We start from the raw sequence: 57,671 nt of genomic DNA, 5'->3' as shown, positions 1-57,671 counted from the left end.
ACATTGAATTAAGTAACAAATACAGTAGCAGCGATGATTATATTAGAGATGCATATGTAGACGTAACTGATGATAACTGGGATATCGATGAAACATCACAAGAAGTCGATATCAAAGGAAACAAAGAAGCAACCGTTACTGTAAGTTTCACCGTTGATGAGGAACTTGATGACGATACAACAAGAATTTTCATTCGAGCATACGGAGAAGATGATCGAGATGATGAACCATCATTTGACCATTATGATGAATGGGAAATTACCATTGATATTGAAAGAGATTCAAACGATATTCGAATTAAAGATATATCTTTTGAAAGAAACCCTGTTGATTGTAATGCAAGAAGCGTTGATATGGATGTTGTCCTTCGAAACTATGGAACCTCTGATCAAGACGAGATATTTATTTATGCATACAGCGATAAAAGTGAACTGGACTGGAATGAGAAGAAAACCTATTTGAGTTTAAATGAAGGCGAAGAACTTACCCGAACATTCAGAATAGACTTACCTGACAACTTGCAAGAAGATACCTATATTGTTAACGTTGAAGTAAAATACGATATCAGTAAAGATGCAGATGAAGAACTCGCGCTTATAGAAGTCGTTTGTTTTACAAACACGCAAACAGATGATGAAGATGAAGACGAAAAAGACAATACTGCTACGACAGACGAAGATACAGACAATAACAACGATAATGTGGTGCCACTCACTGGAAACACTATTGTTGGGCAACCAAAAACAGGATTTGAAAAATTTACTGAATCAGGAGCTTATCTTATTGTGTTAGCAGTACTCGTGTTTGCAGTATTAGGCGTTAGCATTGGCCTACTGAGCGTTCTTGCACGTAAGTAAATAATTTTTTATTTCTTTTTTATTTCTTTTTGAATTTCTTTTTGAATTTCTTTTTTATTTCTTGTTTAGTTCTTGTTTAGTTCTTTTTTATTTCTTTTTTATTTCTTGTTTAGTTCTTGTTTAGTTCTTGTTTAGTTCTTTTTTATTTCTTGTTTAGTTCTTGTTTAGTTCTTTTTTATTTCTTGTTTATTTCTTGTTTAGTTCTTTTTGAATTATTAGTATAGTACTTTTTGAATTATTATTTTTCTTACTTATTTAGTTATTATTATTATTATTATTATTATTATTCAGATTCTTTTTTCTTAATTATCAATTATTAATTATCAAACACCGCAAAATGAAAACTTTGCTACAACACCTCGCTACAAACACAGCACCGCCACAAAAATAACGCATACCACAAACACAACAGCACCGCCACAAACAAAGTACTGCGACAGCAACAAACAAAGTACCGTGACAGCCACAAGCAAAACAACACTACTGCGAAGAATTATTCTCGCTGTTGGCTCGAAATTTTTATCGTTCGCTGCAGGGATTTCTTGCGCCAACACAAGAAATACAGCAAACATAGATGCTCTTTAAGGCAGTTGTAGTGTTGTTGATTGCACAACAAGTGATTTTCTACATAGTTTAAATAGTGGCGAGCATGTCTTTTTTACATGGATTTTAAGCAACAAAAAAAACAAACACTTGAGAAGTTGTACAAACCAGATCAATCTAAAAAAGGCACTGTAGATAAACGACTCGAAGAACTTATTAACCTTGTTAATGAGCATCCCGATTATTATACCACAAGCTCTTGCTCTGGAAGAATTAGTCTTTTTACCGATCATAATAGTCTTAATAAAGCAGATGCAGAATGGCTTTTTGTCACGCATGAGCAAGCAGATGTAAAAGAAATTCTCCAACAACTTCAACAAGAATTACCCGCAAGCACCCTATGGCTTCGACAAGAAGGATTTATTTTTCATGTATGTGCAAAGAACTTACCAACAGCAAATAAACTCATGCAGTTTGCTCAAGCAAACGGATTTAAGAAAACAACTATTCTTGGCGCAAGCAAACGATTCATTGTTGAAATACTAAGCACACAAAGAATTGATGCGCCACTCGCCCAAGAAGGAAAATTACTAGTAACGGAAAAATACATTCAATTTCTTACAAGCCTAGCAAATGAGAAACTAGCAAAAACACATGAACAAATCAATCGACTAAAGAATGCATGGATTAACGAGTTTTCTTAGATAATTGTTTTCTATGACGAGCAGTATGCGCTTTAAGCTCGCCAATATGAGTAAGTTTTGTCTTGATAAGCGAATCAATATCGTTATGAACATCTTCAAGCAAAACACCTGCATGCTTTCCACCCAGTAAATGAGGAACAATAACATAATCAGCTCCCACCTCATACAGCGATAACGCTTCATCAACCACATAAGCAGTCACAATAATTTTTGCAGATTTATTTACTTCACGAACTCTCTTAATAAGCAGCATAGTATCTTGGTGTGAGGGAACCGTTGAAATAATCAATCCAACCCCTTCTAAATGTAATTCTTCTAAAACTTCATCATCACCAATATCGCCATATAAGCAAGGAATTTTACGCTCAATTAAAGACCCGACAATGTCAGGATTAAAATCAACCACAATAACATCCCGCTTAAGCTTGCGCAAGGATTTAAGAATAGTATAGCCTGTTCTATCATACCCAATTAACACCACATCGTGTTGTTTATGCGGGGCGTGATGCATAAGTTTCTTATTAACATGAACTGCCCTATCCAACCGTTTAAGAAAGGGCAATAATAATTTGTATATTTTATCTTCATATTTTACCAAGTAAGAAGTTGCCATAATAGACGCGAGCGCTACCATTATCGTTAATGAAAAGAAACCATCTTCAATATGACCTGCACCAATACCCACATGAACTGCAATGAGTGCAAATTCTGAAACTTGAGAAAGCGAAACGGCAGTTAAAAAAGCAACGCGACGATTATAACCAAAAAAAAGCGTTACCAGAAATGTAAGGAAAGGAAGCACAAAAATAGTTAGACCGAGTAAAACAATGAAAGGCAGAGTATATTGTGACAAGGTATCAAACGAAAGACGAATACCCATGGAGACAAAAAATATTGTTGCAAAAAAATCACGCAAGTTTTTTACCTTGCTAATAATTTCAAGGTTATACGGTAAGTTACCTAGCATTAAACCAGCTACAAAACCACCAATAGCAATAGAAAGACCAACATATTCAAACGCAAGTGCAAAAAGGAAACAAACAGAAATACTTAGTAAAAAAAATAATTCTTGAGAGCGCGCTGCGAAACGAAATAACTGCGGAAATAAAACTTTAGAAAAAAACCACGCAATGCCAAAAACAAGAGCGCCCAAAAAAAGCGAGAACACTAAACCACCAATAGAAAAGTCTCCGGAGCGAGACAGAACACTTAAGAGCATGACTGCAATAACATCTTGCATTAATAACGTTCCTACAACAATTCTTCCATGAAGCGTTTCTAATTGCGATTTATCAACTAATAATTTAATAACCACCATCGTTGAAGAGAACATCAAAATAATCCCTGCAAAAACTGCTTGCATTTGCGAAAAATGAAGCAATCTAAAAACACCAAAACCCAAAAGAAACGATAACACCATTTGCAAAAGTGCACCGCCAGTAGCAATAGCCCCAATATCTTTGAGTCGCTTTACATCAAGCTCAACACCTACAATAAATAATAAAAACGCAATACCAATATCAGAAAGCACCTCCACTAAAGTCATGTCAGCTACAAAATGAAGTACGGGACCAAGAATAACACCCATAATAATATACGAAGAAATAAGCGGTTGTTTGAGCGCTTTAGCTAGAAAACCGCCAACGGTTGCAAGAATAATAATAATTCCCACATCAAAAAATATTGAATTCACATCTCAACCTCTTATAATAACCACTTAACAAACACCAACGTTGCCTTGAAATAACCCATTATCAAGAGCATGTTCTGCAAAGCAAAAAATTATCGCGAATGGATCCACTATTGTTCTGTAGAGCACACAACATATCTTCGCAGCGAAGGAATATGGTAAGCCATTTAACCTCTTATGTACAATTTTCTATATTTAACATTTATAAAACTTATCCTCAAAAAAAGAACTATGACATAATCGCCACAATCAACATGCTTCACAGGTAAGCTTCGTCTTATTTTTTTATGTTTACTGTTTACTTGTTCAGCATTTACTTTACGTTTACTTTTTACTTCTACTTTTACTTTTTATCTTTTCGCCCCTAAATGGCATACGAAAAACAATACTTGCTTTTAGCATAAGGTATAGGCTTTTTTCAAAGAGAAAACCACAAAAGAACACCTTTGTGGCCCTCCTTAAAAAAAATATAGGCGCCGCCATTGTCAAGAAATTTACTGTCTTAAGGGTTAACAACAGAACAGTAGCAGCGCCCATGAACAGGAATATTATTTTTTCTTGCTACCGCCCCCACGAATATTTTTTCTTGCAATCCAAATCCAAACAACATTCACCACAATAAGAACAACAATAAGCAAGACTAATAACGAATACAAACCACCATTAGCATCACCAACAGCCGAACCCCTACCACCAATAACATCACCAGAAACCTTATTAGAAATCTTCACATCATCTAAACTAACAAGAACAGAAAATGTTTCTTGACTAGTTTTATCATCATAATTTAACAACACAGATAAATCATAATTACCAACAACAAGATTCTTCGTATCCCAATAACCAGTAAGCGCCCCACGCGCCAACGCGTTAATATCCGTTGGACTTGTTTTAAACGTCTGCACAATTTTTCCATCAGGCTTAATAACAAAAAGCTCTGCAAAAACACCTTCTCGAAGAGCGTTCCAATTATTATACACCATCACTTCAAAAGGCACGATTTCACCAAGACGAAAATCAGTAGCACTAATACTTTCTGCAACTAAACTATTATCACCAACAGCAAAGTCTTTACGCAAAACCATCACTTTATCACCATAATGCAAGGTTACCTCGGCAAGATACATTCCAGGATTTTTGTTACCAACCCAAGAAGTTGTAATACCACCAGTTGCAGCATAAGAAATGACTTCTTTATCTGTTGTCCACTTAGTAATAACATTATTTGTTGGTCCTTTAATCACTACATCAGCCCAAACAGAAACAGCATCATCACCTTTGTTTAAAATACCAATATGTAAATCAGTTGGCTCGTTTATGCCCTGCGGCGTCACAAGAAGTTGCGCAGAAACAACATTACCTTCAAAAGGAATATTCACCACGACCTCTGCAACTAGCGTTACTGTTGAGGAAACACCCTCTTTGTATTCATCGCTCACTTCTTGTAAAACAACGCTTAACGTGTTTTTTCCAGGCTGCAAATTATCTCTAAGCTGCAAACTAAAAGGAATGTTAATTTGATTCTTCTCTTGAGTGAAATGAAGAAGACCGCCATTATATACTGCATAATTGCTTAAAGCGCCACCAAAGTTTACTTTAAAATACGCATCTTTAAACTCGCTATTTACCAACGTGACATGAAACTCTTGAAGCTCACGAGTATTTTCTGCATGTTGACGAGCAGGATACACTCCCCACGCACTTACTTGTGAAGAGAACACTAAGAAAAAAAGAAAAGCTAACACTAAGAAAAACAATACTTTGTTATTGTCTCGGTTCTTTTCTTTCCTATTCTTTTTATACATTATAAAAACCTTTTAACCAGCCATAGTTATGTAAAAATTAATCGTGCTTGATTTTTGACCTGCATCTTCTATTGCAGGAACAGTAACTTGTACATCAATTTCAGCAGTATCGCTATCATCAAGGAAACTCAAATTGCCAATGAGCACATCAGTATTTGTCACACCCGTAAAATTGTTCCAACTTGTTTGCGAAGTAGACCATGAAAAAGAATTTGCTTCTGAAGTATTAGCTGCTTTGTATTGATAATAAAACGTATCAAGACCGACAGCATTCCATAAGGCTGTTGCAGTTACATTAGTAACGTTTAAATAAATATTCCCTGTGTTCTCCGCAACAAACGGGGGAGGAACATCATCAGTAGTATTCTCTACATCATTAGGATACAATTGACCTACGGTTGTAAAATTAATTGCATCAGTTGTTAAAGCGAAATTTAAATAATCAGTAATTGAAAAATTCCATGCCGTTGTGTAATCAGAACAATTCCACGAATCACACACCTTAACTTGCCAGAAATAACGATAGCCTTCATTAGTAATTGGATTGCACTCAAGATATGTGCTTAGAAGCGTGTGATGGTTATACGAGGTGTTTGGCGCGGGGATAGTGTTTGTAAAACCCGGGCAAAGAACCGATACGTCCGTACCATTCATATTCGTCACATTAATATGATATGTTAAAACATCATTATCATCATCAGATGCAGCACTCCAATTAAACGTAACATTACGATTAATTAACGAAGAATTACCATCACTAGGAGCAAGAAGACTACCCATACTAGGTATTTGATTAGGATATGCGTTACTTGTTGCAGGCGTTTCTACACAATCATCAGAATAACTACAGAAAGTAATATTTACTAAACTGCCGATGAAAGGTGTTCCCGTACACGTGAATGTTGTGTTGAAATAATTTCCTGACGTTGTGTTGACAACATTGACACACGTTCCATTATCATTAGTTATAGATATGTTCTTGATCGCGCTTGGACCAGACGAACTTAAGACTCCTGCTGTGACATTAAAAGAATGAGCGTTCGTGTTATTTGCAAAGGTATTGTTATGCACAAGAGTTAACGTGCCGCCGTCAATAGATACTGTGTTTGAAACAACAGTTTCTCCAACGTCAAATTCATCAACAGGAGTTATCGCAACAGACCAAACATCAGCATAATTCGTTTCATTGGAAAATAATGTTTCCATAGATTTTCCTGCATTACTATCCGCATAGAGTTGAGCAATCTGATCTTCAGAAAGCACGCGGTTGAAAATGAGAACTTCGTCAATACTGCCATTGAAGAAATTACTTGACGTTGTTCTTGCACCAACATATAAAGGACTGCCAGATACACGAACTGCAGTTATTGCAGACGTGTCTGTTGCAACTGAAGATCCATTGATAAATAATTCTGCAGTACCATCATCAAACGTTAATGCGACATGATGCCAAGAACCAGTGTTTAAACCATGTGCATAATTTAATAAGAAATCACGATTTGTTGTTGTGTTTGCAATAATTAAACGAACATTAGGCGCGTTAGTAAATTCTACTCGCCAAGGTTCATACCCTCCACCACCATTTCTTGAAATAATATTCGGATTTAAAGTTATTAAGTCATTAGCATTCATCCAAAACGTAATCGTGAAATCAGTTGTTACATCCAACGAATTATCATCATCAGCAACAGAAAAATAATCACCACCATCAAACGTGTACGCGCCACCGACTTTACCACTTGACGTCCATGAAGGCTGCGTTGCAGCGCTTGCAAACACTCCAGGATTATTATAACTCGTGAAATCTTTAACTTCGTAGCCGAGGTCTGTAACTCTTGTGTTAAACGGCATGTTGAGGACTGCAATACTTGCACTGCTTTCACGCCAATCAGTAATAGCATAAACAATGTTACTATCATTATCACTCGTCGAGTAAGAAACTGAAAGATTATCAGATGTGAAGTTATCAGCAGATGTGGCTGAAAGAGATACTGAACTTATCTCTGGAGGATACTCTGATAAAATATATTGCGCGCCAATTTGCATATCGTACGTGCTTGAAGACGATGTTCCTGAAATAGTATCAACAGAAAGCGTGGATTGATACGTTGATGAATTTGCAGTTGTTCCGCCAGTCACCACAATAGTTTCAGAGATATAACCACTACTTGATTGATCAAGCGCAATAGCAAGCGGCACAACTAGCAAGATAAGGACAAGAAGTGCCCAAAACAATTTTAGTTGCGTGGTTGTTTTAATCATAATGATTTTCTCGTTAGTTTTTTTAACCCAATTGAATAATAACATCACCACCAGCTGATGTGATAACAATATCGCCACTTGTAGTGTTAATCACTGGATCCGTTGGGTCAGGATCAAACGTAATACCTTTAGTTCCATCACTGACTTCTAAAGTTTTTGAAGGCGAAGTAGTCCCAATACCGACATCGCCGCTATTTTTTATTCTCATTACTTCATCAGAGATAGTAACTTCAGAATCAGAAACTGATGGATTTAATGCAAAAACCAAATCTCCTATCCCATAATTTCCTGTTTCTATGTGTGCAATCATTGTTTTCATGTTAGTGGTTTGACCTGAAGGCATGGTCCCTAATTTTATTCCTGCCAAATCTCCAACAGTACTTCTTTGGTCATGAATTTCAAGATAAGTTCCCCCACTATTTCCAAAAATACTTAATTTCTCATCAGGACTACTAGTCCCAATACCTACATTCCCAGAAGTATCAATACGAATTGCTTCACCTCCAGCTGAACGAATAGATGTTTCAGCTCCAGAAAAAACTCCTCCTAAACCCGTAACATTAGAAGAATCAATAAAAGCTATTGCCACATTAGTTCCAATAGTATTTTCCGCCATATAGTATTGGTTATTATCAATAAGAATATTTCCTCCTTCAATATCTAAAAGTTGATCAGGACTAACAGTTCCAATACCTACGTTGCCTGCTTCATTTATTGTGACTTGTTTAGTAATTGTTCCATCTTTCATTGTCCAAAAATTTAAATTACCATCTTCTGTTCCATCAGAAGCATCTGTAATCCCTGTACTAATTTGAGAATAAATTACATCTTCAGGAGTTCCTGCATCATTTTGACCATAAAATCTTAATATTCCTATACCTTGCCCATCAAGATTTCTTGTTGAACTTAATCCTAAAGTAGTTGGTCCAGTAGAATGAACATTTAATAATCCTAAAGGACTCGTCGTCCCGATGCCGACATTTCCTTCTTGATTAATATACATCCGAGAATTAGATCCATTTGTCTGAAAATCAATTCCGTCCGAAACATTATAAGTTCTTATAGTGTAATCTGCATTAGATCCACTATCAAAACCTGAAAAACCCATCGTCTCTCCAGTAGAATCTTTAATTTCAATAAATCCATAAGATGCATCCCCTGCTCCCGTACTTTCCAAAGTTATGTGAGTATCTGAATCTTTTAAATGTAAGATGCTCTCAGGACTATTAGTCCCAATACCCACATTTCCGTCTTTAATTATCATATCAATATCATTAAAATTAGTTAATCCTGATTCTGCGTGAGCAAATATTAATCCATCTGACCCAGAACTATATCCAATATGCGATTTATAAGTGCTATTTGAATAGATGATTGTTCCTATATTACTATCCCCCTCTCCTTCTAATTTCAATCTTTTATTAGCCCCAAATATATGAAGAATATCATCAGGACTAGCAGTTCCAATACCCACATCGCCAGTCGCAGTTAAATATAATGTATGAGTTGCAGGAGCAGAAGTGCCAGCACCACCAATACCTAAAACAGTTGTACTTATAGGATTCATCCAAAAAATACTTCCCGAAGCATACTGCAAACCCAAACCCTGACGAGTACCTGCAGAATCATCATCAATATACACGCTACCATCTTGCACATGTAAACTATGCTGTGTTGCTGAGGTAGTTCCAACACCCACTTTTAAACTCGTCACTGTTTCAGTACTTGTATTTGTCCAACCACCAGCATCAGAAGAACCGCTGCCAGCAGGCCAAGCAGATTCACAAACACCGCCAAGGCAGATTTCATTAGCAGTGAAGTTGCCGTCTACGTCAAGAAGTGCAGTTGGAGTTGTAGTGTTAATACCGACATTTCCGCCATTTAAAATAGTCATTACATTACCAGAATTTCCATTAAAAGAATATATAGACGTATCTGCACTAAAAGAATTAACAGTGAAATTCATAGGGTTAACACCGCCACCACTAATCCAATGAAAAGCAGTTCCACTTCCAGAAGTATACTCCCAAGCCAATTTCTCATTAGCTTTCATAGTCAATTGCTCAGAAGGATTAATTGTTCCAATACCAAGTCTATTATTCGTCGTGTCGATAAACAAGGTTCCGCTGTCAAAACTCACATTATTATTGAGAATAATTGTTTCGTTTAAGCCACTCGCAGAAAAAGAATAAGGACTAGAAGTCAAATTATATCTAGGAGACATTTCGCCATCACCTGCGACGTTGACTCCTAAGTAGTACGGCACATCAAAGTCAAGCGTTATCCCCCTGAGCTCAACACTGTAGACACCACGCGAGTCAGCTGTAATTGTTGAAACCTGCGACCATAAAGGACTACCGCCAGAGTACGCATCATATATGGAAAAGTTGGTTGAGAAACTACCTGAAAGAACAGCACCCGAAGAAGCATTGACGAGTTTACCTTGAATGGAGAGACTTGTTTCATCAGCAAAAGCAAAAGATGAAAACAATAGAGTTATCACTACAAGAATACAAAATTTCATGCTAAACGAAATCAATTTTCTTTGCTTAACACCTGTTTTATTTGCATTCATTTTATTTCCTTGAGCCATTATTTCATCTCCTGTTTTTTTATCAGTTCAGTTTTATCAGTTCAGCTTACTTAAACTTATTCTAACGAATAATTTGCCGGTCTTGTTTGTACTTCCTTAATACACGCTTGCGCTTTACACAATTGCAAACCAGTAAAGTTGAGTTCTTCACGAGGAATAACACTTACTTGTCCATCAACTTCTAAAGAACACACCATCCCTTGATCAGTCTGCGAACAGACTTGTGCTTCAATTTCAGCTTCACTCATTAATTCCGTACACACTGTTTGCACACATTCCCAACTTACATCTTTAGTATTATTAACTGGAAAAATCCATGCAGCCACACTTAGAAGCAAAGCCACTATTGCTACTACCGCAACTATAACCAAAGCAAGACTAGACTTTTTCGCAACACTCTTTTGTTTGCTCTTCGGCTTACTTGTTGATTTTGTTTTTGATTTTGTTTTTGTTTTTTGTTGTACCATCTATTCATACCTCCTATTCGCTATAACCAGTAATTAATGCTCCGTTAAGACGAAGATTACCAGCATCATCAAAGTACGCAACCGTACCCGTCGTATTTTTCACTAAAAGATTAGATCCTGTTGGACTCATAGCTGACTGCGCATAATATTGCCCAAGCAAATACAAGTCGCCGCTACTACTCACATAAGAAACAACCGTTCCAGCATTATTTTTTACAATAAAAGAATTAGCTGGCGGCGTTAAACTACCTTGCGAATCATACACCAAACCACCAATAAACACATCACCACTCTCATCAATTAAGAGCGTACTCGCACCCGAATTATCATCAACTTTAAATTGTTTACCAACAGGCGAAGGAACCGCGCAAACACCACCAGCAGAACAAACACCATCAGCAGTACCATCAACATCAGAATCACATGCGTCTGAATCAGTAATATCTTGCGCGCTACAACCACAAGTAGTATCAGCATCTGTAAGACTTACTGTTCCTGAAGGGTCATCACCATCACTATCAACAACACCCGCACTATCCGCACAAACCCAAAAAGGACCATAATGAGCAGTATCAGCAGCAACATCCCAATTGTTTGCGTTGTCAACTGACTTAATATTGAAATAATAATTTTGTCCAGAAGATAAAGAACTACTAGTTTTTGACTGCGCACTATTTTCTACATCTTTAGTCGTGGAAGAAATATCTGATGCGCCAGATGTAAACGATGTTGCATAACCATCAAGACCGGAAGTGATGGTATCATCGACTCGTTTGTAAACTCTCACATCATCAACAAACATGTAATCATCAACTTCAGAGCCAGTTGCCTGAAAAGTGAGAAATCCGTTACCACTTGATGCATCTGCAGTGAAAGGAAGCTCTATTCTTACCCATTGATCCAAGTCAGTGTAATAATTAGTATCATAAGTTGTTCCACCAGTGTAAAAATTAGAACCGCCATCACGATATTGTAATCTCACACCAGTTAAATCTCCTGCTGTTGGTAAGTAGACATAAGCAACCGCAACAAAGTCAGTTGACTCATCCTGAAGTGTCGATCCATAATTTTTATAGAATTGAAACTGTCCATCAGTTGCGTCATCATAAGCACGCAAGGAATAAGAACCACCATGAGAATATGTTGTTTGTCTGGAAATTGTTAGATCTGTTCGCGGATACCAACCACTATAAGATGTCTCAAATGTATCATAGTCAAAGGAATTTATGTTGCCCATGGAATCAACACCATACATATAATAGAAGTAATCATCACCAGAGTCACTTGCATCAGTCCAAGTTGCATCAATAGTTGTATCGCCGCTCCACGTACTTACCGTGTGACTTGAAGAACCAAGACCAGAAGGCGCTACTGGCTGGGCATTATCAGTTGCATCAGTATCTTCATAGGAATCAGTAGAAACTAAAGGAGAAACACGTACGTTGTCAAAGTATATCTCTGCATTTGTCCCATTGGTGTTAGATCCTACAAAGAAACGTAGCGTGCTATCTGCAAAGGTATCATCAATTGCTTCATAAACCAATATATCGCTGGCGAAGAATTTGTAATTACTTCCTTTTTTAATAATTTTATAATGCACCCATTCATCTTCATTAATATCTATGCTATGCGGCATATTTGTTGCATCTTTAATATCAAAAACACCATCAGGTTCACCATACTCTCGAATATCAGACATAGGAAATGAAGGATCATCAATATCAGTCCAATGACGAACACCACTTGTTGGTTGACCATTACTAAAAGTATAAGGTGTTGCTGCAAAGCCCCACATCATGTAATCACCCGTCTGAACATACGCATCAAATTCAACAACTACGTCAGGAGGTAAATTAATAGAGGTGTACGCTCTTGATTCATACGAACTATCCGAAGCAGTGAGATTCAAATAACCATTTGAAGCATCCAACGTAGCATAATGAGCAGTCCACGCGACGTTGTTTGTGTAATCACCATCAGAGAAATCATCAAAGTAACCACCAACAGGCTCAAACGTACTACTCAAACTGTTTGCCCTAAAAATTTGATAATCAAACGTTTCATAAATTGAAGAACCATAACGCATCCCTTGGCTTTCAGAAAACGCTGTTCCTTCAGATAAACCTTTTTGACCAAGTAAAATATAACTACCACGTGTTTGCATAGAAGCGAGCGCTTCAGTTGACGCACCCAAACTTTCTAAAGCCGTAGCCAAAGAACCAGGCAAATTATTTGCAGGTTCATCATACGTTGTAACAACAACATTTTGCCCAGCAGATAAACTATTAATTGCTGTTACCATACTATCTCGAGCAGCAGTGCTACCATACACATCATAATTAGTACAAGAACTCACGCCCCAAGAATCAGTCATAGAACACAAAGCATAACTTCGAGAAGTAGTGTGCTGAATTGTTCCATTAACTTTCACATACCTATCACGTGGAGAATCATCGTTTCCTGCAGCTGAAACATTTAAGTCATTCCATCCGACATCAATACGATTACTTGCACTATTTTGCGGATCTAAAGTAATCGCGGGATAATCAGCTTTAAAACCAGTCCTGTCTAAAGTTACATTACAAACATTTGAAGTCCAAGAACCATAGTGAGTTACAGTACCAGTATTTTCTATTCTTGCGCGATAACAATACCTAACATTATCCTCTAAAGAAGAATGATCATACGAAGTGGAACTACCATCATACAAAGTACTTGAAGAAGGAAGCGTCATTTCAACATGATATTCATAAGATAAATCAGTTGGCGAAGGAAGAGTTCCAGACCAATCCACATCAACACCGCCAAGACGACCATTTAACACCCAATCATCTTGAGCAGAAGCAGTAATAGACGGCGTTGCAATCGCAGTACATACATGCGTCGTTGTATCACAATACTGCGCAGCAGCACAATTCGTTGAAGCAGTACAACCAACATCAACCCAAACACCGCTTTGACATTCCCACCAAACACCAGTATACGAATGAGTTCCCGTATTAGAAACACAATTACCAGAATCATCAACACAATCCGTAGAAGCATCGCAACAAGCATAGGTACCACCAACTAACGATTGATAACCATCACCACCAGATGCACTACCTCGATAATTCTCACCAGCATCATCACCGCAACACTCAGTCTCAGAACCAACAATATATCCGCCAAAAGGAGCGTCAGCAACATCACCACCCGTTATACCGCTACTTCCCCAAACACCACCTGCAGCGCTACAAGCAGTTCCATCTTCATCAGCAGCATACCAAGTATTAGAAGCACCACAATACTCAGCACTATCATCATTACCACCATCACCATAACCAGTCTCTAGTAGAGTGGTTTGATCATAACAACCATAATCATTTTCAGTAAACCCACTACGCGATGCAGGAGTAACATTTCTCAATATATTTGCATCATAAACACAATCAGTAGCATCATCACAACAACCAGATTGACTGGAAGCACTATCTGTATCACCTGCTTCAGAAATATAATTACCAAAGAAAAGAGCAATACCTGTTTCCCACTCACGAGGTTCTGCTTGAATAAAATTACTTGTTGAATCATCATAATCATACACAAAATTTGCATCCCAATTATTATTGTCAGTATTAGTTGATGCAGGAAAATATTCATTAGTATCATGATTCAACGATGTCCCTGCAACAATACTATGACTATCTCCATCCAAAATATCGAATCGCACACAAAAATTTCCTGATGGAGTTGCAGGAACAGTAAATGCGTGATCACCACAACTAAAACCAGCCGCGGAACCATCTAAATCAACATAATATGCCCATTCACCAATATCAAGTGTGCCTCCAGGAGCTTCAAAATCAACATCACGACATAAATACTCATAAGAACAATGACCTTCGGAATTAAAATCATCACCTACACAAATTTCATCACTTGCACAATGAGAATCGTCAGCACAATCATGCCACTCCCCATCAAGACAGTAATCTAAATCACCATCACCATCACCATCATGAGTCGTTGCATTAGTAACACAAGTTTGATCATCAGCAGTTACACAATCAGAAGAAGCATCACAACAAGCAGCATCACTCGAATCACAAGTACCCGTGTCGGGAAATTTAGCGTTCGTTTCTGCAACACAATTAATATAATTCTCGCCGTCATCATCACCACAACAAGCAGACGTAGTCGTATCAGAATACTCTCCACATATCTCGCCAGCAACAATCCAAGTTGCAGTTCCAGAAGCATGATTATTAATTTCAGTACAACGAGCCTCCACAACATCTGGATCAACCCACGTACCGCTAACACACGTCCCCCATTCATCACCAAAATCAACAGAAGTATCTGAAGAATCAGCCAAACCATCAGGATAATGAGTATAACAAACACCAGCTTCAACACAATCAGTTGACGCATCACAACAAGCATCATCAGTTGGCGTAGTCGCACAATCAGTTACGCCAGAACACACTTGACTATTACGATTTTCGTTTTCATCATCACCACAACAACAATGAAGACTAGCAACAAAATTTCCTCCTTCGGTTGCTTGCCTTGCATTACAATAATTCTGATCAACAGTGTTACCATTTACAGGAGTCCAATTATCACCAATAGCGTCTCCATTTCCTACATTCCAAGCATCATCACCATAGTAATCATCACAATAACTTTCATGATAATCCGTGTTTAACCAACCACCACCACTACTATGACAATAAGCTTCGCGTCCACCCACAGAATCTAAATCTTTAGGTCCAACAGTATAACAATTACCTCCATAAGTACAAAGTTCTGTTGAACTACAACAAGCTGTGTCGGTCGTATCATCATTCCAAGAAAATTGATCAGTCCAAGAAGCATACTCATTTCTATATCTTGCGTTTTCAGCGCTTTCATCTCCACAACAAACATCTCCACCTTGAGAACCAGCCCAATTACTAGCACTCCAAGGATTTATCGTGCACGTTGGAACGCCTGAATTATCTGTTCCACAAGTAGCACATTTACAAGCATTTTCAGATGCTGTAGCTGCCTGAACAGTACAAGTTGAACAATAACCATAAGGTGTTGTCGCGTCAAGACCGCCATTATTTGCACAAGTATTTATGTTATTTTCATCACACTCACTTGATGCAGTACATCCTGTTCCTGTTGCTTCACAAGTAGTTACGTCTTGTAATCCACACGTCGAAGTGCATTCATCTTCATAATAAGACTGACCTGTTTGGTCACAACGACCTATATCATAACCAGATGCGTGTTCATCACAATAAATATTTGCACCACAACCATACTCACAAAAACCATCGGATGTACCTAAATTTGTAACAGCGTACTCCTTATTATTTGCATCACAGGCAACACATTTATTATCACTAGCATCAGTTCTAAATTTATTTGTTCCAGCAGTCGTTCCTGTATCCCAACTACCATCACCAACATAATCACAATATTCTCTACTTGGTGCATAACTATTTCCTGCAGTACACGCTAAAGGCCTATTATCGCTGCTTGTTCCATCAGCAAACTGCGTACAACAAGCAGCATTACTTGTACTTCCACAAACTCCATCAGCAGAAAAAAGACCTCCTGCAGAACTCATACAACTATCCGAATATGCAGCATTAGAACAAAGAGTTTCATACACTGTGGGATCATACGCAACTTCATCGGTTGTATCGCAAACATACGATCCGCCATTCTGACCAGCACAAGTACCATATGTCGTATACGAAGTACTCGTGGAACTACAACCTTGACCATCATTAGTTCCATCACAAGCAGATTGACAAGTACCGCCAATACATAAATCAGAGAAACACTCATCGCCATTATCGCACGTTTGGTCATTCACTTTACGACACACGCCAGCAGTAGCACCACTCACACCATAACAGTCCAAATTAGCAGCGCAATCACCACCGCCAGAACCACCAGAACCACCGCCACGAGCTTGACAACAAGACTGACCATAAGTTCTTAACGTTATACAATAACCGTACCAATAAGGGTAGACCGGACCGCCTGAATTTATAGTAACATTATCCCCTACACAATTTTCATCACAATCAGAATCCCTATTCCAATTACCAATACCACTACCTATAACAGTACAATCAGCAAAATTTGCAGTGTATTCATCAATAGGCATGTTTGTTGCACAACCGCTATTCGCCGGACCACCCCATTGACCATCTCCACTATTCCAATTATTATCATCTGCAGAACAAGTTTCAGAACCACAACCTCCTGGCGAGTTACAAACCCCTCCATTAGCGGCACGACAAGTTCCTGAAGCACACACACCACTACCACATTCATCACCTGTACTGCAAGACTCCCCATTATTACGACGACATTCACCGCCAGTAGCTGCCGCGCCAGTTCCTTGACAATATTGGTTTGAACCGCTAAAACAACTTCTCGCATAAGTAGTATCAGAACACATTCTATCACTATCACTATCAATCACAGCAGCATCAGAACATGCTGTTCCTTCAGTAGATATTTGCGCAATACAAGAACCTGCTGCTGAACAATACTCTCCACTCGCACAATCAGAATGAGCTCCACATTCAGTAGTTACCGTATAATACCCATCATTAGTCGTTAAACCAACATTATCATATGCTCTAATATAATATCTATAATCTTGATTACCTTCTAAACAATCAATAGTATACGAGCTTGCAGTACCCACAGGCAAACTATACTCAACGGTGCCTCCGCAACCATCAATATCAATTTGATCACCGGCATCAACATAAGGAGATTTCTGAAAGTACAAACGAATATAATCAATACCAGACTCATCATCTGCCACAGTCCAAGAAAGACTTACAGAATCATCGGTCACTCCAGTAACTGTTACATTTGGATCAGAAGGACCATCATTATCACAAGCCAATGTAACATCTCCAGAACCATCATTTAAACGATCATAACCATTTACATTATTAGCATCATCTCTTAAGTAACCATACAATGGAAACTGAGCATTATTTGTAGACATAGTAGGATAATACGCAATTTCAAGAGTGCCAGAACTTTGTGTTACAATACTTGGAGCACCACCACCATTAAGATTAATATGTGAATTTGTTATCCATTCGTTATTATCAACAACCCCGTTAAGAAAACCATTTATTCTAGCTTCATGAGTACCATTATAAGCTCGTAAGTAATGATCTCCAGAATTTATACTATACGTATCATAGCCAGGATACGAAACAGTAAAAGTAGTTCCTGCTTGAGCCCAATACGTCGAACCAGATAGATAGTCATGACCAGAAATTGAAACATCGCCAAATGTTGGAGCAGACGTATCAACACAAGTACCAGTAGCATCACAAACTTGACCAGCGGAACAACCATGCTGAGCACCATCAACATGACAAACCTCGGAAATCTCATCATAAGCAGACGTTGGACCTCCAATAAGACAAGAACTAGAATCCACGCAACCAGCACTACCACAAGTAGGACCACCAGAACCAACAGGAGCAACATTACAAGAAGTAGGATCAGCAGAAGTATCACAAGTACCAGCGGCATCACAATAACCAGCACTAGTACCATAAGGCTGACAAGTATTACCAACCCAACCATAAATATAACCAGAACAATCAACATCACCACAACCAGACTCAGCAGCACTAGCAGTAAAATCACAAGAATCAGCACCATTAGCACAAGTACGAGAATTAATACAAGCAGAACTCTTACCAGAACAAGGATCAGAAACAACAGCAGTACCAGAAGCAGCATTCTCACAACAATAAGTAGCACCAACCTGAGACCAAGAACCAGCAGTACACTCATAAGCATTTAAAACAGTCTCAGAAGAACAACCATTAGTATAAGCAGTACCAGGCTGAGTACAAGAACCAGAACCATCACAAGCATAATCAGTATAACGAGACTCTCCAAAACAATTATCAGTAGAAGAACAAGAAACACCAGAACCAGTACCAGAAGACCAACCAGAAGCAGACAACCAATAATAACTACCAGCATCAGTAGGAGCAATCTCACAAGCAACATTACCTAACTGACCACCATCATCATAACCAAGACAAATATAATTACTATAAACATCACCAGTATCATAACCAGTAGCATAACCAGAACGAGAACACTCACGACCACTAGGAGCACAATACTTAGAAGCAGAATTAATAGCAGTAACACAATTATCATTAGTACAATCAGAATCCTCATCACAAACAGTAGTGGAACCATCATCTAATGTATCAACACAAGAAGTACCCTCACAAGTATAACCATCTGCACAATAATCATCATCATTACTAGCACAACTAGTAGCACAATCATTACCATCAGTTTTACTTGCAGCACCATTACAAGCATAACCCGCATTACAAGAAGTCAAAGCATCACAAGCAGCTGAAGAACAAGTGGCTTCTTTATCTGAATAAGTACCGTCACCATCACTTTGACAAGTATTAGTACAAGAAACACTATCCCATCCATCCGTACCGCTATAAATACTTTCACGAGCACAAGTAAAATCTGAAGTGCCAACACAAACACTATAACCTATATCTCGACCAGTACCAGCAACATCTGCACACTCATCAGAAGAAAGAGTACAAGCCCATGTATTATCAGGCTGAGTATTACAATCACCACTTACACATTGTGAATCACCAGCACAAGTATCGCCATTATTGATATCACAATTTCCTGAACCATCACAAACACAATCAGAACCTTCACAACCAGTACTACCAGTACACTCACCAGCGTCAGTAGTATAAGCTGAAACATATGCTGAACAAGAAGGACCAGTACCGGTCCCTACACTGCAAACATAACAAACACCACAACCTGCATCAAGACCAGCACTATCAGCTCCGCTAACCCACGTTCCTGTACTACAATAATAATTAATTGCTGAACTTGCAGCAGTCTCATCACAATTATTTGTACCAGCATCAGCACAAGCCATACCACCTAAATCATCGCCTAAACAGATCCATATAGTAGTTCCCGCATCATATGTTTGGCCTGTATCATAACCGCCAGCATAACCTGAACGAGAACACTCATCACCAACGGGAGCACAATATTTTGAAGCTGAATTAATAGCAGTAACACAATTATCATTACTATAACAATCACCATCAACAGAGCAAGACTGGCCCTCATCCTTCAACCACACACCACCGGTAGAGTTGCACACATAAGAACCAGCATCATAACCAGGAGCACGACAATTACCAGAAGCATCAACACAATCAGTATCAGAATCACAACAAGCAGTATCACCATCAAGTGACTCATACCCTACACCACCCGTATCCCCGCCCCTAACATACTCGCCATCATCATCGCCACAACAACAATCAACACTAGGAGTTAAAGTAGTTGCATTACTTGCCTTGCAATAAGTTGGTCTTGTAGCAGAACTATAAGCAGTATAATATGACCCCTCTACATCAGCATCACCATAACCAAGATTCCAAGCAGTACCTGTACCTGATTCACACCAGCTTTTAGCATAATCAAGATTACCCCACCGAGCATCACTAGCACCCCACTCATTACAAACAACCTGATCATTATCTCCACCAGTACCAGCAGGGTTAGAATAAACCTCTACTCCCCAACCAGTATGATCAGAAGAAGCAGTATCAGGATCATAACAAGTACCCCCATAGACGCAATCATCCTCATCACAACAAACAATATCACTTGAAGAACCAGAAAATACTGTTATAATATCATTGGGACTAACTTGCCTGTACTGACAATTATCACTATTACAATCACTATCAATAGAGCAACTATACCCGTTACTATACCCCGTCCACGAACAATAACCAGCACTATCGCCAACGTTGCCAGTGTACGTTGTGCTACTAGAACTCATACCACAAGTCCCACCTAGAAATTGACAACACGAGTAACCTGTAGCATCTTGCGCTTCACACCACGCTTCGCACTGAGCACTAGTTGAAGGCGCAGATGACCAAATTACATAAGCAGCAGAACACCTATACCTTAATGACAACGAACAAGAGTATAAATAAGGATTAAAACTACCATTAGTTTCTGTCTGATTACCAAGAATTCCTTCGCTTAGATTATTCGTTACAATATTTGCTAGTGCGTTTGCAAGATTAATTCTTGCAAAAGAATAATCGTTAGCTGAAGTATTAATCACCATTCCTGAATGAATGAGTTTCCACTTCGTCGCGTTGGGCGTTAGAGAACTATCATCTTCTACTAACAAAGCAACAGAGCCACTCACAAAAGGAACGCTCATTGACGTACCTGAAGCAAACACTGCGCTCCCCATTTCATCAAGTGTTTGAATACCACCACCCGGAGCGAGGAGTAAAGTAATATTATTATAATTACTATTACTCCACAATTCATCAGTCTTTGTTGATGCAGCAACACGCAAAGCATGTTCTGCACAAGCAGGATTAGCAATCGCAGTAGTACTTCCATCATTACCTGTTGCAGCAACCACCACAATGCCAGCATCGACCAACTCATTCACTTTATCAGCAACAATATCATCAACACAAAAACCTTCATAACTACCTTCACCAATGCTTAAAGAAATAACATCTGCATTATTATCTGCACACCACTGTAAACCAGCAGCAACATCAGAAGAATAACCAACACCAGTATCACTAATAACCTTTCCAACAAAATAAGTCGCATCAGGAGCTGTTTGCACCAAAGGATACAAGACTTTCGTACCATGACCATGAACATCAGAATAATCAGCAGTATCATCAACAAAATTATAACCAAAAACATCAGAACCATTAGTAAGACCAAGAACAGAAGGATTTGCACCAGTATCAAGAACACAAATAGCAACACCACTACCAGAAAGTCCATAATCATCATGAGCAACAGAAATATTTGTTAAGTTCAAACTTTCAGTAGTTAAAATATTCATCGGTTTATCTTCACTAACTTCTAAAATCATATCACTCGCAAGCAAGTCAGCAAGAGCAGCAGCAGACAATTCTATAGCAACAACATCTTGAGTAACAATTTGTTTAACAACAATCGGCTCGCCAGATGCAATATTAAGATACAGCGCATCATTAATAATTTTTTTGGACGTGTTCAGCTCTTTAGCAATGTCTTGTACATCTTTTTTAGTAATTGCTGACGCGTCAAATGGATTATACCATTCTTTTTTATTTGGACTTGCTGTTGCATCTACTTGCAAGAATGTTGCTTGATTCGTTTTAAGAAGAACACGAACAGAAGACTTTTCTTGTAAACTATCAAGCACAGCAGAATCAAGTTTATACATGTCCGCTCTAGCAACTGCAACAATGTCCTGAGCTAAAACCAAAGAAGTCATCGCAAGAGACGTGTTAACTAAAGAGACGTTAGGAGTAACTATTGGTTCTTGAATAATTTCTATCTGCACATCATCATCAACAACTACTTCAATAGCAAACTCATTAGAACGCTTTAGCACATCACCGTCTGTTGCATACATAAATAAAGAAAACGTACCCGTTTTTTCTGGGGAAACAACAAGGTAACGATTATCTTTAATAGATAAGGACAAACCCTCAACAGACGGCGTGTCAAAAATAATATTCTCATTAAATGGAAAATACTCATATATATCAAGGACAAACGAATCGTTTAAAGAAATAACCGTATCAGGAATAAAAAGAAATTGCGCCGCCTCTTGACGAGTACTAACAGCAACTTCTTTAAGGAATAATTCAAGATTACCTGAAACCTTCATTCGTAATTGATTTGCATATACACCATCTAACTCGCACGTCTCTTCACACTCTAAAGAAAAAGGAACAATAGAAAAAACAGCATCTTGTTTATTCTCAGAAGAATTACTGCCTAACCAATTCTCATTTTGTTTACTAGCAACATCTTCTTGGTCAGCGTCAGTATCTTTATCATTATGTTTATCTTTATCTTTATTTTCTTCTTTATCTTCTTGGTCAGCGTCAGCATTTTCATCAACAACATCTTTATCTTTATCAACAGATTTGTTAAAATCTTCTTGAGACGTAGTAGTATTCGCAAGAGAATCATTAAGTGTTTGATTATCTGTTGAATGATTATCTTCTCGTACAGGCAAAACAACAAACTCATCCGTATCAACAACATTTGTTTCATTTACCAACCCATCATGAAGAGCATCATTAGCAGACGCTGTAGTAGAAACGTTACTCACATTTTTAATCTCGGAAAAAACACTATCTGGCTCGTCGTTTAGGGAAACAACCATAGAAGAATTGTTTTGACTACTCGTATTCGCCAGCAAAGAAGTAGTCATATTTGAACCAGTAACCATGCCTGTTAAAGAAGAAGCTTCACCATTCGAGGTATACGCATACACCAACCACTCATCAGTTTCATTAAAAAGAAAAATCTCTACAGCGCCAGTACCACGAAGCTGACCAGAAACCAACAGCGCATCAAGAGAATTATTAAGGGGAAAAGATACAACATAAGGTTCAAGTTGAGAAGTATAACTCTTGTTAATAATAAGCGTTTCATAAAGATCGGCATTAGCAAGGGGATTAGCAGTAATATTACCTGTAAGAGAAGGAGTAACAAAAATTAATGCAATAATGAAACCTATAACTAGCGCAAAAAACAAAAATGTTGAATAGCGAGTAACTACCCTCTTGTCACGTTTCATTATTAACTAATACAACAGAGGGCACACAAAACCAAAGAGCTAACGCTAGAATGGGTTAGCAATATATAGTTTCTCAAGAAGGCACACCTTCCCACACCTCACAAACTACTACTGTTTCATCAAAACCCTGTTGTTTCCCCTTAAAACAATAGAAAAATAACGATTAGGATTTATAAATCTTTTGTCTTGCCACAATGAATTGCTTAAAATAATTAATCATAATACAAAGACTCCCTTAGAGGTTTCCGTTCTCATCACCATCGCCTTGAGATGCAGTGCTTTTTAACGTTCTTCCAGCAACAAGCGATGTGCCAATCGCTACAAAAAGCGCGTAGAAGAATAATAAAACAATAAATAACCAAAATAATTGCCCACTGGGCGCAAGAACAACAAACAAAAACATAGGTACAAGAATGGCATGCAAACACAACACCCACGCATCACGAAACGAAAGCCCTTTTTTTACTGAAGACTTAATAATCACCGCGCTAAAAAGCGCGAGAAGTTGCGATACAACAAACACCAGAATACCAGTTGCCAACACCATACCAGGAATTAAAATAAGAGAAGGTAATAACGAACCAAGAGACTCGCTACCAGCAGACAGTTCTAATCCTGTAATTGCTGCTAATTCCTCAGTGAGATACTGCACGACAAAAAAACTCTCCAACAATAATAACAGTACAGATAAACTCCATGCAAAAAAATAGAGTCCAAATGATTGTTTCAGCGTTTTCTCAACAACCTGTCGATACTTTGTTGGATTAACAGAAATTGCGATGTGGCGAAGGAATCGTTTCAGCTTCATAGAACATATATTGCGTAGCAGATTATAAAAAGGTTATTGTTTAGAACATTTAAGAAAAATAGACGCTTCAAACCGTAATTTTTCCGGAAAAAAACAAGAAATCATTTTAAATATCCTTATTCTTACATCAGCAATCCAACAACTAGTATTTTAAAGATCGAAAAAAGGAGTAAAAAAATGAATAAACTAATTATTTCAGATATAAAAAATAAAATTTTCACCATGAGAGGCCTTCAAGTCATGCTTGACAAAGATTTAGCAGATTTTTATAATATCGAAACAAGAGTATTAAAACAAGCAGTAAAAAGAAATATAAATCGATTCCCTGAAGATTTCATGTTTATTTTAACTGAAAATGAAATACATTCATTGGTATCACAATCTGTGATAGCTTCAAAAAAACAGTTAGGAGGAGCTAAACCTTATGTTTTTACAGAACAAGGAGTTAGTAATTTATCAGCAATCCTCTCAAGTGAAAAAGCCATAGAAATCAATATTCAAATTATGAGAGCTTTTGTTACTATGAGAAATTTCATATATACACATGCACAAATATTTCAAAGATTAAATGCAATTGAATTAAAACAAATAAAATATGATAAAAAATTTGATGCAATTTTTAAAGCTTTAAAAACTCATGAGAAAAAACAAGGCATATTTTATGATGGTCAAGTTTTTGAAGCATGTGTATTTGTCAGCGAGATTATAAGGAATGCGAAAAAAGAAATTATTCTTATTGATAATTATATAGATGAAAGTGTCTTAACATTAATCTCTAAAAAAAAAGAAAAAGTAAACGTTAATATTTTTACTAAGAAAATCTCCGCCCAATTAGCATTAGATATTAAAAAATTTACTGAACAATTTGGACCAATACAAATACAAGAATTTAATAATGCTCATGACAGATTCTTAATTATCGATTCAAAAGAAATATATCACTTCGGTGCATCACTAAAAGATTTGGGAAAAAAATGGTTTGCTTTTTCTAAGTTTGAAACAGGTGCTGTAGATATGTTAAAAAAAATTAAGTTGAACTAATAAGTTTCGTTCTCAAGAACAAAATAGTATTGAGAATAATTAGAGAGTTATAGAAAAAATAATATCTTTGTCCTGCTCGATTGATTCAATATTGAAATTTGCAAAAATTTCATCAATTACTTTTTCTATTTGCTCAATTTTTGGCGATGCTTTTAATGCAGTGAGGACGAAACGCTCTTTACCAACACGAAGCATTTCAGCAAGACCTTTACGCACATTATCAAAATTTTGAATAGCAGTAATACTTATTACCACATCAAAAGAATGATCATCGAACGGAAGCGCTTCAGCACTACCTAAAAGTATTTTTTGATTGCCAGTGTATTGCGCAATAAGCTTTTGAGCAGGGTCAACACCTGTTGCTTTTTGCACGTCAAAATAGTCAAGCGAGAAGCCAGTGCCACAACCAACATCTAAAAGTTTGTCATCTGGGCCAATAATATCTAAGTCCTTCACCAAGGCCAATTTTGCTAACTGCTCCTCTTTATGCAGCTCATCATAGCCTTCTGCAATATCATCGTAGTACATCATGAAAAGGAAGTAACATGAGGCTACCCATGCGTTAAAATTGCAAAGCAATTCACTGATGTGTAGCCAAACAGAATGCTGGAAAACAGTTCACAGCAGACTGTAAAAATGAGGCTACCCACACGCTAAAATTGCAAAGCAATTCACTGATGTGTAGCTCATTTGCTACGCAAATGAGGCTACCCAGATTTGAACTGGGGATCTTCCGCAAGTCAAGCGGACGTCATACCGAGCTAGACCATAGCCTCAAAACTATACAAACGTGACTTCTTTTTTATTTAAAAAGATACTGGTTAGCCAGACACTGAACAACTCATCCCAAAAGAATAGGAAGTAGATAATCTTTGGAAACTTAATTTACCGCGAGGACGGAGATTAATTTACACCATTAAAAACAATCAAATTATTATTTTATCAATTATACTCTAATTATCATCAGATTTTTTACTAAATAAAACTTCTAATATTTTTGCAAAAGCAGGACGCGTAATAAGAACACCAATAGTGACCCCTGCAATCGTGGTTAACGCAAAACCCTTAAGAAGACCAGCGCCACTCCACCAAAGCGGAAGCATAGCAACAACGGTTGTAAAGTACGCAGTCATAATAATAAAAAAAGCACGCTTTAATTTTTGCAACCAAGACAACATCTTAGTAGAATCTCGTTGCGCAAGCGTTTCATCAATAATAACAATTTGATCATCAACACCAGTACCTACTGCAATAATAATCCCTGCAATTGCAGCAAGATCAAGACGCCAACCAATAACAGAAGCAAAACCAAGCAAGATAATCACTTCAGAAAGCATAGCAATAATTGCTGGAAGCGCAATAGTAATTTTTTTGTAACGAATAACAATGATGAACACAACCGCGAGAATAGCAAGACCGCCAACAAGCATTGCATTATCAATAAACTCTTCACCAAGCACAGGACTAATAGTTGCAGATTCAATAATCTCCAAACTCACTGGAAGACTGCCCGTACTCAAATAAGTTTGTAATTGTTTCATATTAGCCAACGCATCAATTGCTGCTGCTTGCTCACTAGAACCGCTACCACTACCAGAAATACTAATATCGGTTACGACATTACCTTTAAGATCTTCGCCAATACGCAACGAATCAACTTCTTCATCGTCTAAAAGAAGCGTGATGTTTTCTGAAAGATAACCATCACTAGTCACCTCGCCAGTATATATTACAGCTAAGTCCTCTGTTGCAGCAGCCATTGAACGCGCTGCATCAGCTGAAAGAGAAATAGAAAATCGAAATGAACACGTGAACGTACCATCAGATAATTGACCACAACCACGATCTGGATCTATACCTGCAAAACAAGTTGTTGAAGAAGAACGACAAACATTCTTAATATCTTCACCATTAAATACAACAGTATCGCCAACTTGTGCTTCAAACTTTCCAGCTTTAGAAACTAACTCAGTAACTTCTTCTTCACTTGTACCGGCAATTTCAACAAGGACATATACTTCACCAGTAAAATCTTTCACACTTCGAACAATAATATCACTTAAACCAAACACATTAAGACGTTGTTCTAAATTAGTAATGATTAAATCAAGCTCATCATCAGATACTTCGCCTTGCGGAACAAGCAAAACCCTCGTACCACCTTGCAAATCAAGACCTTTTTGAATATTATTTGTTGGCGCAGGATACACCTTTAAACCAATATCCTGAGTACCAATAACAGTAGTAATAGTTTTATTTTGCTCAATAAAGGAAGTAGTGTTTTTCGTGGTGTTTGTTTCATTATCAAACACTTGCTCAATCACTTCAACAAACTCTGTTTCATTAAGCGTTGTAACTTCAAGAAGCGGCTTGGTTGTTAAACGATAGGTATCCTTATTTGTTTTGAGTAAAAGCGTTCTATTAGGCTCAACAGATGCAAGAAAATCATAATACGTTTCTTCGTCAGGAATAGGTTTATTATTAATAGAAAGCAAAACTTCTCGACTCGTTGGCGTGCCAGAAGCACTCGGACTTTGCATATTTGCAATCGCTGCAGCACTATCTTTTTCAACACTTCGAATAGCAACACCATCCATATCCATACGTGGATGAATAGCAACAAGGGATAAAAGTAAAAAGACAATAAGAAGAATAACACGCGTATTACCAAAAAGTTGTTTGGCACGACTCATTTAGCAACACCCTCTTTTTTTTCTGCATACCACCGAAGAATGCCAGCATTTTGAATCCACGTATTAATCATATCAACCCACAGACCGATAAAAAGAATAGTCATAATTTGAGAAATGGTGGCTGACTGTGAAACAATCATACCAACAGTAACTGCCGCAAGAGTTGTGATATTCATAGTAAGACCTATTTTCATAGCAGATATAATTCTACTATAAACAGTTCCTGATTTATTCTTAAGCACCCTTGTTGAAAGTAATACATCTGTATCAACACTATATCCAATAAGCATGAGAAATGCTGCGACGCCCGCAGTACTAAGTTTAATTCCCAATATATTAACAATGGCAAGCGTGATAACAATATCAGAGAATGCTGCAAGAATAACAGCAAGACTAGGAATAGGAACTTTGAATTGAATGAAAATAACAATACCCATTAAGATAAACGCTGCAAGTAGCGCCCACGAAATTTGTTTGAAAAAAGAAGCACCAATAGAAGCACCTTTAATACCTAAGTTTTCACCGACTTCATCATTAGTAAGGCCTGGAATAATATCGGTTAATGCTAAACGAAACGCCACGATATCTTGTTCATCAGTAATATCGGCGCTAATTTCAAAACCAGTAACTTTCGTTAATTGGCGAAGCGTACGAATATCAAAATCTGCAGCGGGAAAACGCTCTTGAAGTTGCGCTTGCATACCATCAGCAGTAAGACCATCAAGCTCTGCTAAATCTTGTGTGACAATAATACTCGTTCCACCTCTAAGCGTAATATCGCCGTTAATAATAGTACCCGTTTGCACATAATTTACGCCAAGCACAACAAGTGCAATAACTAAAAGTAAGAAAGGAATAATAAGAAGTTGTTTATAATACGTATAATAAAAACCTCGCTTAGCAGTAGCCTGCAAATTGGTGTTCTCTAATTCAGAACTGGCCTTCGAATTAGCTTTCGCACCTATTTTTTGCGCGTTTTGTTTACTTCCAAAACGTGCTTCTAAGCGCTTTTTCTTATGAGATTTCGCCATGATTAGATGTGAAAGAACAATAAGCCATTAATAAAGCTTATGGTTGGACAGCTCTGTTTAGGATAATTAAATATACTGCCTAAAAGTCCTCTTAAGACAAACAAATTTTACGCTTTTATAGCGTAAAATAGTGTTGTTTGTCGGTTAATTTTTTTGGCGGAGCTAAAAACTAGCTCTTTGCAGTATGAAAATTACGTCTTTTCCAAACAGAGCTGGTTGGACCTTTTTAAATAAACTCTTTGCGTGTGGCTTCCATAAAGCACGCGCCGCATTTATTCTTCTTTTCCTTGCTATGCGTATAGCATAAACGAAAGCCTTCACGGTTGTTACCCACGAGGTCTAAGAACTCTTGATGCACAACATTTGCCGCCAAATGACCGTTGCCTGTGAGATGATAACGGGGCGTGGTGAAAAAATTAAGTTGTCCTGTTTTAGATGTCTTTAGATCTTCCCATTCGTTACCCGCAATAATTGGCGCATCCTTCTTTTTGGTGATTCTTGCGTCAAGAAATTGTAAACCAGCAAGCTCAGCTCTATGCGCTTTGTAAAAATCAATAGCGAGCTTTGCTTCATCCTGCAAATACTCCATACTTCTTGTTACATCAGTAAGAACATAAGGTGCAGCGCGAACACCAGCACGAGCGTATTGCAGTAAGCCATCTAAACGTGCCTGCGTTGTTGCGCCCATGCGTACCACATTTTCTTCAAGCGCTTCGTAGCCAATACTACCAAGAAGCGTTACATTTGCGTCAATAAATAATTGTGCAAGTTTTTCGTCATACTCCACTACTTTTGTTGGAAATGCAACAGCTATCTTTTTTCCTTCATGTTTTGCACGAATAATTTCTTCAAGCACGATAGGTAAATTATCAACAAAACCAGGCCATACTTTCATTGATGCAGGAATAAGATTTTCAACGCGCTGACCACTTCGAATAAAATGCGGGCCGTCACCTTCTAATTTCTCACGTAATTCTTTTCTAAAATTTTTGCGAGAAATATTTTTAAGACCTGACGTGACCGGTTTACCATTCATATACTCCGCATAACAATACGTGCAACGACCTTCCCGACTATAACGACCATCAGGAAGCATGGTTGCAAAACAATTTTGCGATACGTCAAAACCCCAGTCAAGCCAGCAAATTTTTTCATACTCGCCTTTTCCCTTAATAAGAATTTCAGCAGGTGAAGAAGTAGTAAATGTTGGTTTTGGAAGAATTGCATCAACAACTTTGTAATGCTCAAGAAGAGGTAGTCGTTGTATTGCTGGGACAACACAATGCTGCGCAACATCTCCTCGAAGCATATTTTTAATAGAGTCTTCTAAATCAGAACGCACTGGGCTGCGAATTGTTGCAGCGATATTAAACGCTTTATCAATAGTAGAACTTTGATTAGATACAGGAATAATTTGAAAAGATTTTTTATGCGTTTTAGCAGCCTTTGCAATAGCAAAGGAATCGCGGACAACTTTAAATGAAGTAATATTGCCAAACTTCGTACCTTTACCTTTATAGGACGCTGTAATAAAAGGCTCTTGCTCAACAAGTAAAGGAGTAACATCCAGATTAGGAACGCCCAGCGCGTCACCTTTACTATACATCGAATACACTAAATAATCAGGTTCTCCAATATCAAAGAATTTCCACGACTTATTTCCCTGACCATACGTAGGTTTCTTGCCTTTCTTTTTGCCAACAGTATCAGCAGTTTCTTTTTTGGCCATGAGTAAAAGAGTGAAATAGGTAACGATTTATGAACATTGTTATTTGTTTATAATGCGACAACTGCTACGAAGTTTTATCCTCATTCCGCTCGAAAAAAAATAACTGGCAACAGCGAAGGTTTATTGCGCGCTCTGCCCAGCAAATAATTCTGCATGCTCGCAATAAGCTCTCAGCTTAAGCTTCAAAATGCTCAAATGCAGTTTTTCTTCAAGGCCATGCTCTTGATCACCTCAAAGATGTAGGCACATAACCTTTAAAAAGGTCTTCTTCTTTTCTTATCTTATTATGAGCAGAATTGCAATTGTAGATAAAAAAAAATGTCATCCTGAAGAATGCAATGAATTATGCATCAAAAAATGCCCCATAAACAAAGGTGGTGATGAATGCATGAAAATTGTTGAAGGGAAAGCTTGGATAGACGAAGTCCTCTGCGTAGGATGCGGCATCTGCCCAAAAGTTTGTCCGTATAAAGCACTTGACATTATCAATTTGCCAGAAGCACTTAATGATACCGCAATACATCGCTATGGCGAGAATCAATTCTCACTTTATAATCTGCCCGTGCCAGTCTTTGGCAAAGTCGTCGGCCTTCTCGGACGAAACGGCATTGGAAAGTCAACTGCGATGAAAATACTCGCAGGCGTTTTAAAACCCAACTTTGAAAATTATGAAAAAACAAGTACCTATCGTGATTTAATAGATTATTTTAAAGGAACAGAGGCGCAAGCCTATTTCGAAAAACTCGCAAAAAACGAGATCACTATTTCTTATAAACCACAACAAATAGAACTCATTCCTAAGAATTTTGACGGCAAAGTTTCAGATTTACTCCATAAAGTAGATGAGAAAAACGCATTCGAAGAAATTACCTCCATGCTTGATTTAACACCAATTTTAGATAGAGACATCAAACAAGTATCCGGTGGTGAGTTACAACGAGTAACCATCGCTGCATGCGTTCTAAAAAAAGCAAACGTGTATTTCTTTGATGAGCCAACATCATACTTAGATATTAAACAACGACTCAAAGTTGCAAAATTTATTCGGCAGCTTGCTGATGAAAATACCGCAGTCATTGTTATTGAACACGATTTAATTATTCTTGATTACTTAACAGATTTTGTACATTTAGTCTATGGTAAGGAATCTGCGTATGGTATTGTGAGTAGTCTTAAAGCAACGAAAAACGGCATTAACACGTATCTTTCAGGGTATCTTCGAGAAGAAAATGTTCGCTTCCGAGACCATGAAATTATGTTTGAAACACATCCTGATGAAAACATTACCTCTATACATAAACTCGTCGAGTGGAAAGCATTCGAACAACAATTAGGAGATTTTACCTTTGGCGCAAGTAATGGAATTGTTTACAGAAATGATGTTGTAGGAATTTTAGGAGAGAATGGCATTGGTAAAACAAGCTTAGTAAAATCATTAGTTGGCGCCAGTAAAAAAGAAAACGACATTAAACTTAACGTTGTAGAAACCATTCCTGAATTAAAAATTGCCTATAAACCACAATATATTGAAAGTAGTGATGAAATTGTTCGACTTTATCTTAAAGATGCACTCAAATACGATTTACAACTTATCAAACCATTGTCCATTGAACCACTTTTAGATTTACAACTTAATGAACTCTCAGGCGGAGAATTACAACGAGTAACCATAGCTAAAACACTCGCCGAAGATGCACATCTTTACTTCCTTGATGAGCCAAGCGCATACCTTGATGTTGAACAACGACTCGCACTTTCTAAAGTCATAGCGACCATGATGGATGTCAAACGAGCAAGCGCATTAGTTGTAGATCACGACTTACTTTTTATAGATTATATTTCTAAACGACTGTTAGTCTTTCAAGGAGAACCAGCAATAAAAGGGCTCGCAACAGGACCATACGGCATGGCAGAAGGTATGAATAACTTTCTTGATGATCTAGATATTACTTTCCGACGAGACGAAGCAAACAATCGTCCTCGTGTTAATAAACCAGAAAGTCAAAAAGACAAGGAACAAAAAAATAGTGGAAAACTATATTACGGGTAAACAGCACAAACAAAAGAACTGCTGCCTTAAAGAACAATAAGCCAAACAAATTTTGTACAACACGAGTTGTGCAAAATAAACATGTTAGGCGATGAAAAATTCGAGCAGAGCGAGAAAGAAAAACTTCGCAGCAACTTTTGTGGAGAACATAACATGACCATAAAAATTGATTATGAAAAATGTTGTTGGCAAGAAGGCGCGTGCAAAAGTTGTGGATGCGGCGGCGCATGCGAAGGCTGCGTAGAAATTTGTCCAACTGGTGCACTTACGCGAGAAGATAAACTCAGTGTTGATATTGATAAATGTACAGACTGCGGATTATGTATTAATTCTTGTAAACACGACGCGCTAAGTTTTGAAGTAACCATCACGCTTTGAGATATATAAAAACCTAGAAGTATCTTCCTGATTGTTTCTACTCAAGTGTTTAATAAGGAACGCGCCAATAATTAAAGTTATGTGTGGAATATTTGCTTATCACGGCTGGCGAGACGATGCACTAGTTATTGTTTTAGAAGGGCTTAAACAACTAGAATATAGAGGATATGACTCATGGGGTATTGCAGCCAAACAACAAGACAATCAAGAGCATCTCATCATTAAAGAAACATATTCTGTTCCTCAACCAAATAATTCTCACTATACAACACCAACCAAAAGTGCTATTGGACATACGCGATGGGCAACACATGGAAGCGTTACAAAAGAAAACGCACACCCACACACCTCCACAGATGAAACCATCGCCGTAGTCCATAATGGCATTATTGAAAATTATAAAGAACTGCAAGAAAAATATGAATTGCAAGACATTTATTCTGAAACAGATTCTGAAATAATTCCCAAACTCATATTCTATCATCTTAACACAGGAAAAAAATTTATTGACAGCGTCAGAGAAACACTACAAGAAGTAGAAGGTAGCTTTGCAATTGTTGTTAGTAATACCAAAAATAATAAACTTATAGCGGCCAGAAAAGGATCACCACTAGTTATTGGAATTGGCAAAAAGGAATATGTTCTTTCATCAGATATTCCTGCACTCTTAACGCACACTAGAAAAATTATACATCTTGAAGATGGAGAAATTGCAATCATTAATGACCAACTACACATTCAAGAGGTAGATACTAAAAAAGAAATCACTAAACAAGTTAAAGAAATAACGTGGGATGTGCAAACTGCAGAAAAAGAAGGATATCCACATTTTATGCTAAAAGAAATTTATGAACAACCAGAAAAAATAAAACAAGCAATACGAGGAAGAATAAAAAATGAAGTAGTATTTCTACCTGAACTTGCTAATACCACAACCATAAAAAGAATAATCATCATTGCCTGCGGAACTTCGTGGCATGCGGGAATCGTTGGAGAATTTCTACTTGAAGGGTTAGCAAAACTTCCTGTTGAAGTAGAATATGCATCTGAATTTCGTTATCGCGACCCCATCATAGAACCAAACACACTTGTACTAGCAATTAGTCAAAGTGGAGAAACAGCAGATACACTTGCAGCTCTACGCGAAGCAAAAAAGAAAGGAGCGAAAGTATATAGCATTTGTAACGTTATGGATTCAACCATTGCAAGAGAAAGCGATATTGTTTTGTATACTCGCGCAGGACCTGAAATTGGCGTTGCATCAACCAAAGCATTCACTACACAAGTTGTAGTTCTTTATCTTCTTACAGCGCATTTTGCAAAAGAGAGGAATACGCTTAGCGATAAAAAAATAAAAGAAATGATACGAGATGTACAAGAATTACCAAAGCTCATCATGGATGTTTTAGGAACAGAAAAAAATATTCAAACAATTGCAAAAAAATTTAGCGCCAGTAAGAACGCATTATATTTAGGACGGGGAATTCATTATCCAATAGCACTTGAAGGCGCGCTCAAACTTAAAGAAGTAAGTTACATTCATGCAGAAGGCTATCCCGCTGCAGAAATGAAACATGGACCTATAGCACTCATTGATAAGAATTTGCCAACAATCTGTATTGCGATAAAAGACTCACTCACCTATGAAAAAATAATCTCTAACATGCAAGAAGTTAAAGCAAGAAACGGAAAGTTAATTATCATTGCAACAAAAGGAGATGCGCAGGTACAACATTTAAGTGAAAATATAATATTTATTCCTCAATCACGTTATTCTCTAAGCGCAATTCTTGCAGTTATTCCTTTACAACTACTCGCATATCATATCGCAGTCTTACGAGGATGCAATGTTGATAAACCAAGAAATCTAGCTAAGTCTGTGACTGTTGAATAAAAAAAGAATTATAAAATAAAAAGAAAAAAGAAAAAAAATACTCGAAAAGAAAAAAATGCTCCTAAAATGCTCCTTAAAGAAGCAATTGCATTTACTCTTTCTTCCAAGCTAAAAGACCTAACTGCACATACATCCAAAGACTACCCACAATAGGAATAAGAGCTAGAAGTACTGTCCAACCAGGAAATTTTCTTGCTTCTGTAGTTTTCCACCACCACATGAAGAAAAACACCATGAAAGCAATCGTTGCAAAAATGTTAATAAAAGGAATTAAAGCTCCAATTAATAACAAAAAAGGCCACCAATGCATCTTAGCAATCTTTCTAAACACTAAACCAGGACCTAAACCCGGAATCCAAGCAAGAGCAGGATAATCAACCTTCTCTCTTCGACCAATAGTCATAACAGCAAAAGACAAGTAGATATACAAGCCAATTCCTAAAATAACCACTAAAAACATCATTCCTGCAAAAGCAGCAAATATGCCCGTAGGCAATAAACTTTCTAAAGCCATTTTACCCCTCCAAAGAGTTATAGGTTCATTTATAGAAAAACACTTTAAAAATCTTTCCCTAAATAACAAGAGAGTAAGCATTTAAAAAGAAGAAGTACATAGAATACTATATGAAAAGAGTTTGGCTGCTTGGAATAACTTATCTTCTAGCACTCATATGTGTAAGTTTTCTTCTTGTAGCGCTCTCTTCAAGTTTACATAAACCATTTCTTAAAGAAGAAGCGCAAAGAACAGATAAGATAGTTACGAAATTTCTACTCACAGGCAATTCAACAAATCTTCAAATTTTCACGCCAGCAGAAAGAAGTCATTTAGAAGATGTTCGAAGACTCATACATATTACCACATATAGTATACTCCTTCTTATAGGGGGAGTCTTATTATATTGGTTTAATTTAAATCGTGCAGAGCGACGAGGAATAATGCTGACGCCTTTTCTTTTTCTATTCTACTTCACACCACTTTTTACGTTTGCAAATTTTACCAAACTCTTTGAACTATTTCATCAACTCCTTTTTCCACAAGGTAATTATTCATTTCCATTCAGTTCAATCCTCATTCAAACCTATCCAGAAAAATTCTTTACTAGCATGAGCATTTTAATTATGGTGATTTTGTTAGTACTAAGTATTTTAGCACTTCTTGGCGAGAAATATAGTGCACGAAAGAAACTAAAGATGAATAGTAATACCCATCTTCGTAAGTAAGAAATTATAAAAAATAATGATGAGTACAATTAAAAATAACATTAAAATTATTTGATATTTATTCACGTGACGATGATATTTTTCTCTATTTTTATGTGTGGAAACATCCAATAACTCATCAGCAAAGTACACTGAAAGAAAAGTGCCTGCGCCTGAAAGAAGAATAATTCCCCAGAAAGGAAAAGGCTGAGAAAGTATATGATGAAATAAACTGAGAATAAATGTTTTCTCGTACACACCCGGATTTGTAAAAAAGACAATAACATTAAGAATTAATGCTATCACCCATACAACCATTTCAGAATAAATCATTCGTAGTTTTGTAATAAGACGAATAGGAAAGTCAAGTAAGAAACCTGCATCAGCAACCGGCGTACAAAATACGAAAAAAGACCAGGTTAAAGCAGTAATAAGAAAACCATCTTTAGTTCCATAGTGTGAAGAAATAATAATAAAATAAATCAAAATAACTAGTAATACAATGGAAAACTTTGCAAACGTGTGTTGTTTTGTTTGTTCACTATAAAACGCGATAAACCGCTCTTTAAAAGAACCTTTTTTACTAGTTTTTGTATTCATCAACAAACCTTCAACGAGCAACAATTAATGTACTTGTCATTGCAACACCATCAAGTGGACGAATTTTATCTAATATAAAAGTTCCTAATGCTTCAGAATTTTCTATTTCAACTTTAGCAATAATATCCCATTCTCCAAAAATTATGTGTGAGCCAATAACTTCTTCATAACCGTTAATAGTCTCATAAAGTTCTTGCTCTTTATCTTTTTCCACATTAATTAACAAATATGCTAACATTTTACCATACCTCCAGTATAAATATCGCCGATGCCGTCAAATTGTTCTGACGTATCACGTCGAGGGTTGACCCCTTCGGGGTGACGTGTAGGCGATGTTTTTACACAAAATTATTTTTTAAATTTTCGAACTATTGTTAAAAACGCTGTATGACCAAGCATGTTATGTTTTGGACGTAATTGTTTGTCATTAACTTCCCAGCGACGCTGAATAAGTTCTATAACTGTTATGAGTTTAAAGTCATCATCGAGTTCTTGAATAAATTGTTGTGCTTGATTAATATGCGGTGTGTAAATTGCAGCGTAAGCACTTTGTTTTAACGCTTTTTTTATCGTAGGAATTGCCTTTTCAGTCTTAGGAATATCTAAAACGAATAAATCAACTTGCTCTTTAGGTTCGATGGTGGTTATGTCGCCTTTGATAACTTCGACATTAGTAAGATCAAGTTTAACGCAATTCTCCCGCACCGTTTCTAAGTGCTGATCGTTAATATCGTAAGTGTACACTTTTTTACATAACGCACCAAGCGTGCAAGCACTTCCACCACTACCAGCACCAGCATCAATTACTACTGAGTCTTTGGTTAAACCGCATTCTGCGATGATAAACCCAATGTCTTTAGGGATGATGATTGCTGCTTGTTGCTTCATACGCTCCATATTATCTTTGAACGTTGCAGGGACTAAAAGCAATTCTTGCCCACCTGTTGTTTTTATGACGCCCTCATGATTTGCATCAATAAGCACTTGTCTATCAACAGCACCCTCATTGAAGTGAATGGAACGGTTAAGGTCCAAAATAGGATAAATCCTTTTTTCCTCTGTGATTGCGAGCTTTTTGACGTGCATAGCGTGTAGTAAGCTAAAGACGTATTTAAAAGTAATGCATGTTTACATATGTTTCACGTAGCAGGAGGTGACTTTGAGCATTTCTCTTGTGACGTCAGGCACTGGCTGATTCCCGTTAATATTAATTATTGTTCGACCATCCATATCAGGAAGGAGCACCATTAAACGATCAAGATTTTCTTTTGCTTTTTCTTGAAATTTCCTTTTCTCAAAATATTCTGCTCTATCGCCTCGCTTGTGAATTCTATGCATGGCTACATCCACAGGAACATCAAAAACAAACGTGATGTCAGGAATTCTACTGCTCGAACCATTGTTTTGATAATCGTGCAAGTCATACATTAGAGAAAAACTCGCACCTTGCGCTCCTTGAAACATATAAGTTGAGAGATCGTATCTTGAAGAAAGGACATGACCATCACGAAGTCGAGGATTGACATGTTGGACGGTGTGCAAGATTCTATCTGCAATGAAAAGATTAGTTGCTTCATCAACTGATAAGGTGTTTGTCTTTTTTAGTTCGTTAATTTTCTTTCCTGGCGTTGAAAGCATCGTTGGCTCATTAGTTATCCATAAAGGTTTATGTTTTTCCCCTTCAAAATATTTACAACCATTCTTAAGAGCTTGCGCAAACGCAAACAATTGCGTGTCTTTCCCACAGCCGTCTAATCCTTCAAACGTAAAAAAATAATTATTCTCCATTCTGTTTTACCTCGCTATCACTATATTATTTTCTGAAAAGAAAAAGCTAACAACTACTGCGCAGCATTATTCGTCGCGCTACGACGAAATCTGAGTCGTTCATCATAACAATTCCTCGCTTTTGCATCGGAATGTGATGAACTCATTGTTCTGCAAGGCAGTATTTATGTTAGCTGTTGTTGTATGTTACCTCAAAATTAGACTTCGCCTTCACGGCTCACTTGTAATTGAAACCCTTCAAGTTCGTCTAATTCCTCCAATGTCCAAAAATCTTTCCTCATACGTATCACCGGCCAACGAATGATAGGCGTCATTGGTGCACCTCGCAATCCTCGGTAGCACGTAACAATCTATCTTAGTGCGTAGTTTCACGCTTTTCGTTATGATATATTATAGTGTTGTAGTAAGTTTATCTATTTCTTACAGAAGTCTTGATATAGTGTTGTATTTTTTCGGCAAATTTAAATATTAAAGCTTCTGAGAATTGATTAAGGGTCGTAACGCGACGATATAACGACGTGGTCGTACTACGAAACACGAGCTGCATGTGCACAAAAAATTATTTTTGGCATGCTGAAAATTTTTAATTTTCATCGAATCGCTCGCGTTTCTGATTAAACGTCAAGGCGTTACTGTAAAAGATGTTGGGAAAAGAAGATATTCGAAAGATAGAGGACTTTGTCAAAATAGCTCCGCGAACTATTCAAGAAGTAGCAGTTATGCTTGGACGGAATTGGAGAACTGCTGATTCTTACGTTGAACGAATTGCTCGAGAAGAAGGGACAGTTGCAACCAAAGTATTTAGAGAAGGAACTCGAGGAGCGCTGAAGATTGTTTATTATAGAGATAATACATCCATTCATTCCTCACAATTTCAAGAACGACTTCTGCAAAAAATTCAAAGTGCACACCATAAGACTGATTTTAGCCCATTTGATATTTATCAATATATAGAGGAAGGAAAAAGAAGAGCATTCTATGAAGAACAAACAGAGTATAAACTTACTGAGAAACAAGACTTGGAGTACGCACTTCGAAGCACGCAAGAACAAGTACTTATTTTCTCAGGCAATTTATCATGGGCACTCGTTACACAAGGAAACACAAAGATAATTGATGTCTTTGATGAACTTGTAGCTCGAAATGTCAGTATCAAAGTTGTTGCTAACGTACAACTAGATGCAATTGATAATATCAAAGCAGTGTTGGCGTTAAATCATAAATATAAAAAAAATCTTATTGAAGTGCGGCACGCAGAGCAACCACTACGAAGTTTTGTTATCGATAAAACATTTATGCGATTTAAGGAAGAGAAAGCACAAAAACGCAATTCCAGATTGTATATTTTTTATGAAATTCGAGATGAAGAATGGATTGCGTGGATGCAAAAAGTATTTTGGCATTTCTTTCATATGAGTATTGACGCTGAAAGTCGAATAAAAGACTTAGAAACTATTGAAGAAATAAAATAAGATTAAGAAAGTAGTTCGTGCAATTTATTCGAAAGATCTTGGAAAGGTTTTTCCTTTAGAACTCCAATTTGTTTGAGAAGCAATCGTTTGTCCATCTTGAAAAGGGATTCAGGTTCAATAGAGCAAGACCTATGAAGTTTTCCAGAAGACAATGAAGTTGTGTTAATCTGCAAATGAGTTTTCTTTAAAGATTGTTGCGCAGTAATACCGCAAACAATAACATCTTCGCTTTTCTTGTTGAACTTATTGTTAGAGACAATAATTGCTGGACGTACTTTCGTTTTAGATAAATCAGAGAAAGGAAAGGAAACTAAAAACAAGTCCTTCTGCTTCAAAGATAACGACCCCATTCTTTTTCATCAATAGGATTATCCCATAGTTTTTTGAGATTTTCTTCAGCAAGCATTAACCAACCCATCCGTTCTCGCTGCTTTTCAAATTGCTCAAGATGTCGCATAAATGACTCTTCTTGCTCTAACGAAAAACGACCGCCTTCCTCCCGAAGAATTAAATTATCGCCTTCTTTGAGACCGAGTTTTTTTCTAATTCGTTCAGGAATAACAATTTGACCTTTTGAAGATAATTTTACCGTTTCAAGCATGGTAAGACTAGTAAGACTATTCTTACTTATATAGTTTTCTGAAATACTCATAGCATAAAGTCTATGAAAGAGCATTAAATAGTCTTCTAAGAAAAAATTGAAAATTTTACGGAAAAACTATTTTTCTCCTTGCACAAGAATACTTACTTCTCGCTTTCTATCGTGATCAAGCTCTATAAGCATAATTTCCTGCCAATAACCTTTCACCAGTTTGCAGTCTTGCACAATAAACGTGAGCGCGTGAGGAAGCATAAGTGCTTGCGCGTGCGCATGACCATTCTTACACTCATAACACACACCTTGGTCATCTGGTGCGCAAAGATGCGTGTCTCGTTTCCCTTCAGGATTTCGAACATCTTTAATGTCATTATGATAATAGGTAGCGTCAGGGTCTGCGAAAGTGTCAAGAACTTGGTGAATGTCAGGAGTGTAACTCATTGAACCATTTCCTATGAGATTCTTTTCATCTTCATTCACCCAAAGCCGTGCAGTTGTGTGCATGGATTGAATAATAATACTGCCAGACTGAATGCCTGATTTTTTGACAATGTCTTGAATTTGTTTGGTTATTGTAATGAATTGTAAACGCTTTTTTGTTTGAAAAGAAAGTTTGTCAAAAAAAGTTGTAAACGTCATTTTACCTCTAAAGGTAAAGCATGCTTTTTAAAGGTTAAGAAAGAATTATTTCTTTTTGTAGATTTCTGCCATTGCTGTATAGGTATTAAGGTAATAATAACAAATATCTAATTCTATTTAGTTGAAATTTTCCTCCTGTGCAAAAACAAGCACTAGACAAGTTGACGTGATGATTTTAAAGAATTAAATCGAACAAGTAAAAAATGCAAAATAACTTAAAAAATGAAAACATTTATAATATTTATAATTATTATATTTCTTATAAATGGGTGATACCTATGAAAACTATCGCAGTCAATGAAGAAATACATCAAAAAATATCTGAATTTGGACACAAAAACGAAACATACAATCAGATTTTAGAGCGCCTCTACAACTCCGCAATAGAAACCCAATTTGCAAAACTTTTCTTAGACTTAGAAGACACTGTAGATGTAAATGACTTAGAATGGTAATCGTTAGAATAGATACAACGCTTGTTAAAAAGCTCGAGAAGCAATTTAATAAAAAAGAGCTTCACGAGATAAAAAAATTATTTCTTTCGCTACAAGATAACCCCTACCAAGGAGATTTACTCTATGCGTTTGGCAATTTCATCCTCAAAGAGAAAAAATACAAAACATTTCGATTTTATTTTATCCACTCTCGAAAAATTCTTCTCATCAAAGATGTGAAAGCATTACAAGATGAAATCATTCGATTCATTGAACTGAGCAAAAAAAATAATCAACAACACGTTATTGACAAACTTAAAGAGATGAGCACACGACTTGACAAATCATAGATATCTTTAAAAATCAGCCCAGCAAACAAATTATCATGGAAATACATTCTTGGAACGTGAACGGTCTTCGGGCAGTTGCTAAAAAAGGTTTTGATAAGTATTTGTTGGAGTATAATCCAGACGTTTTATGCATTCAAGAAACGAAAGCTCAGATTGATAACCTTGAGGAACATCACACAGATATTGGTGATTATTATTCATACTTTTTCTCTGCACAAAAGAAAGGTTATAGTGGTGTTGCCATCTATACTAAACAGAAACCACTAGCAGTTATAAAAGGAATTGGTATTGAGAAGTTTGATGATGAAGGCAGAGTGTTGATGCTGGAATTTGAGCAATGCTTTGTTGCAAGTGTTTATACGCCAAACGCGCAACACGGACTTCTTCGCATGGACTATCGACTCGAGTTTGAAAAAGAACTTCGAGCGTTTGCTAAAAAAATGAGCAAGATAAAACCAATATTTATTTGTGGTGATCTTAATGTTGCACATAACGAAATAGATATTAAGAATGCAAAACCAAATATGGGCAACCCAGGATTTACTCTTGAAGAGCGAGGAGCTTTTACGCAGTTGCTTTCTGAAGGATTTGTCGATACATTCCGAACGCTACATCCCGATGCCATCGAATATAGCTGGTGGTCATACCGCTTTAGCGCTCGAGCACGCAACATTGGTTGGCGTATTGATTATGTTGTGACTAGTAAAGAATCTTTGAAATACGTAAAAGAAGCATTTATTCTACCAGAAGTATTGGGAAGCGATCACTGCCCAGTTGGCGTGAAAGTAAAATTCTAAGGATTTGTTTATAAACAGAACCACTTTGTTTATAAAGAGAAGCGCGTTTGCTCTGTCTAACGCAAAAATAATTTTTAATTTGCGTCATCTGCGTGATGAACAAAGTTCACATGCAACGTTCGTTGAAAAACGAGGTAAGAACAGCAAAAATGATATACGACATAGATCAGCAAAAGCTCATTATTGCGGCTAGCGCTGAATTAAAAAACCATATAGAAATGCCGGAGTGGGCACTGTATGCAAAAACAGGACCACATAGAGAAACTATGCCTAAAAATCCTGACTGGTGGTACATCCGAGCAGCATCCATTCTGCGAATGTGCTATAAAGAAGGACCAGTAGGGGTAAGCAAACTTCGAACCCGATACGGGGGAAGACAAAACAGAGGCTATAAACCTGATAAATTTACACGAGCAGGCGGAAAAGTAATTCGCGCAATTCTGCAACAACTCGAAACAGCAAAACTTGTTAAACAACATACTGTTGGCACACACAAAGGACGCATCACCACACCTGCAGGCATAAGCATTCTAGCAAAAGCAGCAAAAACAGTTGGCAAAGCAATCAAAACAAGCAAACCAGTAACTAAACCTTCGCCAAAGCCAGCTAAAGAAGAAGCAAAAGCTGAAAAGCCAAAAGCAGAAGACAAAGCTGAAAAGCAAGAAGCTACAAAGGAAGAAAAAACTGCAAAACAAGAAAGCAAACAAGAAGTAAAAGCTGAACAGCAGAAAACTACTGCAAAGCCTGACACTGAAGCAGATAAGCCGAACACAGAAAAGCAGAAAACTGATAGAGGGGCTAAGTAAAATGGCAAGAGTTATTCCACCAGCAAAAAAGAAGCGACTTGCAAAGCTTGGACGACAAACAAGATGGGCTCCATTTTGGACAATCCCAAAGATCTACGGATCTAATAAAAAAATCCACCCGGGACGACACACAGAAGTAAAACGTTCATGGAGACGTGGTAAAACTAAAGTATAGGTGATAGATTATGGCAGATGAAACATTAACACGAACCTACACCGTACCTCTTAGACGAGGATATGCAGAAACACCACGTTACAAGCGAACTAATAAAGCTGTTTCTGTACTTCGGGCATTTCTTGTACGACATATGAAATCCGAAAACATCAAATTAGGCGCACAACTTAATGAATTACTTTGGGCAAAAGGAATTAAGAACCCGCCCCCTCGAGTAAAAATTACTGCAACTAAAGATGCTGAAGGTGTCGTACGAGCAGAACTTGAAGGTGTAGCTTACAAAGACTTCAAACAACAAGAGAAAAAAGAAGAGCCAAAATCTGCTAAAGAGAAATTACAAGCAGCAGTGAAAGGCGCAAAGGGCGACAAAAAAGAAGAAGCACCAGCGAAAGCAAATGCAAAAACTACAGCTGAAACTAAGCCAACAGAAATAAAAACAGAAACTAAACCTGCAACTCCTGTAGAAAAAGAAGCTCCTAAAGCAGAAGCAAAAACTGACAAGCCGAACGCAGAAAAGCAGGAAGCTGTTAAGAAGCCTGTTGCTTCACAAACTGAAGCTAAAACTAATAAGCCAGATGCAGAAACACAAAAAACTGTTGAAAAGCCAGCAGTAACAAAAGAAGCAAAGGCAGAAGAAAAGGAAGCTACTCAAAAAGTTAAGCCCGAAGTTAAAGCAGAAGACAAAAAGAAATAAATTTCTTTATTTCGCTGTAAAGTGTGCCGGAAATTTATTTCCGAGCATTTTATTTTTACTTTTTTCTTATTCTTAATACAAATCGTTTAAAAAGAAGCACACGCTTCTTGTTCACACAAAGTCAAAAAGAAAGAAACACATATAAATTTTCAAAGAATTACCTTTTTTATGACAAGAAGATGGAAAAATCCTCGATATATGCGTGCAACACGCCTTAGTGGAGAAGATATCATTAGAGAACTTAAGAAAGGAAAACGAATAACAGAAATTAAAGAAACAGAATTGATGAATTTAGAAACCTATGTTCGCCATCACCTAAACAAACATCCGCTTTCAAGTAATACTATCAAAATTCATACTCGCGTCTATCTTAATACATTTGATGAACTCACTAATCTATCTAAAAAAGAACAAGATAAACAACATATCTACTACGAAAATGGCATTGCGCGAGTAGCACATAACAAGTTTGAAGGTGAAGCAGAATACCTAGAACGAGCTCTTGAAAGCATATTTGGATGGCATAAAAAAAGTTTAAACACAACCTATACTAGTCAACAACCAGTCAACATAGAAGAAACATTCTCCAAATTATTTAATTTTGTTATGAAATATAATTTCCCCTTACTTTTTGAACAAGCAGAACATCCTTATAGTCAAGATAAATACATTAATCTAATTAATGGTTTTAATATACAAACATTTAGAGCGCAAGAGTTTAAAATTCTAGAAAAATAATTATTTTTCTTTTGAAGAAAAGGAAATTCCTTTGTAAATTTTATTGTATAAAGCATCAATAGACGATGCGCCCAATAATTTTTGTTTATATTCAAGTTGATATGTTATATAATTCTCAGAAAATCTTCCGAAATCTTGTTTGCTTAGTTCTTCAACAATAGTCTTAACAGGAACACCTTGATACGCTCGTCGCAATACAAAAAGAAAACTCGTTTTATAATTTTTCGCAACATGCAAACGAGCATAGTCAAGAAACTCCATAGTTTCATCTACAGATTCAGGAGTAGACAATACATTTGACTCGTGCTTAACCATATCAGCAACAGAAACATCTCCTGACTCTACATCATTCTTGAGCAGCGCATCAATAGAATCATCGTCAGAATGCAAACTGACTTTTTTGGACATAGATTTTTTTTCGGGTGAAGAGACAAGATAAGGTTTTTTTGAGGTGGTTTGTAACGTATCTTCTTTCTTTTTAGAAGGAAGCCTTTTTGTTTTTCCCGATTTAACAGAAGATAAATTATCCTGTATCCACTCTTTTTTTGTTTCTTCTTTTTGAGGAATTTTCGATTTAGTTTCTCTAGAAGGAGTATATTCCTCAGACCAATAATAAGCAAGAGTTTCTGGACGAAGAAAAAGTGAAGCTGCAACTTGACGAATATAACTAGAATCAGAAACTTTATGTGCAGGAGCATACATTTTAAGCGCGATAATCTCAGCAATATTACCGTGTGATAAATATTTATTAGGGGATGGAACAATTTTTTCTTGTGACATAAAAAAGAAAAATAAAGAATACTATAAAAATACTTTTGTTTCTTTAAAAACTAATCTTTATATTCTTTCATCTCAAACTTCTTAATATAAATTTCGCTATTTTTTACGACAAACTCATAGTCATCATCTTCTTTAAAGTTCGCTAATTTAGAAACCATTTCAGGAAGTAAAACGCGACTTCCTCTAAAATCAATTGAAGTAATAAGCGTGTCTTCTTTTTTATCAGCCTTATCAATAACCGAAAGCACTTTATCAGCTCCTTTCTTTTGAGAGCGATTCATCTTTGCTTGTGTTCTGTCAGCAAGATATTTTGCAATTTTATCAGCAATATCAATTCCTGTGTATTGAGTAATGCCTTGCAAACCAGGACTTAAATTAACTTCTAAAACCATAGGTCCTTTATGGGTCATTAAAATATCCACGCCACAAACATCTGCACCAAGCGCTTCTGCTGCCTTTACTGCAATACGCTTTGTTTCATCATCAAGCTCAATAACATCACCAGTTCCACCAGAATGAATATTTGATCGAGCTTCATTCTTCTTTGCTTTTCGTTGATAAGCAGCAGTAACTTGACCACCAATAACGAATGCACGCACATCACGCCCACCAGTTTCTAAAAACTCTTGAATAATAAACGGCTGACGAAGAGAGGAAAGCGCATCAAGAATAGATGATGCTGATGCAAAACTTTCAGCAAAAAGCACACCTTTTCCACCTGTTCCTTGAGGAAACTTCATAATAATTGGATAATTAAGTCGCTCAAGAATAGAACGTGCCGCAGTAATAGTTGATGCCAAATACGTTGTAGGCATAGGAATACCATTTCTTTGAAACTCTAGTTGTGTTAAAAGTTTATCATGAGCAAACGTAAACGCTCTATCACTAATCGGCATATAAGCAGTACCATTAATAAGAAGCGTTAATGTTTTAAGAAGATTAGCGTAACGAAACGAGCCTTTTGCAAAAATACAATCATATCTTGCTAAAGGAGTTCCTTTGTATAAAATTTCTGCTTTCTTACCACTAATACTAATTTCGATATGACGAATATTAAGTAAATCAACTTCATCAAAATATTTCTCCATTGCAACAGCCGTCCATTTACTTGACTCACTTTCTAAACTAATTAATGCTGCTTTCATTTCAGTTGCACCTTGCGGGCTTTTCTTTTTGGATTAATTAAAAAACCTTTTCGTAAAATATTGCGACCAATAAGTACGGGAAAACGCATAGTTGATCTGTCAGCAATAGTAAAATGTTCAGTAAATTTTCTTCCCGCAAGTTCAATAGTTACATCTACAAATTTTCTTGAACTACTTCCATGCGCGTTACGAATTGTTTTCTCGCCCAAAATAGGACCTAAACCTAATTCTTTAGCTAGTTTTTCATCAATTGAACTTTTTGAAGCACCAGTATCAATTCTTGCTCGAACTTGAATATGCTTACCATTCGATGTACATAATACAGGTTCTGTAAAACCAATTATATGCTGTTCATCATCAGTATCTTTTGCAGAGGTCATCTGCTGCTTTGTAAGCAAGATTCTTTTATAAATGAAGTGGTTTTTGGACCCTGTTCAAAATAGGGGAAAAGGATATTTTTCCTAGATTATACTAAAACAACGATTTTATGACAACAGTCGTTTTGTAGGGCTGCGCCTGGTTGAATCGGTTGTTGATGAATGTTACGTCAAGGTGCCAGCATATAAACAAAAACAAGAAAATTGAGCAAAAAAAACAAAAAAAAATCAAAAAACAAGAAAACAAAAAAATAAAAAATTATATGTATTTTCTAATTAGATTACGAAGAACATCCACATCATATGGTTTAGCAAGCACTTCATCATACTTGTCTTTTACTTCATATAAATAACTTAACTCACCAAATGATGCACTTATACCAAAAATAGGAACGTCTGGCTGATATTGTCTAATCTCTTCATTCGCCTTAGAACCACTCATTTTTGGCATACGCTCATCTAAGATAATTAAATCATAATGATATGATAAAACTAAATCAGTTGCTGCTTTACCATCATTAGCAAAAAAAACATCGTACTCGTCTTGTAATTGAAAACTAAAAATCATTCTAGAAAGTTCATCATCTTCTGCAATAAGAATTCTCTTTTTAGAAAAAGCATCATTCACCATGTCATCTAGTTGACCCCTATGAGGTTCTTTATTATCTGACTTCATGTTTATAAAACTTTTAGATCATCTTTAGTGACTTTTTTTTGACCTGTACTAACAGCATGTCTACATACATCTTCTAATGCTGCAAGGAATAATCGAGTGTTTTTTCCTGATTTATCAAAAACATCTTTAATAAGAGCATCAGAAATAAAATCATTATTACCATCAAGTCGACTTCTTGCTAACTCAATTGCATCTTCAGCTTTAAGTTGCTTAAGCGACATAACATGTTGGCCAATAATTTTTCTTATCTCATCAGAAAGTCGAGCTTCTTTAAACGATTTATCAACAAAAAGAACGGAAAGAAAATTACCCGACTCAAAATACTCAACAATTTGCTCACAATCAGCAGCATTAATCTTTGCAGTTTCATCAACAACAAGAATAACGTCTTTTGCTTTTTTACCAAGAAGTTTTCCTAGTCCTTTATTTGCACCTTTCAAAAGCTGTGCATAATCAAATGCCCTATCACTTCTATTTCGACTAATGTATAACACTTTTTTCTGACCAGCAAACTCATTGATTACATAACGAAGCATTGTTGTTTTACCAAGACCAAAATCACCTTCTAAAAAATACATAACAGGACTGGTTAGTTTTGTCACAAGATTATCAATTTCTTTATCATAACCAACTACTTCATCATCAAAAAATCCTGGCTTTATAATAAACGGATTATAAGCATAACCAAGTGATTCATACCATAAAGGAGCTTTCTTACTCATTTTTTTCACCTTCTTCTTGTGTGTTTTCAAACTCAGCATTACATTCCGGACAGCAGGTGTCCGTTCTTTTAACAATAGCTCCACAATTACCACAAAACATCTCATAAGCAGGACATCTGTAATACTCGCCAACTTTCATAATCTTATTTCCTTTCTCATCAACAAGCTTTTCCTCGTCAGAAATAACTTCTTCACCAAGAGCTGATGCATAATCTTCTTCATCCTCTGCATCCAATGGTTCATCAAGAATGTTTAGATGTTTATCAAGAACTTTTTCATCTTCTTCAAAACCCATTTCTTCAAAAACGCGGTGCAAGTTAATTAAAAACATGCGAGGATTTGTATTTTTTTCAAAAATTTTCTGAATAAGTTTTTGTTTGATAAGTGCATCCTCATCATCTTTGAATTCATCAAGACGCTCAAAGGCGAGTTCAATTGCTTGATCTTTTGTTAAATCATCAAGTTTAATAACTCGTCGACCAATACGATTAGCCATACTTTCACTAAAAGGCACTTTCTTAAATGACTTGCCCGCCATGACAACTGAATGCAAGTAGCCATAATCAAAATAATATTTGAGTCGTTCCGTATTCACATGAGATAGTTCATCAACATTATCGATGACAAGAATCATTTCTCTTGGTTTGCTACCAAGAAGTTTTCCTTTCATACCATTTCGTTTTCGAAGTAATTCTTCAATATTAAGATTTTTCTTAAGCTTAGCTGCATCAACATAAATAATTCTTCCTTTAAAACTTTCAATAATTTTTCGTAAGAATTTAGTTTTACCTGCACCTTTCTTTGCTTCAACAAAAATTGTTGCTCCCGAACGAACATAATACAACGCGTCATTGAGTTGTTCTTCTTGACCATATAATTTAGTCATTTCTTGGAGCGGTTTGATGAGAAACGGGTTCTCGTAATAACCAAGTCTTTTATACCATGCTTTCATTTAATAGTCACCCTTATAATAATACTTATTTGCAGTATCGCTTCTTATTTAAATATTTTGCTTCTCTTAAGTGAAAACTATGTGTTTTCCCTTGAAAATACTCTCACTTTACGCAGAATACGCACGTGATAATTCTCCCAAGAAAACACGTTTCATTTAAAAAACTTAAGGAAAATACGAGAAAAAAGACTAAAAAACTGCAAGGAGAACGTTTAGAATAACAGAAATTAAGATTTTTGGGCACTAAGTAACAAATTTGCTTGTGTGATAAGCGAAGCTCAACAGATCAAGCAAAGCTTAACACGAACAGGTTATGAAAAATCAACCTTTTTTAACCAAATAAAACAAAGAGTTGCGTGTTGCTGTATGTTCTAAAGAACTATTTACTCCGAAAAAACTTATTTTTTTGGAAAGTAGGTGTCAATCCACTTGTTGAACGCAAATTTGATATGCTCTTCTCGACCAAAGGAGTATTCATCTTCTTTCCAATCAATCTGTCGACCAACAGGCGCTAGACCATCTCGATCATACGGTGCGTGAATAAATGACTCAAAGACAGGAATTTGAAATCGCTTGTAGAAATGTTGGCGCATCAAACTCAAATTATGTTTCACATTTGAATTCTCTAATGTATCACTTTCTTTTTCAGGAAGACCACGATTAGCAACAATCTCATCAAATTGCTTTTTTATAGTTCCGTTTAATCCACATAAAATATCAGTAATATCTCTATAATCACCATGACCAATTGGAACGACAATTCCCTCAATATCAGTTTTAATTTTTGATTCTGTAAATGAAGAAATTTTTCGTGGATGAGCATAAGTAAAACAATCGTAGGCCAAGTTAACACTATATTCAGGATATTTTTCCTTCACTCGCTGCCTATGTTGCTCACGTCGATGATGATACTCTTTTCGTTCAAAATCACTTGCAGCACTAGGAAAATCTAACACATCCAATTCTACAGCCATGCTCATTGCATCTTGATATGCTGCACGATACTTCTGAAACTCTTCTTCACCGTTTTTCAAAGCATCATTGAGTAACGATACAACATCATGATGGTCGTCCATAATAATCACCTGCGCATCAGGCACGCGAGCTTGCAATATTTCTTTTAAGTATTGTTGAGGATATTCATTTCTAACAATAAAATCAGGACGTTTGAGTTCAAAGTCAATGGGTTGCGTGAAAATAAATCGTTTTGACATAAAAGACCTAATTCTAAAACATAATATAAAACTTCGTATAGAATATTTAAAGGAGAAAAGATAGAATAAAAAAATAAGTGAAGCAATTACTTCGCTTCAGCTTTTTTAGGTGATTTGAAGTCTTCAGGAACCCATTCGGCTTTCCCAAGACCATCTTGACGCATCGTAATACCAATTTTTGGATTCGTAATGTCCTTAAAAGACACTGCAACAATTCGGCCAAAGCATTTATCGCCAACCTTAATGGAACGCTTAGATTCTTTACCAGTTAAGACTTTTTCTTTACTAAACGACACAAAGTCATTCATCGTTTGGCCGATGTGAATCATACCTTCAACAGGACCTAAAGTTAAAAAGGCACCAAAGTCAGTAATGTCTTTAATCTTACCGTAAATAACTTCTTGCATCTCAGGAATGAACGTGAGAATGTCAAATGTTGCTTTATAGTACGCAGCACCATCACCCGGAATAATAATTCCATCTTCAACACCATTAAGTTTTACAACATCAATAACATAGCCAAGTTCTTTAGAAATATAACCAGAATATTTTTCTTTAATCTGCCCTACAACAGCATCCGCTAAGTCTTTTGTGAAAGCACTAGGCGGGACTCGAATGTGATCTTTTACTTTAACTTCGTAAAACATTTTCTTTTTCCTCCTCTAACAGAATTCTGCGACCTGTGAACAGCGTTCAGATTCAGGTTAACAGCCACCCTGCCAAGATATACGCGCCCAAAGACAAGAACGGGGTTGCACACCTTATGCCAGTAATGTCAAATGATTTTTTTGACGTACTGTGATTATTTTTGCCTGTTTTTTTTGCAAACGTTTCTGAAGACCTTTGTCGAGTGTTGCAACGTACGTCTTCTCATTTGCTATGCGGACAATATTATCATCCACTAAAGGCTCCTTTGAGGAACAAGCCAGGCTTTTTAAACCTTTTTGCTTGGCCATGATAAAACCAAGCTTTGCATTAAACTTATCTTTTCCCTTAGCTTTAGTCTGACCATCCATAATGTGTTGAAGCTCCCTATAGCTATTTTCCATAACGCACAGCTCGTATGATTCGGTTACTAAGCGATCAATTTCTGTGTAAATATCAATACCTTCACTACCTGGAAGCAAGAGAAAATTAGTGTCAATAATGACTTTAGCTTTTTTTGTGAAGAGTCCCATGAGAATAGAAAATAATAAGCCTTATTTATATAGTTACGCTCATGAAAAGAGAGAAGGTTTAAAAAGCCCTCAGGACTAACCAATTAAAATTGTTTACTGTTAAGCTTCGCTTGACATTCAACAACCAAAATAATCAGCGCAACGTGTTACGGAGTCTTATTGTCAACGCTGTTGACAAGGAGTAATCATTCGCAGGAATTATTTTACGCTTTGCGTAAAATCTGCTCACTTAACAAAGCTCCAAGGCAACACTAAAGCTTGAACTGATGTAATAGTAAATGAAGTGATACTTATGGCAATTAAAGAAGGAGATTTTATTAAAATCAATTATACAGGAAAAATTAACGATTCAGACAAAGCAGTATTTGACACAACAGATATCGCTGTTGCTAAACAAGAAGAAATATACAGTCCAAAAACAAAATACGGACCAGCAGTCATCGTTGTAGGTGAAGGACAGGTACTTCCTGGAATCGACAAACAACTTATTGGTAAAGAACCGGGCACATACACATTCGAGATTCCTGACGTTGACGCATTCGGCAAAAAAGATGCAAAACTTATGAAACTACTCTCTAACAAAATATTTGTAAAAGAAGGCATTCGACCACAACCAGGATTACAAGTTAATATTGATAATCAAATGGGATTTATTCGCTCAGTAAGCGGGGGAAGGGTCGTTGTAGACTTTAACCATCCACTAGCAAGCAAAGATCTTATTTATGACGTTGAAGTTATTAAAATCATTACCGATAAAAAAGAACAAACACAAGCATTCTTTGATGCTATGGGCTTGCCAGTAGATAAAATTACTGCAACAGAGAAAGAAGTGATTATCACAACAAAACAATTACTACCACCAGAATTTGCAAAACCATTAACAGAAGATATTAAACGACTCATTAAAGTTGATGCAGTTACCTTTGAAGCCACAGAAGGCAGCAATAAAAAAGAAGAAGCTAAAAAAGAAGAATAAAAATGGAACTACCCAAAAAGTATTCGTTTAAAGATATTGAAAGTAAGTGGAAAACATACTGGAAAGAAAAGAAAATAATTACTTTTTCCAAACAAGGCGATAATGTATATTCAGCAGATACACCGCCACCATACGTCAGCGGTAAAATGCACATGGGCCACGCCATATCTTATTCACAAGGAGATTTTATCATGCGATTTAAACGGATGAAAGGGTTTAATGTATTCTTTCCATTTGGAACCGATGATAATGGTCTACCAACAGAGCGATACATTGAGAAATTAAAAAAATTAGATTCTAAAAAGATGGCTCGGGAAGACTTCGTAAAAGTTTGTAGTGAAACAGTAAAAGAAATTTTACCAGAACTCGTACAACCATGGATTGACTTAGGAATCAGTGCAGACTTTGAAAACGCCTACTCCACTATTGATGACACCAGCATTAAAACATCACAATTATCATTTATTGATTTACATGAAAAAGAATTAGTGTATCGAACATCATCACCAACAGTATGGTGTACGAAATGTCAAACAGCAATAGCACAAGCAGAGTTTGAAAATATAGAAAAAAATTCCCATTTTCATGATATCGCCTTTCATGATGAAGAAGGCAACGAATTAATTATTGCAACCACACGACCAGAACTCATTCCTGCATGCGTTGGTATTTTTGCACATCCTGAAGATAAGCGATATACACATCTAAAAGGAAAAAATGCAGTTGTTCCAATTCTTGACTATAAGGTTCCTATTAAATTTGATGAAAGCGTAGCACTTGACAAAGGAACGGGTCTGATGATGGTCTGTACGTTTGGTGACAAAGAAGATGTTGAGAAATGGCATAAATACAAACTTGATTTACGAGTCATTCTTGATGAAAAAGGAATGCTTAATGAACTTGCAGGACCATACAAAAACCTCAAAATTTTAGATGCTCGAAAACAAATCGTTATAGATTTAGAAGAAAAAGGATTCTTAAAATCCAGTAAACAAATCAGCCACAATACAAACGTGCACGAACGATGCGGTACAGAAATTGAATTCCTCAAAACTTCACAATGGTTCATTAACGTTATGGATCATAAAGAAAAACTCATTAAAGCTGGTGATGACATTAATTGGTATCCAACACATATGAAAACACGATACACTCATTGGGTTGAAAACCTCAATTGGGACTGGTGTATTTCCAGGCAACGACATTTCGGCGTTCCATTCCCTGTCTGGTATGAAAAAGATACAGGCAAACCAATTATAGCGCGTAAAGAAGATCTTCCCATTTATCCCATGACACATAAACCAGCATGGTACGCTCAAGAAACAGGAAAAAGTAACGATAACTTAATTGCTGAAATGGATGTTATGGATACCTGGGCAACAAGCAGCGTGAGCCCACAAATTGCGCTCAAATGGCCAGATCTATCTGAAACAGAATTCAAAAAAGTTTTTCCTATGACACTTCGCATGCAAGCACATGATATTATTCGAACATGGACATTTTACACCATCGTTAAAGGATTGTATAACAATAACACAATTCCTTGGAAAAATATCATGGTCTCAGGATTTGTCCTTGATAAACACGGCAAGAAAATGAGTAAAAGCAAAGGCAACACTATTGACCCAGTAAAAATTATCGATCTATACGGTTCAGATACTGTTCGGTATGCAGCATCAGTTGTAAAACTTGGTGAAGATCAACCATTCCACGATAAATATCTAGAAACAGGGAAAAAATTTGTTACAAAAATCTTTAACGCTGCAAAATTTGCACACATGCATCTTGAAGATTACGATGGTAAAGCATTACATGTTTCTAAAATATCATCAATCGATAAATGGCTTGTTTCAAAATTAAATACAACAATTCATGAAGCAGACAAAGCATTAGATACATACGAATATGCAAAAGCAAGAACTATCATCGAACGATTTTTCTGGGATGACCTCTGCGATAATTATTTAGAAATTGTTAAAGATAGATTATACAAACCAGAACTTCATGGCGACGATGCGCGATATGCTGGGCAAATGACCTTGTATCATGTCCTGCTTAATACACTTAAGTTACTTGCACCCTATGTTCCATACATTACAGAAGAAGTTTTCTCCTGGAAATTTGCAAACGACCTTAACGTGAAAAGTATTCATACAGAAAGTTGGCCAACATTTAGTGAAGAGTTAGTGTTTGCTGATGAAGAGGCCGCAGGCGAAGTTGCAAAACAAATAATTTCATTTGGAAGGCAAGAAAAAAATGCTGCCGGAGTTAGTCAAAAACATCAATTCACTTCAGCAAATTATTTTGGAAATAAAAATTTACTTGAATTAGTTAAAAATGATTTAGATATGACATTAAGTGCTGGACAAATTGAAACAAGTACAATCACCGATTCTGAAGAAGTTAAGTTTGAAGGAACACTAGCACCAAAAGAAGAAAAAAAAGAGTAAGAAGAAAAAATTAATTCTTGTCAACAACAACGAAGAACTATTACTTGCAATACAAGCAAAAAAAAAAAAACATCATCAAACGTGGAGATTTTGTAAACTTAACAGTTCAAAAAAATACGTTTGACTTAAGAATACTTCAAGGCCGTAGCTGTTGACGTTGCTCTTTAGTCCTCGATTTCTACATCAGCCATCATTTGCTGCACACGCATACTAATTGGTTGTGAAGCTGTTCGCATAGAAGTTTGTTTTTCATTAGCAACAATGGTCTTAACAACTTCCCCATAATCTTCAGCACCACGACTTTTTGGCGCGTACGTAAAAATTGATTTTCCACTTGCAGGCGCTTCAGCAAGCTTTGAATTCACCCGAACAGGATTAGTTACTTTTTGTCCATAATCTTCCATTAACTTTGCAAGCATGTTGCGGTTCGTTCGATTACGTCTATCATGCAACGTTGGCACAATATGGGAAATCTTTAAATCATGATTAAAATGATTATTAAGTTCTTTAATCGCTTCAACCATATACGTTAAACCAGTTAAAGAAAGATACGTCGTTGATACTGGAATAAGTGCTTCATCACTAAAAAGCAATGCGTTCTGATTAAGCATACCTAAGGATGGTGCGCAGTCAAAAATAAGATAATCATAATCCTGCACATCAGCAAACTTTTTAGAAATCACTTGAGAAGGATTGGTTTGCTTTGCTAAATGCACATCAATTTTGGTTAATGATTCATCACTATGAATAATATCTAAATTCTTTCCAAGAGCAGTCGTACAATCAACATGAGAACAAGTTCCCATTAAAAAATCATACAAATTTAAACGTTTACTTGCTGTGAGCGAATGCGCAACATTACCTTGCGGATCTAAGTCAACAAGCAACACTCGTTTTTCTTGACGAGCAAGACCTGCTGCAATACTTACTGCCGTGGTCGTTTTTGCAACACCACCCTTTTGATTAATAACACATATTTTCCTCATATAAACACCTTTCACCATGCAAAACAGGTTAGATGTGTGTGGGAAAGTGTATACTAATATATAAATATTTTTATTATTTGGTTGATGGACTCGCCTAAGTAAAACAAAAACACACATATTGTTCACAGAAAAAATAACAAAACAAGATGAAAACTTAAGTAACCGGATTAGAACCAAGATCAGCAACATCAACAACTTCAGCAAAGACTACTCCCGAAATATTATGAGAAACACTACCTCCAACGCGATTAAATTCAAGCAGTACCGGAATACGCGTTTTATCACCAACACCTAGGGGTTTAGTATCTGCAATTGCTAATTCAACGCGTTTAATTTCACCGCGATTAATAACTAAAGAACCCGTATGTAAACTAATAACACCATCAATATCGCTTGCATTAGTTATTTGAATATCTTCTTCAAAATTATTTCTTACACGCAAAACAACATAACCACTTAAACCAGAATCCTCTTGATTTACAATCAAATGATCAACACATTTAATTTGCTCACCAAATTCACATGTATCAGGAACATAACGTTGCGGATTTAAGAGGCCAAAATAACTTAAAACACCAATTGCCACAAGAATAACTAAAAAACCCCAACCATAGGTAATAAGATATTCTAATGCAGCTTGACCCTTCCTAGAACGTTTCACTAATGCTCGCCTCTTCACAAAGGATTTTGAGAGGTT

Annotated in this window: 47 protein-coding genes and 1 tRNA gene (1 of these 48 running past the window's edge); 17 read left to right on the top strand and 31 right to left on the bottom strand. The window is 36.6% G+C overall.

Going from position 1 to position 57,671, the window contains the following annotated elements; all coding sequences use genetic code 11:
- Together K9M74_00240 and K9M74_00235 are read left to right on the top strand one after the other, a co-directional pair.
- Positions 1–857 carry the end of a hypothetical protein gene (locus K9M74_00240; GenBank protein ID MCF7798311.1) on the top strand. 1,804 nt of this gene lie to the left of the window's left edge, so only the last 857 of its 2,661 coding nucleotides appear in the window; its start codon lies off the left edge, out of view; the stop codon is at positions 855–857.
- A gap of 662 nt (positions 858–1,519) precedes the next feature.
- Positions 1,520–2,104, top strand: a complete 585-nt coding sequence (locus K9M74_00235; protein MCF7798310.1) for a hypothetical protein — start codon at positions 1,520–1,522, stop codon at positions 2,102–2,104.
- Here the strand turns inward: K9M74_00235 and K9M74_00230 are convergent.
- The 7 genes from K9M74_00230 to K9M74_00200 all read right to left on the bottom strand — a co-directional run bounded on the left by K9M74_00230 (position 2,088) and on the right by K9M74_00200 (position 24,411).
- Positions 2,088–3,797 (bottom strand): cation:proton antiporter, encoded by a 1,710-nt coding sequence (locus K9M74_00230; protein ID MCF7798309.1) that lies wholly within the window; start codon positions 3,795–3,797, stop codon positions 2,088–2,090. The two genes, K9M74_00235 and K9M74_00230, sit on opposite strands and share 17 nt — an antisense overlap.
- Before the next feature lie 545 nt (positions 3,798–4,342).
- Entirely contained in the window at positions 4,343–5,599 is a 1,257-nt protein-coding gene (locus tag K9M74_00225; GenBank protein ID MCF7798308.1) for a hypothetical protein, read from the bottom strand.
- Between the two features lie 12 nt (positions 5,600–5,611).
- Positions 5,612–7,906 carry a LamG domain-containing protein gene (locus K9M74_00220; protein MCF7798307.1) on the bottom strand — a complete coding sequence of 765 codons (2,295 nt, stop codon included), beginning with the start codon at positions 7,904–7,906 and terminating at the stop codon, positions 5,612–5,614.
- On the bottom strand, positions 7,884–10,454 hold the full coding sequence (locus K9M74_00215) for a hypothetical protein (protein MCF7798306.1): 2,571 nt from the start codon (positions 10,452–10,454) through the stop codon (positions 7,884–7,886). Before K9M74_00215 ends, K9M74_00220 begins: the two co-directional genes overlap by 23 nt.
- 56 nt (positions 10,455–10,510) lie before the next feature.
- Positions 10,511–10,921: a hypothetical protein gene (locus K9M74_00210; protein ID MCF7798305.1), complete on the bottom strand. Its 411-nt coding sequence runs from the start codon at positions 10,919–10,921 to the stop codon at positions 10,511–10,513.
- Between the two features lie 13 nt (positions 10,922–10,934).
- The gene (locus K9M74_00205; GenBank protein MCF7798304.1) at positions 10,935–23,603 is read right to left on the bottom strand and encodes a S8 family serine peptidase; all 12,669 of its coding nucleotides are present in this window, start codon (positions 23,601–23,603) and stop codon (positions 10,935–10,937) included.
- Positions 23,604–23,838: 235 nt separating this feature from the next.
- Complete coding sequence (locus K9M74_00200; GenBank protein MCF7798303.1) at positions 23,839–24,411, bottom strand: DUF1189 domain-containing protein; 573 nt, start codon at positions 24,409–24,411, stop codon at positions 23,839–23,841.
- Between the two features lie 177 nt (positions 24,412–24,588).
- Between K9M74_00200 and K9M74_00195 the strand changes: the two genes are divergently transcribed.
- Positions 24,589–25,452 carry an ORF6N domain-containing protein gene (locus tag K9M74_00195; GenBank protein ID MCF7798302.1) on the top strand — a complete coding sequence of 288 codons (864 nt, stop codon included), beginning with the start codon at positions 24,589–24,591 and terminating at the stop codon, positions 25,450–25,452.
- 39 nt (positions 25,453–25,491) lie between these two features.
- Here the strand turns inward: K9M74_00195 and K9M74_00190 are convergent, their stop codons facing one another.
- The 5 genes from K9M74_00190 to K9M74_00170 form a co-directional block, all read right to left on the bottom strand.
- Complete coding sequence (locus K9M74_00190; protein MCF7798301.1) at positions 25,492–25,983, bottom strand: methyltransferase domain-containing protein; 492 nt, start codon at positions 25,981–25,983, stop codon at positions 25,492–25,494.
- Positions 25,984–26,154: 171 nt separating this feature from the next.
- Positions 26,155–26,228 (bottom strand) — tRNA-Val (locus K9M74_00185).
- 177 nt (positions 26,229–26,405) lie between these two features.
- Positions 26,406–28,145: a hypothetical protein gene (locus tag K9M74_00180; protein ID MCF7798300.1), complete on the bottom strand. Its 1,740-nt coding sequence runs from the start codon at positions 28,143–28,145 to the stop codon at positions 26,406–26,408.
- A complete protein-coding gene (locus K9M74_00175) occupies positions 28,142–29,176 on the bottom strand; it encodes a protein translocase subunit SecF (protein ID MCF7798299.1) in 1,035 nt (344 codons plus the stop codon). The genes K9M74_00180 and K9M74_00175 overlap by 4 nt, the downstream gene beginning before the upstream one ends.
- Before the next feature lie 226 nt (positions 29,177–29,402).
- Positions 29,403–30,905 carry a hypothetical protein gene (locus K9M74_00170; GenBank protein ID MCF7798298.1) on the bottom strand — a complete coding sequence of 501 codons (1,503 nt, stop codon included), beginning with the start codon at positions 30,903–30,905 and terminating at the stop codon, positions 29,403–29,405.
- A 286-nt stretch (positions 30,906–31,191) separates the two neighbouring features.
- Here K9M74_00170 and K9M74_00165 point away from each other — a divergent pair, with 286 nt between their 5' ends.
- The 3 genes from K9M74_00165 to glmS all read left to right on the top strand — a co-directional run bounded on the left by K9M74_00165 (position 31,192) and on the right by glmS (position 35,227).
- Positions 31,192–32,955 (top strand): ribosome biogenesis/translation initiation ATPase RLI, encoded by a 1,764-nt coding sequence (locus K9M74_00165; protein MCF7798297.1) that lies wholly within the window; start codon positions 31,192–31,194, stop codon positions 32,953–32,955.
- A 153-nt stretch (positions 32,956–33,108) separates the two neighbouring features.
- On the top strand, positions 33,109–33,333 hold the full coding sequence (locus tag K9M74_00160) for a 4Fe-4S binding protein (GenBank protein MCF7798296.1): 225 nt from the start codon (positions 33,109–33,111) through the stop codon (positions 33,331–33,333).
- 79 nt (positions 33,334–33,412) lie between these two features.
- Positions 33,413–35,227, top strand: coding sequence for a glutamine--fructose-6-phosphate transaminase (isomerizing) (gene glmS / locus K9M74_00155; protein MCF7798295.1), 1,815 nt, complete (start codon positions 33,413–33,415; stop codon positions 35,225–35,227).
- A gap of 91 nt (positions 35,228–35,318) precedes the next feature.
- Here the strand turns inward: glmS and K9M74_00150 are convergent, their stop codons facing one another.
- On the bottom strand, positions 35,319–35,741 hold the full coding sequence (locus tag K9M74_00150; GenBank protein ID MCF7798294.1) for a hypothetical protein: 423 nt from the start codon (positions 35,739–35,741) through the stop codon (positions 35,319–35,321).
- A gap of 110 nt (positions 35,742–35,851) precedes the next feature.
- Between K9M74_00150 and K9M74_00145 the strand changes: the two genes are divergently transcribed.
- Positions 35,852–36,448, top strand: coding sequence for a DUF1461 domain-containing protein (locus K9M74_00145; GenBank protein ID MCF7798293.1), 597 nt, complete (start codon positions 35,852–35,854; stop codon positions 36,446–36,448).
- Here the strand turns inward: K9M74_00145 and K9M74_00140 are convergent.
- The 4 genes from K9M74_00140 to tmk form a co-directional block, all read right to left on the bottom strand.
- Positions 36,413–37,027, bottom strand: a complete 615-nt coding sequence (locus tag K9M74_00140) for a hypothetical protein (GenBank protein ID MCF7798292.1) — start codon at positions 37,025–37,027, stop codon at positions 36,413–36,415. The genes K9M74_00145 and K9M74_00140 overlap by 36 nt on opposite strands.
- 10 nt (positions 37,028–37,037) lie before the next feature.
- Entirely contained in the window at positions 37,038–37,265 is a 228-nt protein-coding gene (locus K9M74_00135) for an Lrp/AsnC ligand binding domain-containing protein (protein MCF7798291.1), read from the bottom strand.
- A 110-nt stretch (positions 37,266–37,375) separates the two neighbouring features.
- Complete coding sequence (locus tag K9M74_00130; protein MCF7798290.1) at positions 37,376–38,113, bottom strand: methyltransferase domain-containing protein; 738 nt, start codon at positions 38,111–38,113, stop codon at positions 37,376–37,378.
- Between the two features lie 42 nt (positions 38,114–38,155).
- A complete protein-coding gene (gene tmk, locus K9M74_00125) occupies positions 38,156–38,815 on the bottom strand; it encodes a dTMP kinase (GenBank protein MCF7798289.1) in 660 nt (219 codons plus the stop codon).
- 641 nt (positions 38,816–39,456) lie between these two features.
- Here tmk and K9M74_00120 point away from each other — a divergent pair.
- Entirely contained in the window at positions 39,457–40,287 is an 831-nt protein-coding gene (locus tag K9M74_00120) for a hypothetical protein (protein MCF7798288.1), read from the top strand.
- Positions 40,288–40,289: 2 nt separating this feature from the next.
- Here K9M74_00120 and K9M74_00115 read toward each other — a convergent pair whose 3' ends face one another.
- The 3 genes from K9M74_00115 to K9M74_00105 form a co-directional block, all read right to left on the bottom strand.
- Complete coding sequence (locus K9M74_00115) at positions 40,290–40,637, bottom strand: type II toxin-antitoxin system PemK/MazF family toxin (protein ID MCF7798287.1); 348 nt, start codon at positions 40,635–40,637, stop codon at positions 40,290–40,292.
- Entirely contained in the window at positions 40,619–40,888 is a 270-nt protein-coding gene (locus K9M74_00110; GenBank protein ID MCF7798286.1) for an AbrB/MazE/SpoVT family DNA-binding domain-containing protein, read from the bottom strand. Before K9M74_00110 ends, K9M74_00115 begins: the two co-directional genes overlap by 19 nt.
- Positions 40,889–41,005: 117 nt before the next feature.
- The gene (locus K9M74_00105; protein MCF7798285.1) at positions 41,006–41,524 is read right to left on the bottom strand and encodes a YjbQ family protein; all 519 of its coding nucleotides are present in this window, start codon (positions 41,522–41,524) and stop codon (positions 41,006–41,008) included.
- 203 nt (positions 41,525–41,727) lie between these two features.
- Here K9M74_00105 and K9M74_00100 point away from each other — a divergent pair, with 203 nt between their 5' ends.
- From K9M74_00100 to K9M74_00070, 7 genes are all read left to right on the top strand, one after another.
- Positions 41,728–41,979, top strand: a complete 252-nt coding sequence (locus tag K9M74_00100) for a hypothetical protein (GenBank protein ID MCF7798284.1) — start codon at positions 41,728–41,730, stop codon at positions 41,977–41,979.
- Complete coding sequence (locus tag K9M74_00095; protein MCF7798283.1) at positions 41,973–42,308, top strand: hypothetical protein; 336 nt, start codon at positions 41,973–41,975, stop codon at positions 42,306–42,308. Before K9M74_00100 ends, K9M74_00095 begins: the two co-directional genes overlap by 7 nt.
- 35 nt (positions 42,309–42,343) lie before the next feature.
- The gene (gene xth / locus K9M74_00090) at positions 42,344–43,105 is read left to right on the top strand and encodes an exodeoxyribonuclease III (GenBank protein ID MCF7798282.1); all 762 of its coding nucleotides are present in this window, start codon (positions 42,344–42,346) and stop codon (positions 43,103–43,105) included.
- Between the two features lie 149 nt (positions 43,106–43,254).
- A complete protein-coding gene (locus tag K9M74_00085) occupies positions 43,255–43,911 on the top strand; it encodes a 30S ribosomal protein S19e (protein ID MCF7798281.1) in 657 nt (218 codons plus the stop codon).
- 1 nt (position 43,912) lies between these two features.
- Complete coding sequence (locus K9M74_00080; protein MCF7798280.1) at positions 43,913–44,086, top strand: 50S ribosomal protein L39e; 174 nt, start codon at positions 43,913–43,915, stop codon at positions 44,084–44,086.
- Positions 44,087–44,096: 10 nt separating this feature from the next.
- On the top strand, positions 44,097–44,780 hold the full coding sequence (locus tag K9M74_00075; GenBank protein MCF7798279.1) for a 60S ribosomal protein L31: 684 nt from the start codon (positions 44,097–44,099) through the stop codon (positions 44,778–44,780).
- Positions 44,781–44,948: 168 nt separating this feature from the next.
- Positions 44,949–45,518 carry a hypothetical protein gene (locus tag K9M74_00070; protein ID MCF7798278.1) on the top strand — a complete coding sequence of 190 codons (570 nt, stop codon included), beginning with the start codon at positions 44,949–44,951 and terminating at the stop codon, positions 45,516–45,518.
- Here K9M74_00070 and K9M74_00065 read toward each other — a convergent pair whose 3' ends face one another.
- From K9M74_00065 to K9M74_00025, 9 genes are all read right to left on the bottom strand, one after another.
- Positions 45,519–46,298, bottom strand: coding sequence for a hypothetical protein (locus K9M74_00065; GenBank protein ID MCF7798277.1), 780 nt, complete (start codon positions 46,296–46,298; stop codon positions 45,519–45,521).
- Between the two features lie 50 nt (positions 46,299–46,348).
- Entirely contained in the window at positions 46,349–47,443 is a 1,095-nt protein-coding gene (locus K9M74_00060) for a RimK family alpha-L-glutamate ligase (protein ID MCF7798276.1), read from the bottom strand.
- Entirely contained in the window at positions 47,440–47,823 is a 384-nt protein-coding gene (locus K9M74_00055; protein MCF7798275.1) for a RimK/LysX family protein, read from the bottom strand. The genes K9M74_00060 and K9M74_00055 overlap by 4 nt, the downstream gene beginning before the upstream one ends.
- 256 nt (positions 47,824–48,079) lie before the next feature.
- The gene (locus K9M74_00050; protein ID MCF7798274.1) at positions 48,080–48,496 is read right to left on the bottom strand and encodes a response regulator; all 417 of its coding nucleotides are present in this window, start codon (positions 48,494–48,496) and stop codon (positions 48,080–48,082) included.
- Positions 48,497–48,498: 2 nt separating this feature from the next.
- Complete coding sequence (locus K9M74_00045; GenBank protein ID MCF7798273.1) at positions 48,499–49,218, bottom strand: hypothetical protein; 720 nt, start codon at positions 49,216–49,218, stop codon at positions 48,499–48,501.
- Positions 49,211–50,170, bottom strand: a complete 960-nt coding sequence (locus K9M74_00040) for a hypothetical protein (protein ID MCF7798272.1) — start codon at positions 50,168–50,170, stop codon at positions 49,211–49,213. The genes K9M74_00045 and K9M74_00040 overlap by 8 nt, the downstream gene beginning before the upstream one ends.
- Positions 50,171–50,568: 398 nt before the next feature.
- The gene (locus tag K9M74_00035) at positions 50,569–51,384 is read right to left on the bottom strand and encodes a hypothetical protein (GenBank protein ID MCF7798271.1); all 816 of its coding nucleotides are present in this window, start codon (positions 51,382–51,384) and stop codon (positions 50,569–50,571) included.
- Between the two features lie 86 nt (positions 51,385–51,470).
- Complete coding sequence (locus tag K9M74_00030) at positions 51,471–52,031, bottom strand: DNA-directed RNA polymerase (GenBank protein ID MCF7798270.1); 561 nt, start codon at positions 52,029–52,031, stop codon at positions 51,471–51,473.
- Between the two features lie 114 nt (positions 52,032–52,145).
- The gene (locus K9M74_00025) at positions 52,146–52,562 is read right to left on the bottom strand and encodes a hypothetical protein (protein MCF7798269.1); all 417 of its coding nucleotides are present in this window, start codon (positions 52,560–52,562) and stop codon (positions 52,146–52,148) included.
- 292 nt (positions 52,563–52,854) lie between these two features.
- Here K9M74_00025 and K9M74_00020 point away from each other — a divergent pair, with 292 nt between their 5' ends.
- Together K9M74_00020 and K9M74_00015 are read left to right on the top strand one after the other, a co-directional pair.
- Positions 52,855–53,538, top strand: coding sequence for a peptidylprolyl isomerase (locus K9M74_00020; GenBank protein ID MCF7798268.1), 684 nt, complete (start codon positions 52,855–52,857; stop codon positions 53,536–53,538).
- 2 nt (positions 53,539–53,540) lie between these two features.
- Positions 53,541–55,988 carry a valine--tRNA ligase gene (locus tag K9M74_00015; protein MCF7798267.1) on the top strand — a complete coding sequence of 816 codons (2,448 nt, stop codon included), beginning with the start codon at positions 53,541–53,543 and terminating at the stop codon, positions 55,986–55,988.
- Between the two features lie 164 nt (positions 55,989–56,152).
- Here K9M74_00015 and K9M74_00010 read toward each other — a convergent pair whose 3' ends face one another.
- Together K9M74_00010 and K9M74_00005 are read right to left on the bottom strand one after the other, a co-directional pair.
- Positions 56,153–56,974 carry a ParA family protein gene (locus tag K9M74_00010; protein MCF7798266.1) on the bottom strand — a complete coding sequence of 274 codons (822 nt, stop codon included), beginning with the start codon at positions 56,972–56,974 and terminating at the stop codon, positions 56,153–56,155.
- A 154-nt stretch (positions 56,975–57,128) separates the two neighbouring features.
- Positions 57,129–57,671, bottom strand: a 543-nt coding sequence (locus K9M74_00005; protein ID MCF7798265.1) for a hypothetical protein, incomplete at its 5' end; no start/stop codon positions are given.

It is taken from the genome of Candidatus Woesearchaeota archaeon (assembly GCA_021734105.1).
Lineage (GTDB): Archaea > Nanobdellota > Nanobdellia > Woesearchaeales > SKGA01 > SKGA01.
Note: the sequence above shows the minus strand (reverse complement) of the source record. Positions and strands in the feature narration are given on the sequence as shown.

Excerpts from the sequence above, each read along its gene's own strand:
- K9M74_00235 (MCF7798310.1), top strand. The coding sequence starts at position 1,520 with ATGGATTTTAAGCAACAAAAAAAACAAACACTTGAGAAGTTGTACAAA.
- K9M74_00225 (MCF7798308.1), bottom strand. The coding sequence starts at position 5,599 with ATGTATAAAAAGAATAGGAAAGAAAAGAACCGAGACAATAACAAAGTA.
- K9M74_00220 (MCF7798307.1), bottom strand. The coding sequence starts at position 7,906 with ATGTTATTATTCAATTGGGTTAAAAAAACTAACGAGAAAATCATTATG.
- K9M74_00215 (MCF7798306.1), bottom strand. The coding sequence starts at position 10,454 with ATGGCTCAAGGAAATAAAATGAATGCAAATAAAACAGGTGTTAAGCAA.
- K9M74_00210 (MCF7798305.1), bottom strand. The coding sequence starts at position 10,921 with ATGGTACAACAAAAAACAAAAACAAAATCAAAAACAAAATCAACAAGT.
- K9M74_00205 (MCF7798304.1), bottom strand. The coding sequence starts at position 23,603 with ATGAAACGTGACAAGAGGGTAGTTACTCGCTATTCAACATTTTTGTTT.
- K9M74_00200 (MCF7798303.1), bottom strand. The coding sequence starts at position 24,411 with ATGAAGCTGAAACGATTCCTTCGCCACATCGCAATTTCTGTTAATCCA.
- K9M74_00195 (MCF7798302.1), top strand. The coding sequence starts at position 24,589 with ATGAATAAACTAATTATTTCAGATATAAAAAATAAAATTTTCACCATG.
- K9M74_00190 (MCF7798301.1), bottom strand. The coding sequence starts at position 25,983 with ATGATGTACTACGATGATATTGCAGAAGGCTATGATGAGCTGCATAAA.
- K9M74_00180 (MCF7798300.1), bottom strand. The coding sequence starts at position 28,145 with ATGAGTCGTGCCAAACAACTTTTTGGTAATACGCGTGTTATTCTTCTT.
- K9M74_00175 (MCF7798299.1), bottom strand. The coding sequence starts at position 29,176 with ATGGCGAAATCTCATAAGAAAAAGCGCTTAGAAGCACGTTTTGGAAGT.
- K9M74_00170 (MCF7798298.1), bottom strand. The coding sequence starts at position 30,905 with ATGGCCAAAAAAGAAACTGCTGATACTGTTGGCAAAAAGAAAGGCAAG.
- K9M74_00165 (MCF7798297.1), top strand. The coding sequence starts at position 31,192 with ATGAGCAGAATTGCAATTGTAGATAAAAAAAAATGTCATCCTGAAGAA.
- K9M74_00160 (MCF7798296.1), top strand. The coding sequence starts at position 33,109 with ATGACCATAAAAATTGATTATGAAAAATGTTGTTGGCAAGAAGGCGCG.
- glmS (MCF7798295.1), top strand. The coding sequence starts at position 33,413 with ATGTGTGGAATATTTGCTTATCACGGCTGGCGAGACGATGCACTAGTT.
- K9M74_00150 (MCF7798294.1), bottom strand. The coding sequence starts at position 35,741 with ATGGCTTTAGAAAGTTTATTGCCTACGGGCATATTTGCTGCTTTTGCA.
- K9M74_00145 (MCF7798293.1), top strand. The coding sequence starts at position 35,852 with ATGAAAAGAGTTTGGCTGCTTGGAATAACTTATCTTCTAGCACTCATA.
- K9M74_00140 (MCF7798292.1), bottom strand. The coding sequence starts at position 37,027 with ATGAATACAAAAACTAGTAAAAAAGGTTCTTTTAAAGAGCGGTTTATC.
- K9M74_00135 (MCF7798291.1), bottom strand. The coding sequence starts at position 37,265 with ATGTTAGCATATTTGTTAATTAATGTGGAAAAAGATAAAGAGCAAGAA.
- K9M74_00130 (MCF7798290.1), bottom strand. The coding sequence starts at position 38,113 with ATGCACGTCAAAAAGCTCGCAATCACAGAGGAAAAAAGGATTTATCCT.
- tmk (MCF7798289.1), bottom strand. The coding sequence starts at position 38,815 with ATGGAGAATAATTATTTTTTTACGTTTGAAGGATTAGACGGCTGTGGG.
- K9M74_00120 (MCF7798288.1), top strand. The coding sequence starts at position 39,457 with ATGTTGGGAAAAGAAGATATTCGAAAGATAGAGGACTTTGTCAAAATA.
- K9M74_00115 (MCF7798287.1), bottom strand. The coding sequence starts at position 40,637 with ATGGGGTCGTTATCTTTGAAGCAGAAGGACTTGTTTTTAGTTTCCTTT.
- K9M74_00110 (MCF7798286.1), bottom strand. The coding sequence starts at position 40,888 with ATGCTTGAAACGGTAAAATTATCTTCAAAAGGTCAAATTGTTATTCCT.
- K9M74_00105 (MCF7798285.1), bottom strand. The coding sequence starts at position 41,524 with ATGACGTTTACAACTTTTTTTGACAAACTTTCTTTTCAAACAAAAAAG.
- K9M74_00100 (MCF7798284.1), top strand. The coding sequence starts at position 41,728 with ATGCAAAATAACTTAAAAAATGAAAACATTTATAATATTTATAATTAT.
- K9M74_00095 (MCF7798283.1), top strand. The coding sequence starts at position 41,973 with ATGGTAATCGTTAGAATAGATACAACGCTTGTTAAAAAGCTCGAGAAG.
- xth (MCF7798282.1), top strand. The coding sequence starts at position 42,344 with ATGGAAATACATTCTTGGAACGTGAACGGTCTTCGGGCAGTTGCTAAA.
- K9M74_00085 (MCF7798281.1), top strand. The coding sequence starts at position 43,255 with ATGATATACGACATAGATCAGCAAAAGCTCATTATTGCGGCTAGCGCT.
- K9M74_00080 (MCF7798280.1), top strand. The coding sequence starts at position 43,913 with ATGGCAAGAGTTATTCCACCAGCAAAAAAGAAGCGACTTGCAAAGCTT.
- K9M74_00075 (MCF7798279.1), top strand. The coding sequence starts at position 44,097 with ATGGCAGATGAAACATTAACACGAACCTACACCGTACCTCTTAGACGA.
- K9M74_00070 (MCF7798278.1), top strand. The coding sequence starts at position 44,949 with ATGACAAGAAGATGGAAAAATCCTCGATATATGCGTGCAACACGCCTT.
- K9M74_00065 (MCF7798277.1), bottom strand. The coding sequence starts at position 46,298 with ATGTCACAAGAAAAAATTGTTCCATCCCCTAATAAATATTTATCACAC.
- K9M74_00060 (MCF7798276.1), bottom strand. The coding sequence starts at position 47,443 with ATGAAAGCAGCATTAATTAGTTTAGAAAGTGAGTCAAGTAAATGGACG.
- K9M74_00055 (MCF7798275.1), bottom strand. The coding sequence starts at position 47,823 with ATGACCTCTGCAAAAGATACTGATGATGAACAGCATATAATTGGTTTT.
- K9M74_00050 (MCF7798274.1), bottom strand. The coding sequence starts at position 48,496 with ATGAAGTCAGATAATAAAGAACCTCATAGGGGTCAACTAGATGACATG.
- K9M74_00045 (MCF7798273.1), bottom strand. The coding sequence starts at position 49,218 with ATGAGTAAGAAAGCTCCTTTATGGTATGAATCACTTGGTTATGCTTAT.
- K9M74_00040 (MCF7798272.1), bottom strand. The coding sequence starts at position 50,170 with ATGAAAGCATGGTATAAAAGACTTGGTTATTACGAGAACCCGTTTCTC.
- K9M74_00035 (MCF7798271.1), bottom strand. The coding sequence starts at position 51,384 with ATGTCAAAACGATTTATTTTCACGCAACCCATTGACTTTGAACTCAAA.
- K9M74_00030 (MCF7798270.1), bottom strand. The coding sequence starts at position 52,031 with ATGTTTTACGAAGTTAAAGTAAAAGATCACATTCGAGTCCCGCCTAGT.
- K9M74_00025 (MCF7798269.1), bottom strand. The coding sequence starts at position 52,562 with ATGGGACTCTTCACAAAAAAAGCTAAAGTCATTATTGACACTAATTTT.
- K9M74_00020 (MCF7798268.1), top strand. The coding sequence starts at position 52,855 with ATGGCAATTAAAGAAGGAGATTTTATTAAAATCAATTATACAGGAAAA.
- K9M74_00015 (MCF7798267.1), top strand. The coding sequence starts at position 53,541 with ATGGAACTACCCAAAAAGTATTCGTTTAAAGATATTGAAAGTAAGTGG.
- K9M74_00010 (MCF7798266.1), bottom strand. The coding sequence starts at position 56,974 with ATGAGGAAAATATGTGTTATTAATCAAAAGGGTGGTGTTGCAAAAACG.